46 protein-coding genes and 2 tRNA genes (1 of these 48 cut by a window edge) are annotated in these 57,671 nt (G+C 32.5%); 32 read left to right on the top strand and 16 right to left on the bottom strand.

Annotated elements, in window-relative coordinates; genetic code table 11:
* The 5 genes from V6624_RS01385 to V6624_RS01365 form a co-directional block, all read left to right on the top strand.
* Nucleotides 1-372, top strand: partial view of a type I phosphomannose isomerase catalytic subunit gene (locus V6624_RS01385; protein WP_338840657.1) — the final stretch only. 597 nt of this gene lie to the left of the window's left edge; 372 of the gene's 969 nt are visible here — the last part of the coding sequence; its start codon lies beyond the left edge, outside the window; its stop codon occupies nucleotides 370-372.
* A gap of 57 nt (nucleotides 373-429) precedes the next feature.
* Nucleotides 430-696 carry a hypothetical protein gene (locus V6624_RS01380; protein WP_012022371.1) on the top strand — a complete coding sequence of 89 codons (267 nt, stop codon included), beginning with the start codon at nucleotides 430-432 and terminating at the stop codon, nucleotides 694-696.
* 76 nt (nucleotides 697-772) lie between these two features.
* Nucleotides 773-846 (top strand) — tRNA-Thr (locus V6624_RS01375).
* A 106-nt stretch (nucleotides 847-952) separates the two neighbouring features.
* Nucleotides 953-1,029: transfer RNA gene (locus V6624_RS01370), tRNA-Thr, on the top strand.
* 246 nt (nucleotides 1,030-1,275) lie between these two features.
* Nucleotides 1,276-1,734, top strand: a complete 459-nt coding sequence (locus tag V6624_RS01365) for a DUF5362 family protein (protein WP_338840655.1) — start codon at nucleotides 1,276-1,278, stop codon at nucleotides 1,732-1,734.
* A gap of 229 nt (nucleotides 1,735-1,963) precedes the next feature.
* Here V6624_RS01365 and V6624_RS01360 read toward each other — a convergent pair whose 3' ends face one another.
* From V6624_RS01360 to htpG, 5 genes are all read right to left on the bottom strand, one after another.
* On the bottom strand, nucleotides 1,964-3,220 hold the full coding sequence (locus V6624_RS01360) for a hydroxymethylglutaryl-CoA reductase (protein ID WP_338840654.1): 1,257 nt from the start codon (nucleotides 3,218-3,220) through the stop codon (nucleotides 1,964-1,966).
* Nucleotides 3,221-3,636: 416 nt separating this feature from the next.
* Entirely contained in the window at nucleotides 3,637-4,410 is a 774-nt protein-coding gene (locus V6624_RS01355; protein WP_111285599.1) for a DUF4369 domain-containing protein, read from the bottom strand.
* A gap of 131 nt (nucleotides 4,411-4,541) precedes the next feature.
* Nucleotides 4,542-5,378 (bottom strand): hypothetical protein, encoded by an 837-nt coding sequence (locus V6624_RS01350; protein WP_338840653.1) that lies wholly within the window; start codon nucleotides 5,376-5,378, stop codon nucleotides 4,542-4,544.
* 145 nt (nucleotides 5,379-5,523) lie between these two features.
* Nucleotides 5,524-6,780, bottom strand: coding sequence for a patatin-like phospholipase family protein (locus V6624_RS01345; protein WP_111285603.1), 1,257 nt, complete (start codon nucleotides 6,778-6,780; stop codon nucleotides 5,524-5,526).
* Nucleotides 6,781-6,953: 173 nt separating this feature from the next.
* Complete coding sequence (gene htpG / locus V6624_RS01340; RefSeq protein ID WP_111286006.1) at nucleotides 6,954-8,837, bottom strand: molecular chaperone HtpG; 1,884 nt, start codon at nucleotides 8,835-8,837, stop codon at nucleotides 6,954-6,956.
* A gap of 200 nt (nucleotides 8,838-9,037) precedes the next feature.
* Between htpG and V6624_RS01335 the strand changes: the two genes are divergently transcribed.
* The 3 genes from V6624_RS01335 (at nucleotide 9,038) to V6624_RS01325 (ending at nucleotide 11,315) form a co-directional block, all read left to right on the top strand.
* The gene (locus V6624_RS01335; protein WP_111285605.1) at nucleotides 9,038-9,544 is read left to right on the top strand and encodes a lipocalin family protein; all 507 of its coding nucleotides are present in this window, start codon (nucleotides 9,038-9,040) and stop codon (nucleotides 9,542-9,544) included.
* Nucleotides 9,545-9,563: 19 nt separating this feature from the next.
* Nucleotides 9,564-10,259, top strand: coding sequence for an OmpA family protein (locus tag V6624_RS01330; protein ID WP_111285607.1), 696 nt, complete (start codon nucleotides 9,564-9,566; stop codon nucleotides 10,257-10,259).
* Between the two features lie 105 nt (nucleotides 10,260-10,364).
* Nucleotides 10,365-11,315 (top strand): ABC transporter ATP-binding protein, encoded by a 951-nt coding sequence (locus tag V6624_RS01325; protein WP_111285609.1) that lies wholly within the window; start codon nucleotides 10,365-10,367, stop codon nucleotides 11,313-11,315.
* A gap of 52 nt (nucleotides 11,316-11,367) precedes the next feature.
* On the opposite strand, the gene V6624_RS01320 is transcribed toward V6624_RS01325, so the two are convergent.
* On the bottom strand, nucleotides 11,368-13,779 hold the full coding sequence (locus V6624_RS01320) for a S9 family peptidase (RefSeq protein ID WP_338840651.1): 2,412 nt from the start codon (nucleotides 13,777-13,779) through the stop codon (nucleotides 11,368-11,370).
* A 262-nt stretch (nucleotides 13,780-14,041) separates the two neighbouring features.
* Here V6624_RS01320 and V6624_RS01315 point away from each other — a divergent pair, with 262 nt between their 5' ends.
* The 3 genes from V6624_RS01315 (at nucleotide 14,042) to V6624_RS01305 (ending at nucleotide 16,506) form a co-directional block, all read left to right on the top strand.
* The gene (locus tag V6624_RS01315; protein WP_338840650.1) at nucleotides 14,042-15,049 is read left to right on the top strand and encodes a beta-ketoacyl-ACP synthase III; all 1,008 of its coding nucleotides are present in this window, start codon (nucleotides 14,042-14,044) and stop codon (nucleotides 15,047-15,049) included.
* Nucleotides 15,050-15,328: 279 nt separating this feature from the next.
* Entirely contained in the window at nucleotides 15,329-15,652 is a 324-nt protein-coding gene (locus V6624_RS01310) for a GIY-YIG nuclease family protein (RefSeq protein ID WP_111286008.1), read from the top strand.
* Nucleotides 15,653-15,834: 182 nt separating this feature from the next.
* A complete protein-coding gene (locus tag V6624_RS01305) occupies nucleotides 15,835-16,506 on the top strand; it encodes a copper homeostasis protein CutC (protein WP_111285615.1) in 672 nt (223 codons plus the stop codon).
* A 98-nt stretch (nucleotides 16,507-16,604) separates the two neighbouring features.
* On the opposite strand, the gene V6624_RS01300 is transcribed toward V6624_RS01305, so the two are convergent.
* Nucleotides 16,605-19,025, bottom strand: a complete 2,421-nt coding sequence (locus V6624_RS01300; protein WP_338840649.1) for a TonB-dependent receptor domain-containing protein — start codon at nucleotides 19,023-19,025, stop codon at nucleotides 16,605-16,607.
* A 332-nt stretch (nucleotides 19,026-19,357) separates the two neighbouring features.
* On the opposite strand from V6624_RS01300, the gene argS reads away from it, so the two are divergent.
* From argS to V6624_RS01285, 3 genes are all read left to right on the top strand, one after another.
* Complete coding sequence (gene argS, locus V6624_RS01295; RefSeq protein ID WP_338840647.1) at nucleotides 19,358-21,136, top strand: arginine--tRNA ligase; 1,779 nt, start codon at nucleotides 19,358-19,360, stop codon at nucleotides 21,134-21,136.
* A gap of 422 nt (nucleotides 21,137-21,558) precedes the next feature.
* Entirely contained in the window at nucleotides 21,559-24,753 is a 3,195-nt protein-coding gene (locus tag V6624_RS01290; RefSeq protein WP_338840644.1) for a SusC/RagA family TonB-linked outer membrane protein, read from the top strand.
* Nucleotides 24,754-24,757: 4 nt separating this feature from the next.
* Nucleotides 24,758-26,200: a RagB/SusD family nutrient uptake outer membrane protein gene (locus tag V6624_RS01285; RefSeq protein ID WP_111285623.1), complete on the top strand. Its 1,443-nt coding sequence runs from the start codon at nucleotides 24,758-24,760 to the stop codon at nucleotides 26,198-26,200.
* Between the two features lie 78 nt (nucleotides 26,201-26,278).
* Here the strand turns inward: V6624_RS01285 and V6624_RS01280 are convergent, their stop codons facing one another.
* Nucleotides 26,279-27,181, bottom strand: a complete 903-nt coding sequence (locus V6624_RS01280; RefSeq protein WP_338840643.1) for a DUF6607 family protein — start codon at nucleotides 27,179-27,181, stop codon at nucleotides 26,279-26,281.
* Nucleotides 27,182-27,287: 106 nt separating this feature from the next.
* Here V6624_RS01280 and V6624_RS01275 point away from each other — a divergent pair, with 106 nt between their 5' ends.
* From V6624_RS01275 to V6624_RS01205, 15 genes are all read left to right on the top strand, one after another.
* Nucleotides 27,288-29,438: a TonB-dependent receptor plug domain-containing protein gene (locus V6624_RS01275; RefSeq protein WP_338840642.1), complete on the top strand. Its 2,151-nt coding sequence runs from the start codon at nucleotides 27,288-27,290 to the stop codon at nucleotides 29,436-29,438.
* A gap of 12 nt (nucleotides 29,439-29,450) precedes the next feature.
* Complete coding sequence (locus V6624_RS01270) at nucleotides 29,451-30,863, top strand: HmuY family protein (RefSeq protein ID WP_111285629.1); 1,413 nt, start codon at nucleotides 29,451-29,453, stop codon at nucleotides 30,861-30,863.
* Nucleotides 30,864-31,015: 152 nt separating this feature from the next.
* Nucleotides 31,016-32,587, top strand: coding sequence for a hypothetical protein (locus V6624_RS01265; protein ID WP_111285631.1), 1,572 nt, complete (start codon nucleotides 31,016-31,018; stop codon nucleotides 32,585-32,587).
* A 225-nt stretch (nucleotides 32,588-32,812) separates the two neighbouring features.
* Nucleotides 32,813-34,291: an SGNH/GDSL hydrolase family protein gene (locus tag V6624_RS01260; protein WP_338840639.1), complete on the top strand. Its 1,479-nt coding sequence runs from the start codon at nucleotides 32,813-32,815 to the stop codon at nucleotides 34,289-34,291.
* 89 nt (nucleotides 34,292-34,380) lie between these two features.
* Nucleotides 34,381-35,709 carry a GDSL-type esterase/lipase family protein gene (locus V6624_RS01255; RefSeq protein ID WP_239455625.1) on the top strand — a complete coding sequence of 443 codons (1,329 nt, stop codon included), beginning with the start codon at nucleotides 34,381-34,383 and terminating at the stop codon, nucleotides 35,707-35,709.
* A 1-nt stretch (nucleotide 35,710) separates the two neighbouring features.
* Entirely contained in the window at nucleotides 35,711-37,393 is a 1,683-nt protein-coding gene (locus V6624_RS01250) for an MBOAT family O-acyltransferase (protein ID WP_111285638.1), read from the top strand.
* 272 nt (nucleotides 37,394-37,665) lie between these two features.
* The gene (gene ffh, locus V6624_RS01245; RefSeq protein ID WP_111285640.1) at nucleotides 37,666-39,030 is read left to right on the top strand and encodes a signal recognition particle protein; all 1,365 of its coding nucleotides are present in this window, start codon (nucleotides 37,666-37,668) and stop codon (nucleotides 39,028-39,030) included.
* 126 nt (nucleotides 39,031-39,156) lie between these two features.
* Entirely contained in the window at nucleotides 39,157-40,044 is an 888-nt protein-coding gene (locus V6624_RS01240) for a bifunctional 5,10-methylenetetrahydrofolate dehydrogenase/5,10-methenyltetrahydrofolate cyclohydrolase (protein WP_111285642.1), read from the top strand.
* Nucleotides 40,045-40,445: 401 nt separating this feature from the next.
* Entirely contained in the window at nucleotides 40,446-41,372 is a 927-nt protein-coding gene (locus V6624_RS01235; RefSeq protein WP_111285644.1) for a magnesium transporter CorA family protein, read from the top strand.
* Nucleotides 41,373-41,736: 364 nt separating this feature from the next.
* On the top strand, nucleotides 41,737-42,351 hold the full coding sequence (locus V6624_RS01230) for a hypothetical protein (protein WP_111285646.1): 615 nt from the start codon (nucleotides 41,737-41,739) through the stop codon (nucleotides 42,349-42,351).
* A gap of 4 nt (nucleotides 42,352-42,355) precedes the next feature.
* Nucleotides 42,356-42,646: a winged helix-turn-helix domain-containing protein gene (locus tag V6624_RS01225; protein WP_111285648.1), complete on the top strand. Its 291-nt coding sequence runs from the start codon at nucleotides 42,356-42,358 to the stop codon at nucleotides 42,644-42,646.
* Nucleotides 42,647-42,706: 60 nt separating this feature from the next.
* Nucleotides 42,707-44,095, top strand: coding sequence for a DUF4173 domain-containing protein (locus V6624_RS01220; protein ID WP_338840638.1), 1,389 nt, complete (start codon nucleotides 42,707-42,709; stop codon nucleotides 44,093-44,095).
* A 253-nt stretch (nucleotides 44,096-44,348) separates the two neighbouring features.
* Nucleotides 44,349-44,828, top strand: a complete 480-nt coding sequence (locus V6624_RS01215; protein WP_338840637.1) for a hypothetical protein — start codon at nucleotides 44,349-44,351, stop codon at nucleotides 44,826-44,828.
* 167 nt (nucleotides 44,829-44,995) lie between these two features.
* Nucleotides 44,996-46,648: a tetratricopeptide repeat-containing sensor histidine kinase gene (locus tag V6624_RS01210; RefSeq protein ID WP_338840636.1), complete on the top strand. Its 1,653-nt coding sequence runs from the start codon at nucleotides 44,996-44,998 to the stop codon at nucleotides 46,646-46,648.
* Nucleotides 46,641-47,387: a response regulator transcription factor gene (locus V6624_RS01205; RefSeq protein WP_338840635.1), complete on the top strand. Its 747-nt coding sequence runs from the start codon at nucleotides 46,641-46,643 to the stop codon at nucleotides 47,385-47,387. Before V6624_RS01210 ends, V6624_RS01205 begins: the two co-directional genes overlap by 8 nt.
* Before the next feature lie 54 nt (nucleotides 47,388-47,441).
* Here the strand turns inward: V6624_RS01205 and rluF are convergent, their stop codons facing one another.
* The 5 genes from rluF to V6624_RS01180 form a co-directional block, all read right to left on the bottom strand.
* On the bottom strand, nucleotides 47,442-48,260 hold the full coding sequence (gene rluF / locus V6624_RS01200; protein ID WP_111285658.1) for a 23S rRNA pseudouridine(2604) synthase RluF: 819 nt from the start codon (nucleotides 48,258-48,260) through the stop codon (nucleotides 47,442-47,444).
* Between the two features lie 132 nt (nucleotides 48,261-48,392).
* Nucleotides 48,393-48,740 carry an antibiotic biosynthesis monooxygenase gene (locus V6624_RS01195; RefSeq protein WP_338840634.1) on the bottom strand — a complete coding sequence of 116 codons (348 nt, stop codon included), beginning with the start codon at nucleotides 48,738-48,740 and terminating at the stop codon, nucleotides 48,393-48,395.
* A gap of 78 nt (nucleotides 48,741-48,818) precedes the next feature.
* Nucleotides 48,819-49,679 (bottom strand): alpha/beta fold hydrolase, encoded by an 861-nt coding sequence (locus V6624_RS01190; protein WP_111285662.1) that lies wholly within the window; start codon nucleotides 49,677-49,679, stop codon nucleotides 48,819-48,821.
* A gap of 175 nt (nucleotides 49,680-49,854) precedes the next feature.
* A complete protein-coding gene (locus V6624_RS01185) occupies nucleotides 49,855-50,634 on the bottom strand; it encodes a zinc ribbon domain-containing protein (RefSeq protein WP_109190517.1) in 780 nt (259 codons plus the stop codon).
* Between the two features lie 3 nt (nucleotides 50,635-50,637).
* Nucleotides 50,638-51,732 carry a Nif3-like dinuclear metal center hexameric protein gene (locus V6624_RS01180; RefSeq protein ID WP_338840632.1) on the bottom strand — a complete coding sequence of 365 codons (1,095 nt, stop codon included), beginning with the start codon at nucleotides 51,730-51,732 and terminating at the stop codon, nucleotides 50,638-50,640.
* A 109-nt stretch (nucleotides 51,733-51,841) separates the two neighbouring features.
* On the opposite strand from V6624_RS01180, the gene V6624_RS01175 reads away from it, so the two are divergent.
* Genes V6624_RS01175 through lpxK form a run of 3 tightly spaced genes read left to right on the top strand, consistent with a single transcriptional unit; the run spans nucleotide 51,842 to nucleotide 53,377 of the window.
* Nucleotides 51,842-52,087 carry a DUF2683 family protein gene (locus V6624_RS01175; RefSeq protein WP_111285666.1) on the top strand — a complete coding sequence of 82 codons (246 nt, stop codon included), beginning with the start codon at nucleotides 51,842-51,844 and terminating at the stop codon, nucleotides 52,085-52,087.
* The gene (locus V6624_RS01170) at nucleotides 52,069-52,350 is read left to right on the top strand and encodes a Txe/YoeB family addiction module toxin (RefSeq protein ID WP_111285668.1); all 282 of its coding nucleotides are present in this window, start codon (nucleotides 52,069-52,071) and stop codon (nucleotides 52,348-52,350) included. Before V6624_RS01175 ends, V6624_RS01170 begins: the two co-directional genes overlap by 19 nt.
* Nucleotides 52,351-52,354: 4 nt before the next feature.
* Complete coding sequence (gene lpxK, locus V6624_RS01165) at nucleotides 52,355-53,377, top strand: tetraacyldisaccharide 4'-kinase (protein WP_111285670.1); 1,023 nt, start codon at nucleotides 52,355-52,357, stop codon at nucleotides 53,375-53,377.
* Nucleotides 53,378-53,400: 23 nt separating this feature from the next.
* Here lpxK and V6624_RS01160 read toward each other — a convergent pair whose 3' ends face one another.
* From V6624_RS01160 to lipA, 3 genes are all read right to left on the bottom strand, one after another.
* Nucleotides 53,401-55,572, bottom strand: coding sequence for a tetratricopeptide repeat-containing hybrid sensor histidine kinase/response regulator (locus V6624_RS01160; protein WP_111285672.1), 2,172 nt, complete (start codon nucleotides 55,570-55,572; stop codon nucleotides 53,401-53,403).
* Between the two features lie 26 nt (nucleotides 55,573-55,598).
* Nucleotides 55,599-56,597: a type I glyceraldehyde-3-phosphate dehydrogenase gene (gap, locus tag V6624_RS01155; protein WP_111285674.1), complete on the bottom strand. Its 999-nt coding sequence runs from the start codon at nucleotides 56,595-56,597 to the stop codon at nucleotides 55,599-55,601.
* Nucleotides 56,598-56,672: 75 nt separating this feature from the next.
* The gene (lipA, locus tag V6624_RS01150; RefSeq protein WP_111285676.1) at nucleotides 56,673-57,539 is read right to left on the bottom strand and encodes a lipoyl synthase; all 867 of its coding nucleotides are present in this window, start codon (nucleotides 57,537-57,539) and stop codon (nucleotides 56,673-56,675) included.
* Between the last annotated feature and the right edge of the window lie 132 nt (nucleotides 57,540-57,671).

Below are 57,671 nucleotides of genomic sequence, written 5' to 3'. Positions count from 1 at the left end.
AGATTATATGATTTTGATCGTGTAGATGCACAAGGAAATAAAAGAGAATTGCACGTAGATCTTGCTTTGGATGCAATTAACTATAATAAAGTAGATACTCAGAAAAAATACGAGTCTAAAATAAATACTTCAAATACAGTTGTAGATTGTCCTTATTTCACGACTAATTTCCTTCCATTAGAAAATAAATTAGAAGTGGCTAAAACTGGAGAAACATTTACAGTTTATATGTGTATCGAAGGAGAATTTGAAATCGAATATAACGGTTTCAAACAAGCGTATAAAAAAGGAGATACAGTATTAGTTCCAGCTGCAATAAATGCATTTAATTTGACTGGAAAAGCTTCTATTTTAGAAATTTACATTTCTTAGCATCAAATATTAAAGATTATATGTACTTTTGCAAACGCAAATTAAAATAAAATAAAAATGGCAAACGTTAAAAATTTAAAGAAAGACATCAACTTCGTATTAGGAGATATTATTGAGGCAGTTTACTTGTTTGAGATGTCAACAACAGGAAATCCAACTCCAGAAACGAATGCTTTGATCGATGAAGCTATTGCTGCATTTGATACTTTGATTACAAAAGTGAACGCAAAGAACGTTGAAAATAAAAAAGCACACTTTAAACAAATTAATGTAGAATTAGAACAAACTGCTAATCAATTGATTGAAAAAATCAACGCATTATAAGAAAAAAAAAGTGTAAAAAAGTGTAAATTTATTTTGGGAAATTGAAAAACCGCTTTATATTTGCACCCGTAATGACGCCGATGTAGCTCAGCTGGCTAGAGCAGCTGATTTGTAATCAGCAGGTCGTGGGTTCGAGTCCCTCTATCGGCTCAACGGAAACCATCACTTTTGTGGTGGTTTTTTTACTAAAAAATGAGAGCAAATTTTATTTGTAATATTAAAAAAACAATTATATATTTGCACCCGAAATAACAACGCCGATGTAGCTCAGCTGGCTAGAGCAGCTGATTTGTAATCAGCAGGTCGTGGGTTCGAGTCCCTCTATCGGCTCCAAAAACCATCACAGAAATGTGGTGGTTTTTTTTATGCTCAAAAAAGTCAAATTCCAATTTTTGAAATTTCAAATTATCGCCTTTGTCAAAGTTTTAAACTTTGACAAAGGTTTTATGAAAAAGTAAAATCCCCCAACTCCAATTCATTTGATTTGGATTTTTTTTGCTCTTTGTGACAGCTATTTAAAGTGTTTGTTTTTTTTGTAGGAAAAGTATTTATTTTTATATATTTGCGAAAAAAAAAATAATGGAAGAAAAATCAATTTTTGAAAAATTTGAATTGCAGCTAGATAGTACAGCAAAGGACTTTTTAAAAGAGACAGCCAAATGGGCTTATTTTTTGTCAATCCTCGGATTCATTGGTGTAGGGTTTTTTATTTTGATTGCTATTTTTGCTGGTGCAATTTTCTCAGCAATGGGAAATTCAATGCAAGGAATGGGAGTATATGGTGGCTCTTTTGGAGCGGCAATGGGGGCGTTTTATTTTGTAATGGCTGTATTGTATTTTTTTCCGGTATATTTCCTGTTTAAATTTAGTTCAAATGCAAAAAAGGCATTTGCAAATAATGATTCAGAATCTTTAACAGAATCATTAGGTTATTTAAAGTCACATTACAAGTTTATTGGTGTTTTAATGATCGTTTGTTTAGCATTGTATGCGCTTTTCTTTGTATTTGCAATATTTGGTGCAATAATGGGGAGATAGAGAATAATTTGCCAGAATAAAAAAGCCCTGAGTTTTCAGGGCTTTTTGTTGTATAATAAACGAAATTATTTTTCTTGTGCTGGGGGCTTCAGTTTGCGGTACTCTTTTTAAGTCATCAATATATTTTGTCAACTTCTTTCCGTAAACTGATTTAGCAGCTTTTGGAGTCATTGATTCCCAGTTCGTGTTAGGAATTGGAATTTGGTTTAAATTTTGGAATTTAAACAATTTATCTTCCCCATTTTTCATGTGCTGCTGTAAATTGTCCTGAAGACATTGCCGCAAAAATGGAAAGTTCGCCTGTTAAGCATAAAGCAATTGCTATTTCTGCAAATTTGCCACTTTTTCCAGCTCCATAACAGTCTAATAATTGTAAACATTCTTTTTGAGTAGGAAAAGATGTTCCGCCACCAACAGTTCCAACAATCATATTAGACATGGTAATAGCGAAATAAATATCATTATTTTCGGTAATTTCCATTCTTGTAACCGCAACAGAAGCTTCACCTGTACAGGCAACATCTTGGCCGCACGCAATAAACAAAGCTGCAAGTGCATTCGAAGGATGCATTCCGCCGCCAACTACACCCGCTTTTTTTGCGCCAGAAACACATATTTTCCACTGTTCGTGTAGTAATGCCGGAGTTGTCTTTAAAACTGATTTAACGACTTCGTTTTTTACTACGATTTCTGCGGTAACTTTTTTTCCGCGAACTCGAGTGTTTAAAGGACTTATTTTTTTATCTCCCGAAAAATTACCTTCTATGGTCCAGAATACAGGTTTTATTGGGCAATTTTCTATGATATACTGGCATATTCTGTCTGAACAAATTGTTACCATGTTCTGGCCAGATGCATCGCCAGTAGCAAATTCAAATTTTAAAATAAGAATATTTCCTTCGATATTAATGCCGATATCGTTTAAAATGGCATAATTACTACTTTGTCGAGTCAATATCGAAAAGGTTTCAGTATGGTCTAAAACCCATGAGACAAATTTGCCTAATTCGATTACGGTTTTAAACTTAAAAGTTGGGGTTCTTTGCACACCTTCTTGAAGGGTAATTACAGTTATTGGTCCAGATTCTCGACAGGCTTTTGCGCCTCGATTGTACGATGCTAGCAATGCACCTTCGGTTGTAGCAAGAGGGACATAGAAAGGTCCTTGAGCAACGCTTCCGTTTATTACTAATGGACCAATTATTCCAGTAGGAATCTGGCTCATTCCGATGTAATTTTCGATATTGCCTTTTAGACTTTCATTATTAGTGAATACTTTTTCTCCAGACAGAAAATCCAAGTCTAAATTTAACTGACTGCGAATAAAATTCAGACGTAATTTTTGACCATTTAAAGTGTAGGGATCTTGGTCTGGAATTTTTGGTGCCTGTGAATGGTTTGGATTATAAGATTCTAATTTGTGAAAAATTGCCGAATCTATAAAATCATACTTAGGTCGACTGATGTTGGTGGTAAAATTTTCCATAAATGTAGTTTTTTAATTTGAAGCTAAGTTATTACAAATTAAATTTATATTTGTGTAAATTCTGACAATTTAACTTTTAATTATTTGATTGTCAAATATTTATGAGAATAAAAATTGAAGTCGAAAAAAAAGATATGAAAAAATCCTGTTTTTATAAAAACAAGGTTGGTGAGATGGTTTAAAAAAGCTAATTTTAAGTTGTAACTAATTGTTTTTTAATGTTTTGTGATTTGTTTGTTTTGGAAATCTATTTAGTGTTCAAGTTTCTTAACACGATTCAAGAATTTATAAGATTTGGCTTTTTGTTTATTACTGGTATTGAATCTGTTTTTTTTAATATGAAATTTTAGAGATGAAAGCATGAATAAAAAAAGCCCTGAAAACTCAGGGCTTTTTTTGTTGTATTGGAGACAAAATTATTTTTGTTCTTCAGTTGTTGTTGCTTCAGCTTCAGTTTTAGTTTCTGCTGGAGTTGTTTGTTGTTCTTTTTTAAGATCGCCAATGTATTTTGTCAATTTCTTTCCGTAAAGCGATTTCGCTACTTTAGGAGTCATTGATTTTTGAATCGTGTCAAGAAATTTGATATTAATATCATAAATCTCTGCTAAAGCAATATAAGGCGCTACTTCATAATCTTTATTGTTTAAAGCAAAGTTTGTAGCATATAAGTATTTTCTTTTAATGTTAGATTCTACTTTTTTAGTCAAACTATCTAATGCTTTTTGATCTTGTCTTTTTATAGCTTTGAAACGCGGCTCAACCAATGAAAGGTTTTCATCAATAAAACGAGAGTTTATTTTTTGATATTGCTCGTATAATTCTTGGTTTTTTGATCCTGTAATTTTAGCGCCAGCAATATAATTGTCTAAGTTGGTGTCGATATTAATGTTTCCTGGTTCAGCAAAGAATAAAATGTTATTGTCTAAAGAATTGGTTACACCACGATCTAAGAATAAATATAACATCTCTGGAGATTCTAGTTTGATGTCTGTTTCAAAAGCAGAATTTCCGTCTATTTTAATACTGTCAATAGCAACTAGAGAAGTATCAACAATTCTTTGGATATATAAAGTTCCTTTTTTTAATCCTTTTATGTTTCCAGTAATATGTACATTGTCACTAGATGATTCTTTTTTGCTGCATGATGCAACTAGTGCAAGAGTAACAAAAGCAATTAAAGTTTTTTTCATTGGTTTATTAGATTTTGGTGCAAAATAAAGAAAATAGTTTAAATGTAAAGATGCTGAAGTTTTATTTTTATAAAAAAAATAAATCCCAATCTATTTCTAAATTGGGATTTAAAGTTTTGCATTAAAAGCTCTTACATTGATAAAGTAAATGAAGCGCCGTTTTCATTTGTATAAGTGTAAACGGAATCACAATCATTATTGCCGTAGTCAATAACACCGTTAAAAATTCCTCCTTGAACTTTTAATTTTCCTTTAGAGACAAATAAACAAGAATATTTTTTAACCAATGTTTCTTGTACGGTAAATGTTAAGTCTGTTCCATCTGCTGCACCAATTGTATGCGTTCCACTTGTAATTTCGTAAACATTATCTGTTAAGACAAAAGGAGTGTCAACGCCAGCAGTTTGTTTTGTAGTATAATTTCCAGAATTAGTAAACACATTGCCTTTTGAGTCTGTAAGTTTTCCGTTGGTTACTTTTCTAGTCCATTGCGGAACAGTAGGGTCAGTTGTAGTATTTGTATATTCAATAGTTCCTTCTAATTTAAGATTATTAATTGAATAATCTAGTCGCTCAATAGTCATTTTGCTTCCAGTTGTAGTTATTGGCCCAGAAAGTGTAATTCTTAATTTTCCTTTTCTTGTCAAATTATTATCGTCTTTACAACCTGTTGTTCCGAAATCGGCTAAAAATACTTTTGGGTAATTCTCTCCCGTTGGTGTTGTAACTGTAATTGTAGCGCAAACTGCAACAGGAGCGCTTTCGGTAGTTTTTCCGGTTGTAGCTGTACCGTTAGAAACTAGAAGAGCAGTGTTGAGGTCCATTTCGTTTGAAGCATCAATAGCAACAGATGCCCCAATATTTGTCAAATCTGCGGTTTGAGTTGGCTCATTATTATCGCTAGAGCAAGAGATATACAAAAGTGCTGTAGCACAAATAGTTGTTAGTAAGATGGCAGTCTTTTTCATAATGGTATTTGTTTTGGATTAGATTAATAAGGCAGTCAAATGTAATAAAAAAATGAATTACAATGAAAAATCCTGTAACGCTTGGTTACAGGATTTTATAACGATTTTTTGAGAGAAAAATTATAGTAATAGTTTAGAAATGAATTTAAACCGATTTATAATAATCGCTTTTTGCCTTTCTAATCTTCTTATATTCTTCCCAATTAAAACGATCCAGAAAATCGGCAGCATTTTGAGCGCCTCGAATAAAAAGATCTATTTTGGCATCATCTGTCAGATTGAAATTTAGCCAATTGTGACTTCCTGTATCAATATATCCGATGAGGTTTTTGAAGTCTGGATTTTTTCTTAAGAATTCAAAGTCGTAACCATATCTCGCGGTATCAAACATCGAACTAATTAAATTGGGTAATTTTTCATTTTTGTTGATTTCATTTTTGTCGTAACCTAATTTCACTCCAAAAGTTGGTGATGCAGGAACATTTCTGTTTTCATGAAAAATATCAATTGGGAAATTTGAAATAATGCCGCCATCCATAAACATAACTTCTGACGGAACAGATGTTCGTAAACAAGTCGCATCATTCCATTTGTTCCAAGCCTCGATTCCGCTTGGAATATTTTTAATTTTAAAAGGAGTAAAAAACAACGGAATTGACATGGAAGCGCGAACAAAGTCAGCTGGATTTTGAACGTCTGGATTAGAATAAAACAAATCGATCATTCTTGGGAAAATAATTTTGCTTTCGGTCGTAATATCGGCGGCAATTATGGCCATTTCGCTCCAGTGATCCATGCGTTTATATTCTTCATTTCCTTCTGTATGCACTCGATATAATTTATTATCGTCTGAAACTCCTTTTTCTCTTAAAGCTTTTAGATCGGCGTAATTTTTTATTCCCTTTTGCGAAAGCAAGTTCGTCATCCATTGATAAAAATTGTTTCCTGGATTCAGTCCTAAATCATCTTTAAAATTATCAACTACTTGACAGCCTTTCATGATTAATTTTAAATTTCCAGCGTCGCTCAATAAAGCATCGATAAATTCACGCGCATCTCGATCGCCGTCAACAAAATCATATAAGTTTTTATTGCATAAACAATCTAAAATCCATTCCGATTTTTCGATATCACAAGTTCCTGCTGCAGCCATCAGCATCGTATTAATGCTTCCGGCGGAAGTTCCAGCAAGACTTAAAAATCGAATTCCCATCTTTTCTAAAACATATACATAACCGACTAATGCGATTCCGAGAACACCACCGCCTTCTTGCACAAGATCAACATATTGGCAATTATTGTTGTCGATAATGTCAGAGAATTTTTTGTCTTTGATTCGTTCTTTTAAATCTTTTAAAATTGCTAGAATTTCGCCATTCTCTGTAAATTTTCTCTTATCCATGATTTCTAGAATTTAGATTTATTTTTGGAATTAATTCATTGATAATCAAAAATATATAATTATGTTTTGTAAAAAAAGGGGAGAATGCCCCTTTTTTGAAGTGATTTTTTTGAGCAAAAAAAATCCTGCAAAACTTAATTTGCAGGATTTCTAAAATATTTATTTTCGAATGATTATTTTATCATTTCAAAGCTTCTTTTTACGAAAGCGGTAAGAGCTTCACCTTTTAGAAGGTTTTGAGATAATTTAGCTAAATCTAAAGCTTGTTTAACTAAATGCTCTTGGTGCGTTTTGTCTTCAGTATTTAAAATGCTTGAAGCTAAATCAGAATTTGTATTTACAACCAAATTGTACATTTCTGGCATATTACCCATTCCGAACATTCCTCCGCCACCTGTTTGACTCATCTCTTTCATTCTACGCATAAATTCTGGCTGCGTGATAATGAACGGCGCTGCCTGAGAATCCATAGCTTCTAGCTGAACACTGTAAGCTTTTGGAATATAAGCTTCTAAAGATGTTTTTAAAGCTGCTTTTTCGTCATCAGAAAGTTTAGAAATTGTATTTTCTTCTTTTTTGATTAAGTTGTCAATGTGATCAGAATCAACACGTACGAAAGTTAATCCGCTGTTATCGTTTTCAATTTTCTGAATTAAATGCGAGATAATCGGAGAATCTAAAAGCAATACTTCATAACCTTTATCTTTTGCTGCTTCAATGTAAGAGTGCTGAGCATCTTTGTTTCCAGCATAAAGAACTACAAGTTTACCATCTTTATCAGTTTGGTTCTCTTTTAGTTTTTCTTTTAATTCTTCTAAAGTGAAATAAGTATCATCTACAGTTGGATACAAAACAAATGCGCCTGCTTTTTCGTAGAACTTCTCTTCAGAAAGCATTCCATACTCTAAAACGATTTTAATGTCGTTCCATTTTTGTTCAAAATCAGCACGGTTTTCGTTAAATAAAGCTTTCAATTTATCAGCTACTTTACGAGTAATGTAGTTTGAAATTTTCTTAACAGCTCCGTCTGCTTGTAAACCAGAACGAGAAACGTTCAACGGAATATCTGGAGAATCAATTACACCTTTTAACATTGTCAAGAATTCAGGAACAATTCCTTCTACGTTGTCAGTAACGTAAACTTGGTTTTGGTACAACTGAATTTTATCTTTCTGGATTTGCATATCTGTACCCAATTTAGGGAAATACAAAATACCAGTTAAGTTAAACGGATAATCTACATTTAAATGAATGTGGAATAACGGCTCTTCGAACTGCATTGGATACAATTCTCTGTAGAAGTTTTTGTAATCTTCATCAGATAATTCAGAAGGTTGTTTTGTCCAAGCTGGATTTGGGTTGTTAATGATGTTGTCAGTTTCAACAGTTTCATTAACATAATCTTCTGGTGCATCTTCTGGTTTTGGAAGCGTTTCAGTTCTTGTTCCAAATTTAATTGGAATAGGCATAAACTTGTTATACTTATTCAATAAACCGCTGATTTTTGAATCATCTAAGAACTCTAAAGAATCTTCAGCAATGTGAAGAATGATTTCTGTTCCGCGTGAAGTTTTGTCAGCAGGTTCTAAAGTAAATTCAGGGCTTCCGTCACATGTCCAATGTGCAGCTGGCTCATCTTTGTATGATTTTGTGATGATTTCAACTTTTTCAGCCACCATAAAAGCAGAGTAGAAACCAAGACCAAAATGTCCGATAATTCCAGAGTCTTTAGCAGAATCTTTGTATTTGTCCAAAAACTCCTCAGCTCCAGAAAAAGCAACCTGATTGATGTATTTTTCAACTTCATCAGCAGTCATACCTAAACCTTGATCGATAATGTGGATTTTTTTACCTTCTTTATCCACTTTAACCTCAATAATTGGGTTTCCGTATTCTACTTTCGCTTCGCCAATGCTGATAAGATGTTTTAATTTTAAAGTAGCATCAGTACCATTAGAAACAAGCTCACGCAAGAAAATTTCGTGGTCGCTGTATAAGAACTTTTTAATTAAGGGAAAAATGTTTTCTACTGAAACATTAATTTTACCTGTTGCCATATTTTTTAATTTTTGATTTAATGTGATGATTTTCACTTATTCAAATAGAATACCAATTATTTTTGGGTGACAAAATGTCGGAATGTTAATTTTGAAAGAAAATAAATAGATTGTTAAACAAATAATCTCTCAGCTAATCGTATATTTGTGGTACAATAATTGTTAAAACGACAAATATTAATCTTAAAAAATTGTATAAAATGAAGAAGAGTATTTTTATATGCGTGATTGCCGCTATGTTTTTTGCGTGTAAATCGGCTTCGTCAACATCAGCTTCGTCATCTGAGGCTACAACACTTTCAACAAAACTTGACAAATCGACTCAAGTAGCGTTAAAAGGAAATTGGGTGCTTACCAATGTTTCTTATCCAGGTTCTGATTATATCAAAGTAAATTCATTTGATCTTGCAGATTCAAAATGTTTTATCGGAAGTAACTGGAGCTTTATTTCTAACAATAATAAAGGAACAATGGCTTTGACTTCTCCAAGTTGTACTGCATTTTCTTCTCCAATTGTATGGAGTATCAACAACCAAGGTTTGTTTGTACTGAAAATTCTTAACGCAGGTGAAAAAGCGAAGAAAGTAAGAGATGGTTATTTGCTTAAAGTTGCAGGGGTGAGTGAAAGTTCATTTCAGTTAGTTGATAACATCAATGTTGGAGGTCAGGTAAAAGATGTAGTTTATCAATTCCAAAGAGCTAATTAATATTTTAAAGATATAGAAAATGAGAAAGATAACAGTTTTAGGTTTAAGCAGTTTAATGATGATAGCGAGTTTTTTTACAAGCTGTGATTCAGTAAAAAATGCAAATAATACACAAAAAGGAGCCGGAATTGGAGCAGTTGCAGGTGGTGTGATTGGTGCAGTATTAGGAAATAACTTAGGAAAAGGTGGAAACGCTGCATTAGGAGCTGCAATTGGAGCTGCTGTAGGTGGTGGAACTGGAGCTTTAATTGGAAACAAAATGGACAAACAAGCTCGTGAAATCGACCAAGCTTTGCCTGGTGCTTCTGTAGAAAGAGTTGGAGAAGGAATTCACTTAACTTTAAATGAAAACTCAGTTCGTTTTGATACTAACAAATCAACTTTAACGTCTACTGCAAAAGCTAACTTAGATAAATTGGTTCCAGTATTTAATGAATATGGAGATACAGATATTCAGATTTTTGGTTACACTGATAGTACAGGAAAACCAGAATATAACTTGACACTTTCTGGGCAAAGAGCAGCTTCTGTACAAGCTTATTTAGTTTCAAAAGGATTAAAAGCAAGCCGTTTCAAAACTTCAGGTTTAGGAATTGCAGATCCAATTGCAACAAATGATACTCCAGAAGGTAGAGCTCAAAACCGTCGTGTTGAATTCTCAATTACAGCAAATGACAAAATGGTAAATGACGCTAAAGCGGAAGCTGGAAAATAATTTCAAAACAAAATAAAATATAAAAAAAGCTGTTTCATAATTGAAGCAGCTTTTTTTTGACATTAGAAATTAAACATTGTAAATTTGACCTCTCAATTACAACTCATGCTTGACATTCAAAATATCTCTTTTACGTATACTGATAGCCCCGTTATAAAAAACATCTCTTTTTCTATTGAGAAAGGTCAGAACATTGCGATTATTGGTGAGAGTGGCTGCGGAAAAAGTACGCTGCTTAAACTTATATACGGTCTGTATGATTTAGATGAGGGGAATATTTTTTATGGTGATAAACCTATTTTGGGGCCAAAATTTAATTTGATTCCTGGAATGCCTTATATGAAATATCTGGCGCAGGATTTTGATTTGTCTCCGTATGAAACTGTTGCAGAGAACGTAGGTAAGTTTCTTTCGAATGGTTTTGCAAACATGAAAAAACTTCGTGTTCAGGAATTGCTGGAGATGGTAGAAATGGATCAGTTTGCTAATACCAAAACAAAATTTTTAAGTGGAGGACAGCAGCAAAGAGTTGCTTTGGTTCGAGTTTTAGCTTTAGAGCCAGAAGTAATTTTGTTAGATGAACCTTTTAGTCAGATTGACGCTTTTAGAAAAAATGCGCTTCGCCGTAATTTATTCCGTTACTTAAAGCAAAAAGAAATTACCTGTATTATTGCAACGCACGACAGCACCGATGCTTTGTCTTTTGCAGATCAGGCGATTGTAATGAAAAATGGGGAAGTAGTCGTTAAAGACGATCCGTCAAAAATATATGAAGATCCAAAAATAAAATATGTTGCTTCATTATTTGGAGAAGTGAATGAGATTCCAACTCATTTGTTGTTGCCTTACGAAGATGAAACTCACAAAACATTGGTTTATCCGCATCAGTTTAAAATGGTTTCAGAATCGAAATTAATGGTGAAAATTAGAAGAACATATTTTAGAGGAGGTCATTATTTAATCGAGACAGTTCACAAGAGGCAATTGATTTTCTTTGAAAGTGAAATAGATCTGCCGTTGGAACAAGAAGTTTTTCTAGCATTAAATTATTTATAAAAAGAAACCCGATAGTAAATTCTATCGGGTTTCTTTTTATTGCTTAATGAAATTAATTCTTAAGATATTTTTCTAAAAACTGATCTTGTTCCCAAAGTAAATGAAGAATGTTTTCTTTGGCAACATAACTATGCGATTCTTTTGGAAGAATAACCATTCTTGCTGGCGCTCCTAATCCTTTTAATGCTTGGAAATATCTTTCTGTTTGCAAAGTAAAAGTTCCAGGGTTATTGTCTGCTTCTCCATGAACCAACAAAATTGGAGTTTTCATTTTTTCGGCATTCATAAACGGCGACATTGTATTGTAAACTTCTGGAGCTTCCCAATAATTTCTTTGCTCAGACTGAAATCCGAATGGAGTTAAAGTTCTGTTGTAAGCGCCACTTCTCGCAATTCCGCACGCAAAAAGATCTGAATGTGTTAATAAATTAGCTGTCATAAATGCTCCATACGAATGTCCTCCAACAGCCACTTTTTTACGGTTAATATATCCTAAAGCATCAACTGCATCAATCGCCGCCGCAGCATTATCAACTAACTGTGAAATAAAGTTGTCGTTTGGTTCTGTAGTTCCTTCGCCAATAATTGGAAACGCAGCGTCATCTAAAACCACATATCCTTTTGTAACCCAGTAAACAAATGATCCATAATAAGGAAATGTAAATTCATTTGAATTTTGAGTCGATTGCGAAGCACTATTTCTGTCTTTATATTCTGCTGGATAAGCCCAGATTAATAGCGGCAATTTTTCTTTTTTAGTTTTATCATAATCCGCAGGAAGGTATAAAGTTCCAGAAAGCTCCAATCCGTCTTTACGTTTGTATTTAATAACTTCTTTACTTACGTTTTTAATGCTTTCAAAAGGATTTTTGAAATCAGTAACTTGTGTTAAGCTGTTTTGTTTTTTTATATTTCTGAAGAAGTAATTTGGATACTCACTTTTTGACTGAATCTGAACTAATATTTTTCCAGATTTAAAATCTTCAATTTCTAAAATATCCTCTTTTTTATCTTTATAAGCAGAAGTATAAATGCGTTTTGATTTCAAAGTTTCAACATTGAATTCATCTACAAAAGGGAATTGTCCATCTTTAGTATAACCTTCGCCAATTCTGTAAAGGTTATTTTTTTCAACAGCTAAGACATATTGATTGTAATCATTTTTTCTTGTTTCGAAAACTCCGGGGTCTGAATAAACATCTTGCGAATTTCTATCCGTAATTAATTTTGGTTGCTGACTTGGATTTGATGGATTAATCAAAAAAGTTTTGGTGCTTCTAGTGTCATACCATTCTTCTGAAAGTACGGCTAAGTTGTCATTTCCCCAAGTGATTTCAGAGAAACGTTGTGGTGTTTTTACTAATGAAGTCGCTTCTTTATCGAAAGGCGCATCCCAAAGGAAAACTTCGTCTCTAAAGTCAACTTTTTTAGCAGGATCTCCTTCATCTAAAGCCACAACATAAGATAATGTTGCAGGTTTGTCCTTTCTCCAGTCCATTTCTCTTTTTCCTTTACGAACTGCCATGAAACCTTTTGGCGTAATTTCGTTTAACGGAACATCATTTACCAGTTTAATTTCTTTTCCACTTAAATTATAAACATAAGTTTTAGAAGGAAATTTGTAAAAAGGAACGATATAAGAAAATGGTTTTTGAATTGTAGTCAGCATAATATAATTGCCATCTGGAGATATTTCTTCTCCAAAATACATTGCTGCTTCTTTAAATAAAACAGCATCACCATTTAATTTTACTTTGTATAATTCAGAAGTTATGCTGTTTTCGAAATTTGCTTCGTCATTTTTATTTTTCAGCATATCAGGATAAGTTCTGTTTTGAGATTTTTCTCCTGAAGTGTTTGAAATAATTGGTCCAGTCGGTAAATCTTTTTTAGAGTCTAAAAGTGGCTGTCTGTTTTTAGGAAGCATTTTTACTAAAATGGTTTCGTTATCTAAAAACCAATTAAACGGATTTCCAAGATTTGCATTTACTAAAGCCTCTGTAAGTTTTGTAGCTTGTGCTGTTGCTACATCTATAACCCAAAGTTCTACACCAGAATTTGTAGTGTGAGAGAATAGGATTTTTTTGTCGTTTGGAGACCAAAGAATGTTTGATATTTTTGGATTAGTAGGAAGGTCTTTCACTTGAATTTCTTCTTTTCCATTTACTTTTCTTAATTTAAGATTGATAAGATAAGTTACCGTACTCGAAATATTAGTAACAGGATTAATTCTTAAACCGGCCAAACGAAGCTCGTCCTGATTTAAATCATCAAGCGTTTTATAAGTGTTGCGGTACATTAAGAGCATATTCTCCTTTTTTGTATCCATCGATACAGAAGGAGCTCTTTGATAATCTGCCAAATCTAAAATAGATTTAGAAGGTTTTTGATAAGTTAGATTCTCTTGCGCAAAAGATAAAAAGCTTATATTTAAAAATAAAAAGAGTGTAACCTTTAATTTCATAGTCTGAATTTTATGGGTTTGTAAATGGTATTCAAAATGTTTGTCTAAGATACTTTTGTCTTGTTACATTTTGTGCCCGATTTTTAATTTTTTTCAGTGTTTGTGTCTGAAAACTGTCTTTTCGAGAAGTAAATGATTCTAAGTAAGTATATAATTAAAATATATTAAATTGCTAATAACGAAAAAAATAGTATTTTGTATGCGTATATTTTAAAGTATGCGTAAATTTGCAATCCAATTTTTTAATAAATAATAATAGAATATGTATCATTCAAAAATAGCTGGTTTAGGATATTATGTTCCTGCTAATGTGGTTACTAACGATGATTTGTCGAAGATAATGGATACCAATGACGAATGGATTCAGGAAAGAACCGGAATTCAGGAGCGAAGACACATCATTCGTGGAGAAGACACCACAACTTCAATGGGAGTGAAAGCAGCTAAAATCGCAATCGAGCGTTCTGGCGTTGCCAAAGAAGATATTGATTTTGTAGTTTTTGCTACATTAAGTCCAGATTATTATTTTCCAGGACCAGGAGTTTTGGTTCAAAGAGATTTAGGTTTAAGAACAGTTGGAGCTTTAGATGTTAGAAATCAATGTTCTGGTTTTGTTTATGCACTTTCTGTTGCAGATCAATATATTAAAACTGGAATGTATAAAAACATTTTGGTGATTGGTTCTGAAGTTCATTCAACGGGATTAGACATGACAACTCGCGGACGCGGAGTTTCTGTAATCTTTGGAGATGGAGCAGGAGCTGCAGTTTTGAGCCGTGAAGAAGATTTAAGAAAAGGTATTTTATCTACGCATTTACATTCAGAAGGTGAGCATGCAGAGGAATTGGCTTTGCAAGCCCCAGGAATGGGTGCGCGTTGGGTAACAGACATTATTGCAGATAATGATCCGAATGACGAAAGTTATTATCCTTATATGAACGGACAATTTGTATTTAAAAATGCTGTTGTTCGTTTTGCAGAAGTAATCAATGAAGGATTAGAAGCAAATGGTCTGCAAGTTTCAGATATTGATATGCTGATTCCGCATCAAGCAAATTTAAGAATTTCGCAATTCATTCAAAATAAATTTAAATTAACAGACGATCAGGTTCATAATAATATTCAGAAATATGGAAATACTACGGCAGCGTCTATTCCGATTGCTTTAACTGAAGCTTGGGAACAAGGAAAAATCAAATCGGGAGATACTGTAGTTTTAGCAGCTTTCGGAAGTGGATTTACTTGGGCAAGTGCTATTATTAAATGGTAAAATAATCATCTTACATTATAATTTTTTTTAAACCTGCTTCTTTTTGGGAGCAGGTTTTTTTTATACAGATTTGTCAGGCTGAGCGGACTCGAAGCCTACGTTCCAGTAGGAGTGCCCTTCGACTTCGTTCAGGGAGACAAAACTTTGAGGATTGTATGTGTTTGATTTCTATTTGTCAGGCTGAGCGAAGTCGAAGCCCCATTCCAATTGGCACGCTCTTCTATTTAATGTTTTTTGGGTTAAATTTCTTACTTTTATTTTTTTTTAAAATAGAAAATGATGAAAAGATATTACGTCTATATTTTGAAATGCTCTGATGGAAGTTATTACACAGGAATGACAAATGATATAAATAGAAGACTAAATGAACATAATTATGGTTTAAATAAAGAAAGCTACACATTTAATAAAAGACCTTTAGAGTTGGTATTTTGTACGGAGTTTAATGATGTCATCCAAGCTATTGCATTTGAAAAGCAAGTAAAAGGCTGGAGCAGAAAAAAGAAAGAAGCTATAATAAAAGATAAATGGGAGGATTTGAAAAAACTTTCTCAATGTTTGAATAAAACAACTCATAAAAATTTTAATAAAAAGGATGTTTAGTAGTAAATTAGCCGTCGGTTTTGTTCAGTAGAACAGAGGCGACTTGTCCGGCTGAGCGGAGTCGAAGCCCACGTTCCAATAGGAGCGCCCTTCGACTCCGCTCAGGGAGACAAAGATTGAACATAATTGTTTCGCAGTTTGTCAGGCTGAGCGTCGTCGAAGCCTCTTTTAATAAAATAACAATGAAAAAAAATCAACTAGAGATAGCTTGTTTTAATTATGAATCGGCGTTAATTGCTCAGGCAAATGGCGCGGACAGAATTGAGTTATGTGAAAATATGAAATTGGGAGGAACAACGCCAAACTCAATTTTAGTGGTAAAAGTCCGTGAAAGTATAGATATAAAAATGCATGTCATTATTAGGCCTCGAGGTGGTGATTTTGTTTATTCTGACGAAGAGCTTACAGAAATGAAACAAGATATCAAGCAATATAAAAAGCTAGGAGTTGACGGTTTTGTTTTCGGAATTTTAAAGGAAAACGGAAAAATAAATAAAAAGCAAAACAAAGAATTGGTACATCTAGCGCATCCGCTTTCTTGTACTTTTCACCGTGCTTTTGATGTAGTGAAAAATCCAGAAAAATCGCTTGAATCTATTATTGAATGTGGTTTCAAAACAATTTTAACTTCTGGTCAAGGCGTAAATGTTGAAGAAGGAATTATCGCTTTAGAAAGGCTTCAAGAACTAGCTGGCGACAGAATAGAAATTATGCCTGGCGGTGGTTTACGATCTTCAAACATCAAATTGCTTCAGGAAAAATTAGATCTGACTTTTTATCATTCTTCAGCAATCACCGATAATTCTGAAATTGCAAATCCAGAAGAAATAAAAGAATTACGAAACTTTTTATAAATAGGTACTAAAACGAAAAAAGTCTGGAGATGGCAACCTCCAGACTTTTTTTTACAAGAAATATTCAAAAATTATTTAAAAAATCTTCTCAGACAAGATTAGAACATTCCGCCTCCGCCTTGGCTAGTATTGTCTTCTCTTTGTTTACGCTGTAAATTTTTGATTTTTCCACCTCCAAAATTGTAAGTTAAACCAAAATATACTGTTTGACTTTCCCATTTAAACTGCCCAGCTTGAGGGTAAGGATTCTCAGTATCGAAAGCATATTTCATAGTATTAAATACATCATTGAAACGAACACTTAAATTCATTTTGTTGTCTAACAATGTATATCGCGTACCAATATCCATTTTGTACATTTCGTGGCTGTTGTTCTGAAGCCCGTCTGTTGCACCTCTATAGAATCCGAAAGCTAAGAAACTCAAACGTTTGTTTACTTTAAAGTTAGAGTTCATGCGTCCATTAAAAGCAGCAACAGTAACTGTTTTGTTCTTAGGTCCAATTTGATTTTCTTCAGGAATAAAACCATATATAACTCCTGATTGATCAATGCTAGAAAAATCAATCGATGGCTGAATATCCCACCATTTTGTGATTTTATAATTTAATGACATTTCAAATCCGTAAGCAGTATTATGATCAAAATTTGTATAACTCATAATTTGCTTTTGCTCGCTTGCATCGTTAGGATCAGGATATAAAATTCTACTGATTTGGTCATTAATGCTTCTCACGAAAACTCCAGCAGTAAAACTTCCTTTTTCAAGAGTTTTAGTATAATTTACTTCAATCGAGTTGGTAAACTGAGGTCTTAGTTCAGGATTTCCTATCGAAGTAACTAACGGAGTAGCAAATTCACGAATTGGTTTTGTCTGCTCTAAACTTGGGCGGTCTACACGACGGCTGTAGCTTAATTGCAAGGTATTTTTCTCAGTCAAATTATAGGTTAAATAAGCTGATGGATACAAAGTGATGTAATCATCATCAAATTTAGTCTGTCCATAATTTAAGTTAGCTTGAACCTTATAACTTTCAAAACGTGCACCTACTTGATAGCTTAGTTTTTTGAATTTTTGTCCAAATGTTACATAAGCAGAATAAATATCTGTGTCATAAGTATAATGAGATGTTTGATCTGCAACAGGAAGCGAAGGATTACCAGTTATATAATCATTATCAGTTCTTGTGATTCTTGCTTCAGCTCCAGCTTCAAGAGTTGTTTTTTCGTTTAACGGATTAACATAATCTACGTTTACTGTGCTTAGTTTTCTGCCACCTTTTAGAAAATCATCGTAAACTACAGCCGAACTTGTATTATCAATGTTAGTTGTTTGAGTATCAAATGAAGCATTTTGAGTTTCTTTGTTATCGCTATAATTTGCCTCAAAATCTAATGTATGACCTTCTTTTTTAAAGATGTGTTTGTATGCTAAATTGTATGTTCCAACTCGGTCTGGCCCCCAATATTTTGATTTTTGTAAAATATTTGAAATATCAGAATCAGTTACATTATTGTAATCAATATTAGTATCTACATAACCTTTTCCGTCAGATTTGTTTTGGTTGGTATAAATAGATAAAGTATTGTGATCATCGATTAAATAATCCATTCCAATTTTGTATAAATAAGATTCATTATCATTCAAAACATCTATATTTTGAGTGATATCTTCATCAAATCTTTGGATAAAACCTTTATTATGGTATGTTCCAAAATTTTGACCAACGTTTCCAAAGAAATTTACTTTTCCTGTTTTATAATTCAAATCTAAAGACTGATTGTATTTTGCAGTTTCACCAAAAGTAATACCACCGCTATAGCTTCCATTAAAACCAGTGTTAGCATTTTTATGCAAAATAATATTGATGATTCCAGACATTCCTTCTGGATTATATTTTGCACTTGGATTGGTAATCAGCTCGATTTTTTTGATAGAAGTTGATGGAATCTGTTTCAATAATTGAGCAGGGTCAATATTAGTAGGGCGTCCATCAATTAATACACGAACATTATCATTCCCGCGAAGCGAAAGTTTTCCGTCCTGATCCACATTCACAGAAGGAATATTGTTCATAATATCTGATGCAGAAGCTCCAGCTGTTGTTAAATCTTTACCAACAGTAACTACTTTTCTATCAATTTTTTGCTCGATAGTAGAACGCTCGCTTACAATGTTTACACCTTTAAGTTGTGTAGCTTCTTCTTCAAGCGAAACATTTACAGTTGCAGATTTTTTGTTTTCGCTCAAAAGAACAGAACCGATATATTTTCTAAATCCAATGTATTGAATTTCGATCGTATAACTTTTTAATGCGATGTTTTTAAATGAAAAGTCTCCGTTATCATCTGTGTTTACACCAGAAACCACTTTTCCACTTTCTTTAAGCGAAACAGTTGCATAAGAAATAGGTGCATTGTTTGACTTTTCTGTAATTTTTCCAGAAACACTACCAGTATTCTGGGCCTGTGTTGTTGCGATTATCCCTAATAGCGCAAACAGAAAGAATTTTAATTTCATGATTTTTTTACTGATTATTTTTGATTTGATTGATGATGATTTTTGTTTTTGTTAGTTTTTCTTTTTTTTGTTTTTCTTTGCCTCAAAAAAAATGAAGTCACTATTAAGACTCTTTAGGTATCGATATGTTACAAGAAAATGTGAAAAAAAGCACAAAAAAAATCGTAAGCCTTGTTTTGTAAGAGTTTAAGCTTTTAAATTTTTGATAATTTTAACAATTAAAAAAATAGCTTTTTTATCAAATTGAAATTCTTTTCTTGAATTTAATATGTTTTTGATTTTCTCTAATTGATGAATAAGCAGTATCTTTGCTCACTTTAAAATAAGTTTACATGTCATTACCACAAATTCTTACACCTTCTATACAAAAAGCAATACAAGCATTATTTGATGTTACTGTTGATAAAATCGAGTTTCAAACTACTAGAAAAGAGTTTGAAGGAGATATTACAATGGTAATTTTTCCTTTGCTGAAAGTGATTAAAAGTAATCCGGCTGAATTGGGAAATAAAATAGGAAATTATCTAGTAGAAAATGTTTCTGAAGTTGCTCGCTTTAATGTAGTTTCTGGTTTCTTGAATATTGTAATTTCAGACAGCTATTATGTAGATTTCTTTAATGGAATAAAAGACCAAAAGCAATTTGGATTTGTAGCTCCGAACCCAGCTGAAAAAGCAGTTATGGTCGAATATTCTTCTCCAAATACAAATAAACCTTTGCACTTAGGACACGTTCGTAATAATTTGTTAGGATATTCTGTTGCAGAGATTTTAAAAGCTTCTGGTAAAAAAGTTTACAAAACTCAAATTATCAACGATAGAGGAATTCATATCTGTAAATCAATGCTGGCTTGGGAGAAATTCGGAAACGGAGAAACTCCTGAAACTTCTGGTTTAAAAGGTGATAAACTAGTTGGTAAATATTATGTGGAGTTTGACAAAGCTTACAAAAATGAAATTAACGGTTTAATCGAAACTGGTAAAACAGAAGAAGAAGCAAAAAAGCAAGCGCCGATTATTATCGAAGCTCAAGATATGCTTAAGAAATGGGAAGCTGGAGATGAAAAAGTGATCACACTTTGGAAAAAAATGAACGAATGGGTTTATGATGGTTTTGCTACAACCTACAACAATCTTGGAGTTAATTTTGATAAATATTACTACGAAAGCAACACTTATCTTTTAGGAAAAGATGTTGTACAAGTAGGTTTAGATAAAGGAGTTTTCGAAAAAGATCCAGACGGTTCTGTTTGGATTGATTTGACAGATGAAGGTTTAGACCGTAAAATTGTTTTGCGTTCTGATGGAACCGCAGTTTATATGACGCAAGATATTGGAACTGCAATTCAGCGTGTAAAAGATATGCCAGATGTTGGCGGAATGGTTTATACTGTTGGAAACGAGCAAGATTATCATTTTAAAGTATTATTCTTAATCTTGCAAAAATTAGGTTTTGACTGGGCTTCAAGTCTGTATCATTTATCATACGGAATGGTAGATTTGCCTTCTGGGAAAATGAAAAGCCGTGAAGGAACTGTTGTAGATGCAGACGATTTGATGCAAGATATGACCGATACAGCAAAACAGATTTCAGAAGATTTAGGAAAACTGGATAGCTATTCTGATGAGGAAAAAGCAAAATTGTACAAAACAATTGGTTTAGGAGCTTTGAAATATTACATTTTAAAAGTGGATCCTAAAAAACGTATCTTATTCAATCCAGAGGAATCTGTTGATTTTGCTGGAAATACAGGTCCGTTTATTCAATATACGTACGCGAGAATTCAGTCAATTATACGTAAAGCAGATTTTGATTTTTCTAACAAAATCGAAATCGAAGAACTTCATGAAAAAGAAAAAGAATTGGTAAAACAAATCGAACTTTTCCCAGAAGTAATCCAGAACGCGGCCCAAAACCATAGTCCAGCATTAATTGCCAATTATACTTACGATTTAGTAAAAGAATACAACTCTTTTTACCAATCAGTACATATTTTAGGAGAAGTTGATTTAACGAAAAAAATATTCAGAGTACAGCTTTCTCAAAAAGTTGCAGAGGTAATAAATTCTGCATTCCAGCTATTAGGAATTGAAGTTCCAGAGAGAATGTAAGAATTAAAGCATAATAAATTTTAAAGCCAATAGTTTTCGAACTATTGGCTTTTTTTATTGTTTTTTTGGCTTCAAAGGTACAAGTGTAATAAAATTCTTAAATAATTTTGCAGTGGCTTTGTAAGTATTACAATGCAAGTGATAATATTATAAGTCAACTCTTCTAATATTCATTTTTAACTATTTTGAATTAGTACGCTTTTAGTAAAGATGATAGAGATAAAACAAGAACCGTCTAGTAATTAGACGGTTTTTTTCTCTCAATTATTTTTATTTCTCTTCTTAAGCGATTATTTTTTAATTTCATCAAAAAACACAAATTGTAGTATTAGTATTATATTTTTGCATGTTAAAAGTAATTTAATACTTGTTAAAATTATTTTAATTTTTTAAGTTCGCCCCTCTAATTAAAAAAACAATAAATGAAAAAGAAAATTAAAGGGTTTGCAATTCTTGTATTCTTGTTTACTGTTCAAATATTTTTTGCGCAGGAAAAAACAATTTCTGGAATTGTATCGGATGGAAGCGGACCAATTCCAGGTGCAAATGTTGTAGTAAAAGGAACCAATAATGGAGTTCAAACCGATTTTGATGGAAAGTATAATATTAAAGCAAAAACGGGAGATGTTCTACTGTTTTCTTATATGGGTATGAAAGATCAAGCAATTACAGTTGGGAATGCATCTGCAGTAAATATTAAATTGCAAGAAGCTGGTGAAGAATTACAGGAAGTTGTGGTTCAGGTAGCTTATGGGACACAAAAGAAACAAGAAATTACTGGAGCTGTTTCTAAAATTGATTCAAAAATGTTAGAAACATCTCAAGCATCTAATGCAGTACAATCCTTAACAGGGAAAGTTGCCGGCGTACAAATTAGTGCTAATTCAGGCCAGCCTGGAGACCCGCCGCAAGTAAGATTTAGAGGTATAGGTTCAATTTCATCTTCAAATGCTCCATTGTATGTGGTAGACGGAATACCATTTAATGGAGATATCAACTCTATATCAACTCAGGATATCGAATCAATTAGTTTTTTAAAGGATGCATCATCTAACGCACTATACGGAAGTAGAGGCGCAAACGGTGTAATAATTGTTACAACCAAAAAAGGAAAGAAAGGGCAATTGACAGTTACTTATGAGACTAAAATTGGTGTTAACTCACGAGCTGTGCCTGAATATGACATGATTAAAAATCCAGCTGATTATTATAAAGCAGTATACAATAGAGTTAAAAATGGTTTAATTTATCAAGGACAAACGCCAGCTAATGCTTCAAGTATTGCTGTCCAAAATTTAATAGAAGGGGATACTTATTCTCTTGGATATAATAATTATAATGTAGCCAATAATCAAGTTATAAATCCAATAACAGGAGAAATAAATGCAGATGCTAAGTTGTTGTATCACGACGATTGGTCAAAAGCATTATTTAGAGATGCTATTAGACAGGAGCAATATTTAAGTCTGTCTGGCAGTACAGACAATCTTAACTCTTATTTGTCTATTGGGTATTTATCAGATGAGGGTTATACTATCAATTCGAATTTTGAGCGCGTAACATTGAGAGCTAATGTAGATTATAATGTTTCGAGTAAAGTAAAAATAGGAACAAATGTAAATTACGCACATTCAAATCAAAATGCTCCAATTTCAAATACGTCATCTTCAACTTATAGTAATTTATTTAGTTGGGCTCGTAATATCGCTCCTATATATCCAATTTGGCAAAGAGACGCAAGTGGTAATATGATTTATAATGAAGATGGCACTAAATCTTATGATTTTAATCAACAGGGAGATAGACCGTATGGGTCAAATTTGAATCCGTATGCAACTACATTGTTAAATACAAAATTAAATGAAGAAAATAAGTTTGGTGCCAGAGCTTATGTTTCTATTGATTTCTTAAAAGATTTTAATTTTAGATATAATATTGGATATGATTTATTGTCTGGTTATTACTTAACAAGTACAACAGGTGAAGGCGGTGATGATATGGGAGTTAATGGTAGAATAGGAACAGCTACTAAAAACCAATATACATTAACGAATCAGCAATTATTATCTTGGAAAAAAACTTTTGGAGAGCATGCATTAGATGTATTAATTGGACATGAATCATCTGATTTTACTTCAAAAATGCTAGCGGGACAAAAAAGTAATGTGGTGATATCTGATTTACCAATAATTAGCAACGCTACCAAATATGGTTACTTGGATGGATACAATGATCTATATAAAGTAGAGGGTTATTTTTCAAGATTAAACTATAATTATAAAAATAAATACTTTGTTAACGGAAGCTTTAGAAGAGATGGATCTTCTGTATTTGCTCCAGAAAATAGATGGGGTAATTTCTATGGTTTTGGACTTGCATGGTCTGTGATTAAAGAGTCATTCTTTCCTAAAACAAAATGGATCACAGATTTTAGAATAAAAGGTAGTTATGGAGAGCAAGGGAATGACAATATAAATTATCCTGTTACTTCACAAATTAGTCATCGCAGTTATTTTGGAAGTTTAAGAAACTATTATGCTTACGAAACTCAATACGAAGTAGTGCCTGACTCTGAAGGTAACGCAAGTGTTTTAAATGTTTTTGAAGCAGATAAAAGTGTTAAATGGGAAAAATCTAAAAACTTAAACGCAGGATTTGATATTACTTTATTTGATAGAATTTCTATTGAAGCTGAATATTTTGAAAGAAACGTTAGTGATTTAATATACAATTTTCCTATCGCTTTGTCTACAGGAACGTCGTTTGTCTCTAAAAATATTGGAGACATGGGAAATAAAGGAATAGAGATAAATTTAGGAGTTGATGTCGTTAAAAATAAAAATGTTGACTTCAATATTTGGGCTAATGCAACAAGCTATAAAAACAAGATAACGTCGTTACCAAAAGCATTTACAGATGGAATTTATCGTTTTGAAGTTGGTGCTCCTGCTTATTCATACTTTTTAAGAGAATTTGCTGGAGTAGATAAAACAAATGGCGATGCATTATGGTATAAAGACGAGAAAGATGCTGGTGGAAACTTAACAGGAAATAAAGTAACTACGAATGTCTTTGGAGACGCTACAACATATTTGAGTAAAAAAGATGCCAATCCAGATGTATATGGTGGATTTGGAACTTTATTTAGATATAAAAACATTACGTTTCAAGCTAGTTTTGCTTATCAATTTGGAGGTTACATGTATGATGGAGTTTACCAATCTGCAATGTATTCAGGATCGGATAATATAGGTCAGAATTATCATAAAGATGTGACAAAAGCTTGGACAATTGATAATCCTACTTCAAACATACCAAGAGTTGATCATATATCAATCTATCAAATGGGAAATTCAGATTATTTCTTAATAAAATCTGATTATATAAGCCTTCAAGATGTTTCGATAGGATATAACTATAACGACGCTTGGCTTAGGGATTTAGGTATACAATCTACAAAATTTACTTTGATGGGATCAAATTTAGCATTATGGTCTAAGAGAACAGGAATGGATCCAAGGCTAAATAGATTAGGAGAAAGGGTAAATAATGGGCAATCACTTAATGTGTATGGTGTGATGAGAAGTGTTTCATTTGGTTTAACAGTAAATTTTTAAGGACATGAAAAAGATAATAATAGCAATTGTATTTTTATTGGCTCTTACAAGTTGTGATAAAGAGTTTCTCGATACAATGCCAGAATCAACAATTAATAAAGAACAATTGGCAACTTCTACATCGGCGAATCAAGCTATTGTAAGCGGAATTTATTCTGCATTACGATCTTATGGATTGGCAATTGGAAGTAATCATGAAGATTATGGTCATAAATCTGTACTTTCTGCAATGGATATGATGTCTAATGATATGCTAATGACAAAATCGAGTTGGTACCAATCCTTCTATACTTACATTGGGAGACAACAAACGAATGCAAGATCTAGATTAGTATGGAATACTTACTATCCTCAGATTAAATCGACTAATATTGTACTTGGCGGTATTCCTTCAAATACTGCAGATGAGAATTTAAAGGCAATTCGAGGCCAGGCTTTGGCATTAAGAGGTTACTTCTATTTTATGTTGGCACGTACTTATGGACCTACATATATTGGTAATGAAACGAAATTATGTGTTCCTCTATATATAGAGCCTACATTAGAAGGTAAGGCAAGATCTAACGTGAGCGAGGTGTATAGTTTGATAGAAAACGATTTAAAGGAATCTATAGAATTATTAGCATCGTATAAAAGATTGAATAATGATTCTGTAGATCAGACTGTTGCAGAGGCTTTTTTAGCAGAAGTATATTTAGAAATGGGAAAATATGCAGAGGCTGCAAATATGGCTCACCTAGCAAGAAAAAACTATACTTTGCTTAATGAAACAGAATGGATGAATGGTTTTTATATTACAAAATCTAATGAAACCATGTGGGGAGCAACACTAAATTCTTCAACTAGTACTTTTGTTGCAAATTTCTTTGGACATTTTGATAATACAAACGCGTCGGGATACGCAGGTGGAATGGGAATTTATAAAAATATAGACAAAAGTTTGTATAACAGTATTTCAGAAACTGATTTTAGAAAAAAAGCCTTTGTCTCACCATCAGGAAATTTGACTTACCCATCTTTACCAGCTTATGCAAATATAAAATTTAGAGATCCAACTATAGACGCCGGTAGTTACATTTATTTGAGATCTTCTGAAATGTATTATATAGAAGCAGAAGCACTTGCAAGATCTGGAAATGAAGCTTCAGCAAAGCAAGTATTGTATGAGATAACAATAACTAGAGATCCGTCATATACGCTTTCTACAAATTCAGGTTCTTCATTAATTAATGAAATAATTCTTCAAAAAAGAATTGAATTATGGGGAGAAGGTTGTGCTTGGTATGATATGAAGCGATTAGGGGTTTCTTTAACAAGAGATTATGATGGTTCAAATCATCCTGCATTTGGTAAATTTAATATTCCAGCAGGAGATAATAGATTTATCTTTCAAATTCCTCAAGCAGAAATAGATGCAAATCCATTAATTGTTCAAAACCCTTTGTAGGTTAAGAAAAATAATAAGAAATAAAAAAAATCCGGAAGCCTTAAAAACTTCCGGATTTTTTATAACAACTAATTCTAATTACTTAACAAATTTGTCAATGATTTTATCTGTTTCTGCTTTTGCAGTATCTGGTTTTAAATCAAATAATAAAGAATAAAGCGCTTTTCTGTCAACTTTAGCTTCTAGGTTTAAATCTTGATGTCTGTCAAAAAGAGTTTGCCATTTGTCGCGAACGTTTTTCCATAATGCGTTGTTTTCTTTCCACCATTTTTGAGCGGCGATACATTTTACGTCTGGAACTTTAGTGTAAACATCAAATCCTTTTTCTTGTGCTAGTAAAACATCTTTTCCAGCATCGTCACGAACTAATTTATCATTGTCTTGCTCATGATTCCATCCAGTAGAAGTGATTTCATGAATATTTCTTCTTTTTAAAACATTGTAATCGTTACGTTTTGTTTGCTCTCTTCTTGGAAGTGGAGCATCGGCAACGTTTGCCCAATAATCTTGTCCATCAACATGAACCCATGTTGAAGATCCTTCGTATCTAGGGCTATCATCTACTTGATATACTTTTTGAGTCCACTGACCTTTAACTGCTTTTTTGTCTAATTTTTTGTATTTCCAAGAATTTCCTTTGTCAAACGAGTATAAGTCTGTGTTTTCGTATAGCCAATCTTGTCTCCAGTGTTTGATGATCATATCGTCACTTACAATCAATAAGTGTTGCATAACGATTTTGTTTGGTGTGTCTTCTAATAATTCAACCCATTCTAAAGCAGACTCATGTTTAGTTTCAGATGGTTTATAAGTAAGAGAATCTTTTGGGTAAGAGAAAGTTTCTGTGAAATTAAACTTCACTTCATAACAACCACACATCGATTTAATTGACTTAATGTCTTGTTGTTTTTTGTCCTGACTAAAACCAAGACTGCATGTTAAAGCCATAGCGGCTGACATAAATAGGCTTTTTGAAATCATAACTTTTTGTTTTGTTTTTAAAATTTTTCGCAAATATATAAATTTTATTTAGAACAATTAAAAATAGTTATATATTTGCATCGATTATTAAGACTGAATAAAAATAATGAAAATTAAAATTACTCTTTTTATTACTTTACTGTATTGTACATATTCTTTTTCACAGCAAAAAGATACTATTATAGCGCATGAAAAATTATCAGAAGTTGTTGTGACGGGTCAATTAGAACCACAATCTATAAAAAAATCAGTCTTTAATGTTCGAGTAATTTCAAAAGAAGATATTAAACAGCTAGCGGCAAACAATCTTGCTGATGTTTTAAACCAATACTTAAACATTACAATACAAAATAGTGGAAGTGATGGTCGTTCGACAGTTTCAATGTTTGGATTGGATTCGCAGTATTTTAAAATTTTAGTTGATAATATACCATTAGTAAGTGATACTGGAATGGGGACAAATGTAGATCTAACGCAGGTGAATCTTGATGACGTGGAGCGTATAGAGATTATAGAAGGTTCTATGGGAGTAACTCATGGTGCAAACGCTGTTACAGGTATATTGAACATTATCACTAAAAAAGGTGGGACTCATAAATGGGATATTAGTGCAACTGTTCAGGAAGAAACAGTAGGAAATGAATATTCATTTTCTGATAAAGGACGTCATATTCAATCAGCAAAAATAGGTCATAATTTTAACGATAATTGGTTTGTGAATGTAGGGGGAAATCATAATAATTTTGAAGGTTTTTATGATAACATGAAAGGAAAAGATCATTATGCAACTGATGGTTTGAGAGGGTACAGTTGGTTACCAAAAGAACAATGGGTTGGAAATGCAATGCTTGGATACCAGAAAAACAGTTTTAAAATTTTCTACAAATTCGATTACTATGGAGAAAATGTAGATTATTATAGTCCAATATTGGTTCCTCAAGATAATTATCCGTTTCCGGAAACTTACTTTACAAGAGACAAAAGATACATTACAAATAGGTTTTACCATCATTTAAATGCAAACGGAAAGATCTTTTCCAAATTGAATTACAATGTTTCTGTTTCACATCAAAAACAAGAACGAGATGCCGAATTGTTTGATTACCAAATGGAGACTGAGCAAGAATCTAATAATAATAGATTTACATATCAGTCTAAGGAAGTTTTTTATTCAACAGGAGCGTTAAGCAATTTTTTTAATAATAAAAAAGTCGATTTTCAGCTTGGTTATGAGATTACGAACGAAAATGGGTTTTATAGTAGTGCTGCAGGAACATTTTTAGATAATCAGCTTCAGTCTAAAGATGTCAGAAAGAGATTAGAAAATTACGATATTTTTACAGTTGCAGAGATTAGTTTGACAGATAAATTCTCTATTCGCCCAGGACTTCGATATTCGTTTCAGTCTGCTTTTGAAAACCAATATGCGAGTTCGTTAGGACTGAGATATCTTTTCAAAAAAGGATTAGAAGCCAGAGTTTCTCTTGGAAAGTCATATCGCACACCAAATTTTGACGAACTATATACCTATTTTGTAGATTCTAATCATAACGTACAAGGTAATCCTAATTTGGTTCCAGAAAATAGCACTTCATACGAAGCTAGTTTTAAAAGAACCTGCCGCTTTGATTCAGGAGCTCAAATAGCAAACAATCTTGCTGTAACTTTTTTAGATGTTAATGACAGAATTGATATGGTCTTAGTTGAGCTTCCAGGAAAGTATCAATATATAAATATCAATAAGTACAAAATGTGGAATATTTCAACCACAGAACAATATGCGTATAAAAACTGGAATGTAAAAGTTGGGGCTGCACTTGTTGGTATTTCGCAAAAGCTGGATCTGGCTCAGTTAGGTATTAGTTCTGATGATAAATTTTTATATTCCTTACAGTTGAACTCTAGTGTTTCTTATAATATTCCAAAATGGAATACTTTGTTAGCTCTTTATTATAAATATAACGGACAGCAACAGCAATTTGCTGCTGGGACAGACGAAAATGGCAAAGCGAAATTTTATTTGAATGAAATTAAACCTTATAGTTGGATGGATGCTTCTGCCCGTAAAACATTCTTCAATAATAAATTAGAAGTTACAGTTGGAGCCCGCAATTTATTCAATATTACTTCTGTTCAAATTATTCAGGGTAACGGCGGTTCAAGTGGAGGAGTTCATGGTTCTGGAAGTTCAGAATTAATGCTTGCTTACGGACGCTCTTATTTTCTCAAACTAACATATAATCTAAATTTTAATTAATAAATCAATACTATGAAAAAAAACTTTATTTTAATATTATCTTTTGTACTGCTTGCTCTTGGAGCTTGTAATAGTGATGATGAAGTAGCGCAGGCTAATGTAGTTGCTTTTGCAGCAACTTCAGTAAATTTATCTGCTGAAACAACTCCAATCGAAATTAAATTTGCTTCTCCAACAGCATCTGCAGGGTCTTTAACTCTGTCTTACACTGAAACTGCAGTTGTAAATGGTACAGACTACAGTACAACACCAGCAATCGCTGCAGGTAAAGTAATAGTTCCTTTCGAAAAAAATGTGTCTTCGGTAACATTTACTTTTAAGAAATTAAAAGAGGCTATAGAAGGCGAAGTAAAAAATGTCGTTTTCACTATTAGCAGCGCAACTATTAATGCTGTAATTTCTGAAAACAAATCAATTCAAGTAAATTTTAACGAAACAGCTTCTTTAGGAACGTCTTTGTCTCCAGAAGTTGGTGGGCCAATGGAACCAAACCAAATTTATATTGATTTGAGTAGTGGAAAAATGACTTCTGTTTTACGTAATTCTTGGGATCTAGGATTTTATTCTGGTTCAGATTTTAGAGTAGTGTTAAACAGCTCAGTTAAAATGGCTGCAAAAAAACTTGAAACAAGTAATATTGATGAGGTTCAAGTAGCTGATGAGACGATGATTATTTCTCAAGGGACTGGATTTTCTTCTCAGGTTGATGATTCAGCAGGTGATATTACAAAAACAGCAATTGCTGAAGTATCTGCAACTGATTCTGAAAATAAGGTTTATTTGGTTTATTTAGGAAACAAGCCAGCAGATGTAGCTCCAGTCTTAGGAAAAGAAGGTGCAGTCGCAGGAGAAACAAGAGGATGGAAAAAAATTAGAGTTTTAAAAAGTGGAAATGACTATAAAATTCAATATGCTAATATTGATGCTACAACACACCAAGAAGTTGTTGTTTCTAAAAATTCTGCTTATAACTTTACTTTCTTTAGCTTACTTGATAATAAAACGGTTAGTGTTGAACCACAGAAAGCACAATGGGATCTTAATTTTACAACCTTTACTAATGTAATTCCTTATGCAGGATCTACAGTACCATATTTCTACCCAGATTATGTAGTAAATAATGTAAAAGGAGGAGCGCAAGCTTATCAGGTTTTGATAACTGAGACAACTACATATGAGAACTTTACATTGGCTAATGTTGAAACTGCTAATTTTACTGCCGATCAAAGAAATATTGGTTCAAATTGGAGAGCTACTTCTGCGAGTGTAAATGGTACTATTGTAACTCAGTTTGTTTTAAAAACTGATAGATTCTTTGTTGTAAAAGATCCAGCAGGAAATGTATATAAAATGAAATTTACAGGTGGAGCAAAAGCAGATTTAGAAAGAGGACATCCATCATTCCAGTATGCTATTTTGAAATAAAATAATTTTTAGCAACCTCGAATAATTTATTTATTCGAGGTTTTTTTTGTCATTTAACTAAAATTATTTTTTGTAGAAGAAACTAATGTTTAAATGTAATATAGTTTTTCTCTTGAACTTTTTTGAAAAAAAAATCTAATAAATAAATTATTATGAAAGCAAAATTACTATTGTTGACTTTTCTTTTTTTTGGAATTTTTGGAATTGCTCAGAATTCAGTATCATATAGTTCTTTAAATACTACTCTAAATCTTAACTCAGGTGTTGAAGGTACATCAGATATAGTTGTTAGCTGTTTTGGAAGCAGTGGTATCCCAGTTGTTCTTAATACTTTTTTTTTATGTGGTAATCCGGATGGTTATATTTCTTATGAAGCAACAAATGGACACTCATTAACTCCAGGTCAAACAACGACTCTGAAGTTTAAGTTTAAAAAGACGGTGACCACGGATACCCAGATCGTTTATAAGTTTTCAACAAATGGAAGTTGTTTTCAAGAAGAAAGTAAGATGATAAAAATTACTGTTAATTATAAGGGATCATCCACTACAAATCCAACAAATCCAACAAATCCAACAAATTCAAATGTAATAACAAATACCAATCCTCAATATATCTATGAAGATAATACTATACAGCCACTAATAGGAAGTGATATGGGAAGCAATGTAACCTATCAATGGTATAGGTACAACTATGATGGGCAGGGTTTTAAAATTATTGCCGGAGCTACAAATAAGGATTATAGACCCGAAATTAATAATGGTCTAAGCTTTAAAGATAACTTTGTGGCTAATTATACACAATATCGTAGACATGCTAGTAATGGAAGTATAAGTAATGTGGTTGATATACAGGTAAATAGTGTCTTGTCAGTATCAATCCAAAATAACACAATTAGTTTATTAGGGTCAGAAATACAAGGAAGCACTCCTACGGGAGGAAATGGAACATATGAATACTCTTGGAAGTATACGAGTGAAGAAATTGGAACATTTGAGTTTACTGGAGAGGAAGGAAAAAATTTAAAACTTCCATCATGGATTTACAATCCGAATTTACCAATTAATGTTTATGAAGGTGTAGTTGTTACTAGATTTGTGAAATCTAGAAATAGAGTTGTTTCAAGTAATGAATTAATAATTCAACCTCTTCCAGAGACAGTAAATAATATAATTACTATAAACGGATCTACTATAACAGGTAGTTTACCGGCTGGAGGAGATGGAGTGTATGAATATTCTTGGCAGTATACAAGTGCAGAAATAGGAACGTTTGAATTTCCTGGAGAGGTTGGTCAACATTTGGTGCTTCCTTCTTGGGTATATAATGCAAATCTGCCTATAAATGTTTATCAGGGTATGACTGTTACCAGAACTGTAAAATCTAGAAATAGACCTTCCTTAAGCAATGTACTAACTCTTCCTTCTACAAAGGCAAATAAAATTACTTCAAAAGGAATAAATGCTGAAGATCTAACAGTTTATCCAAACCCAACATCTGAATCTATAAATTTTGCAACAAATTTTTCTGCAGATAAAGAGCTTGAAATCGTATTGTACTCAGAAAAATTAGGAAACGAAAAATCAGTTTATAAAGGAAAAGTAACACCAAACCAGGTAGTAAATTGGAAAATTCCAGCAAACTATCAAAAAGGGCTTTATTTTTATAAGATACTTTCTGACAATAAAGAATTAAAATCTGGAAAAGTTATATTCAATTAAACGGAATCAAAAATTTAGTTAATCACTAGCTTTGTTTTTTTTATTTTTTTTTTGATTTAGAGGTTAGATTTATCTAACCTCTTTTTTTTGTTCTACTTTCTTGTTAAATTGAATTAGAAACAAAATGTTATTCTATCTTTGCACAAAATTTTTCTGCAATAAGTTAACAATTATTTAATTGGTTTAATTTTTGAATGCAGTTCTTCATATTTTTATAATTATTAAGTGAATACAAAATCTTATTTTTTTCAGTCTTTTTCGATCGTTGCTTTGGCATTGGTTGCTTTTATTGGATTCAAACAAATCCTTCCAGATAAAATATTTTCGGACAGTAAATTAGATTCTAAAAACATATTAATTGACAGTTTGCTTTTAGAGTCTGTTGCCCAAGATTCTCTTTCGTTGGATGATGATAGTATTGCTGAGAGCGAAAGAAAGCTGAATCAGCAGAAAATTGTTTTTGATGAAACTGAAGGAATCGAATTTCCTGCAGAAACATTTGAAGATTATAAAGGATATCAATATCTGATTTCTTTTTATGAGAAATTGTATCAGCTAGAAAAAAATCCACAGAACAAAGTTAGAATCGCTTATTATGGAGATTCGATGACAGATGGTGATTTAATCGTTCAGGATGTTCGTACCAATTATCAGGAACGTTTTGGAGGAAATGGAGTAGGTTTTGTTTCTATTACTTCAGAATCTGCAGCTTCAAGAGGTTCTGTCAAATCAACTTATTCTAAAAACTGGAAAACACAATCCTACTTAAATGTAAAAAGACCAACAAGCCCTTTTGGTGTGAATGGTCATGTGTTTTTTGCAAATGATAAATCCAATTCGACTTGGGTTCAATACGAAGCAGGTCTTAACAAATTTTCTACTTCTTTAGATAATGCAACCTTATTTTATGGGTATTCAGCTAAAACTGGAAAAGTGAATTTTATTATTGGAAAAGATACCATCAAGAAAAGTCTTTCGCCAAATAATTTAGTGAATACATTAAAAGTTTCATCTGGAAGCTTGAAAGCTTTCAAAGCAAATTTTGTACAAGCAGATTCTATTCCGATTTACGGATTTAATTTTGATAATGGCGCGGGAGTTCACGTAGATAACTTTTCGCAAAGAGGAAATTCAGGACTTCCGATTTCAATGTTTAATGCTGACGTAATGAGAGCTTTTAATAATAGTTTGAAATACGATTTAATTATCCTTCATTACGGAACAAACGTTTTAAATTACGGAACCAAAAATTATTCTTGGTATGAAAAAGGAATGACCAAAACCGTTAACAAAATAAAAGAATCTTTTCCAGGAGTTTCAATTTTGATTGTTTCTACAGCAGATAAATCGACAAAATATGATATGGAAATGAAAACCGATTCTGCCGTAGTTCCTTTAATGAAAGCGCAAAAACACTATGCACTTGAAACACAAGCAGGATTTGTAAACTTATACACTTTAATGGGAGGTGACGGTTCAATGATTAAATGGGTTGATGAAACTCCGGCGAAAGCCAATAAAGATTATACGCATTTTAACCAACGTGGAGCAAAAGCAATTGGTAATTTGCTGTATGGACAATTAAACAAAGGATACGAAGAGTATAAAAAACTCCGAGAAAAAAGAGATGCTGAAGGAACTAAACCAAAACCAGTAAGAAGAGCCAAACCTGATTCCGTTTCAGTAACAACAGACAGCTTATGATAAATAAACTCATTGTTTTCTTTTGTTGTCTTTTTTTTGCAACAAATGAAAAAACTCCGAAAACAGACCTACATCCAATACCTAAAAGTATGATTCAAAAAGTGGATACCGCAAAAATTGATGTTCCTTCTGATGGTCAGATTTATAATGCGAAAGTATTAGAAGATTTCTTTAAGAAATTAGAGGAAAATGAAAGTAATAAAAATCAAAAAATAAATATTGTGCATATTGGCGATTCGCATATTCAAGGCGATTTGATGACTAATGAAATCAGAAAAAATCTGCAGCAGAAATTTGGAAATGGAGGAAGAGGTCTAGTATTTCCTTATCAATTGGCCAAAACAAACGGATCTTACAATGAACGATTTAGATCGAACAGAACTTGGGAAAGTTATCGAAATATTTATCCAGTAAAGAATAACCCAATTGGATTATGCGGAATTGGACTTTGGAGAGATACTGGTGGATTTGTAATGGAAATGAATGTAAAAGATCCCGCCTATAAATTCAATACCATAAAAATTATTACGCCTCAGAACCAAAATATGTTCGATTTGGCAATTTCGTCTAAAATTAATTCCATTCAGACGACAGAGCCAAAAGTTATTACACATAAAATCAAAAAAGGCGAGGTACTTGGAACTATTGCAGACAAATACGACGTTTCGATTGCAGATATTAAAAGAGACAATCATTTAAAGTCAAATAATATTCGTGCGGGAAGAACGTTAAAAATTGCTACAAAGGAAACAAAACAAAAGACCATTTCTATGTCAGAGTTTGTTCCGTTGGCAATAGAATCAGATTCTTATTCACATTATTATAATTCAGAAAATGCTCTAAGCCGAATTTTCTTGATTCCGAATAAAGAAGCTAAGGATTATGAATTAAACGGAATTGTTTTAGAAAAAGATGCTTCTGGAATTATTTATAGCGGAATTGGAGTAAATGGAGCCAAATATTCAGATTACAATAAATATCCGTTATTCTTTGAACAATTAAAATCGTTGCATCCAGATTTGCTTATTTTTTCGTTAGGGACAAATGAAAGTTACGATCACTTAGATGCTGGAAATTATATCAAAGAATTAAGAGAGTTTATCAGCAATATTAAAGCACAGAATATAAATGCTCCAATAATTGTGATGACGCCGCCGCCATCGCTGCTAAGAAGAAAACCGAATAATTATATCAACGATTATGCAAGAGAAATTATTGAGACAGCTCAAAAAGATGGTTTTGCAGTTTGGGATTTGTACGATGAGTTTGGCGGAATGAGTGGCATTAAACAATTAAAAGTACAAGGATTAATTGGGCCAGATTGGGTTCATTATTCAAAAAAAGGATACGAGAAACAAGGGAATTTGTTTACTCAGGCGTTTTTAAGAACATACGATAATTTTAAATTAAAGAAATAAGTTGACAACAATAGATAGCATTAATAATTGGTTCATTCAAAACTTTGGTGCAATTACAATAGAACAAGTTAAGAGTTGGTTTGTTTACAATCCCGACGAAAAACTTTTATTCAACACCGGTTTATTCTTAGGTTTATTTCTGGTTTTCTATTTTGTGTATGGTTTTTTACGCAAAACATTTTATTTGAGATTAACGTATGTTATTCTCTTCTCATTATTCTTTTATTATAAATCTAGCGGAATTTACTTTCTGCTTTTATTGCTTTCGTCTGTTGTAGATTATGGCTTGAGCCAGATTATTTATAGAGAAAGCAGAGACGGAGTTAAGAAATTATACTTGGTGATTAGTGTTATTTTGAATTTGGCACTTTTGGGCTATTTCAAATATATGAACTTTTTGATTGTAACTTACAATGATATGTTTCAGGGTAATTTTGCACTTCATAATGTTTTTCTTCCTGTTGGAATTTCTTTCTATACTTTCCAGTCGATGAGTTATATTATTGAGATTTACAGAGAAGAAATTAAACCAACAAAAAACTACATAGAATATTTATTCTTCGTTTCGTTTTTCCCGCAGTTAGTCGCTGGACCAATTGTTCGCGCGAAAGATTTTTTGCCTCAGATTTATCAAAAATTAAATCTAACAAGACAAGATGTAAACAATGCTTTGTTTTTGATTATTGGAGGTTTAATCAAGAAAACAGTAATCTCAAATTACATTTCGGTAAACTTTGTAGACCGTGTTTTTGATACACCATTGAGCTATACTTCTTTTGAAAACTTGATGGCTTCTTACGGATATGCAATTCAGATTTATTGCGATTTCTCTGGATATTCAGATATGGCAATTGGTATTGCATTGTTGCTTGGATTTAAATTGCCAACCAACTTTAGAACGCCTTATAAATCAACTTCGATTACCGATTTCTGGAGAAGATGGCATATTTCACTTTCGACTTGGTTAAAAGACTTTTTATACATTTCGATTGGAGGAAATCGTGAAGGTTCTTTCGCTGGATATTTATTCCCAAGTTTATTCTTTTTTGGATTATTGCTTTGGGGAATGGCAAATTATACGACAAGTATAATTCCTTTGATTGTGGCGTTAGCCAGTATTCTAGTTTTCTGTTTATCATTTTTACTTTCAAGCAAAAGAAAACAGACTTTAGTAACCAATTTTAACTTGTTTACGACAATGCTTTTAGGAGGTTTGTGGCACGGAGCAGGAGCACAATTTATAGTTTGGGGAGCACTTCACGGATTAGCTTTGGCAGTTCATAAAATATTCATGGAATTCTTTCCTTCTAAAAAAGATAAGAGTCCAAATTTCTTGTGGAGATTTTTCTCAATCTTAATCACATTCCATTTTGTGGTTTTCTGTTGGATCTTTTTCCGCGCAAGAGATTTCGAAACAGCTTTACAGGTAATCAATAATATTGGACAATTAACATTCGAACCAGAACTTTGGAAAACGATTGTATTAGGTTACAAAAATGTTTTCGGATTAATGTTATTCGGTTACGTTTGGCATTTCTTACCAGAAACTTTCACCAACGGGATGAAATCGGTTTTCGACAAAACTCCGATATTGGTAAAAGCAATAATCTTAGGATTTGTTTACTGGATTGTTTATGCAACAGCTGTTGCAGGTTCACAACCATTCATTTACTTTCAATTCTAAAATAAAGGTTCAAAGAGACAAAGTAACAAAGGTGCAGAGGTTTTTCTTCTTGCGCCTTTTTCTTTTGCCACAGATTAAAATGATTAAATCTTTTTTAAATCTGCGTGAAAGAAAACTTTGCGACCTTGCGACTTTGCGAGCAAAAAAACTTAGGGAACTTTGCGTAAATCTTTGTGTCCTTTGCGGTAAAATTCAAACGCAATTGCACTTAAATAAAAATTGCCTGAAATATCTAATTAGATTATCTTTGCACTTCAAATAAAGAAAATGATATGTTTGATAATTTAAGTGATAAGTTAGATAAAGCGTTCCATATATTAAAAGGACACGGTAAAATTACAGAAGTAAACGTTGCCGATACCTTAAAAGAAGTTCGTCGTGCCTTACTTGATGCCGATGTTAACTTTAAAATTGCGAAAGATTTTACTGCCAGAGTAAAAGATAAAGCAATTGGTCAAGATGTATTAACAACATTGCAGCCAGGACAATTATTGGTTAAGTTAGTAAAAGACGAACTTACCGAATTAATGGGTGGAGATGTTGCTGGTGTGAACCTTTCAGGAAATCCAACAGTTATTTTGATGTCAGGACTTCAAGGTTCTGGTAAAACGACTTTCTCTGGAAAATTAGCTAACTTCTTAAAAACAAAGAAAAACAAGAAACCACTTCTTGTAGCGTGTGATATCTACCGTCCAGCGGCGATTAATCAGTTGCATGTTGTTGGAGATCAAATAGGTGTTGAGGTTTACTCAGAACCAGAAAATAAAAATCCTGTTGAAATTGCTCAAAATGCAATTAAACATGCAAAAGCAAACGGATTCAATGTTGTTATCGTCGATACGGCAGGACGTTTGGCAGTAGATCAGGAAATGATGGACGAAATTGCACGTGTACACAAAGCAATTCAGCCACAAGAAACATTGTTCGTTGTAGACTCTATGACAGGACAAGACGCTGTAAACACAGCAAAAGCTTTCAACGATATCTTAAACTTTGATGGAGTTATCTTAACGAAATTAGATGGTGATACTCGTGGTGGAGCGGCGCTTTCAATCAAATCGATTGTAAACAAGCCAATTAAATTTGTTGGTACTGGAGAAAAAATGGAAGCAATTGATGTTTTCTATCCAGAACGTATGGCTGAGCGTATCTTAGGAATGGGAGACGTTGTGTCTCTTGTTGAAAGAGCTCAAGAGCAATTTGACGAAGAAGAAGCAAGAAAACTTCAAAAGAAAATTGCTAAAAACGAATTCGGTTTTGACGACTTCTTAACGCAGATTCAACAAGTAAAGAAAATGGGTAATATGAAAGACTTGGTTGGAATGATACCAGGTGCTTCAAAAGCCATGAAAGATGTAGAAATCGAAGACGACGCCTTCAAACATATCGAAGCGATTATTTATTCGATGACACCGGGAGAAAGAAGCAAACCAGCCATTATCGACGTAAAAAGAAAAGCCAGAATCGCTAAAGGTTCGGGAACTAAAGTCGAGCAAGTAAATCAGCTGATGAAACAGTTTGACCAAATGAGCAAGATGATGAAGATGATGCAAGGCCCAGGCGGAAAAAATCTGATGAAAATGATGGGAGGTATGAAAGGGATGCCGGGTGGTATGCCAGGAGGAATGCCGAGATAAAATAAAAAAAAGTTTCAAGTTTAAGGTTTCAAGTTAAGAGACCAAAACTTGAAACTTTTTTAATTCAATAAATATTAAGTTTCACAGACAACGTGAAACATGAAACTTTAAACTTGAAACAAAACAATGCAGCTACTAGACGGTAAAAAAACATCTAACGACATTAAAAACGAAATTGCAGCCGAAGTTCAATCAATAAAAGCAGCTGGAGGAAAAGTGCCTCATTTAGCAGCTGTTTTAGTTGGAAATAACGGAGCAAGTTTAACTTACGTAGGAAGTAAAGTAAAATCATGCCAAGAAATTGGTTTCGATTCAACTTTAGTAAGTCTGCCGGATACGATTACCGAAGACGAATTGCTTGCTAAAATTAAAGAGTTAAACGAAGATGATAATCTTGATGGATACATTGTTCAGTTGCCTTTACCAAAACATATCGACGAGCAGAAAATCTTATTAGCTATCGATCCTGATAAAGACGTTGATGGATTCCACCCAACGAACTTTGGTAGAATGGCTCTTGAAATGGAAAGTTTTATTCCAGCAACGCCATTTGGAATTATGGAATTATTAGAACGTTACAAAGTAGAAACTGCAGGAAAACATACAGTAGTTATTGGAAGAAGCCACATCGTTGGGCGTCCAATGAGTATTTTAATGAGCCGAAAAGGAAATCCAGGTGATTCTACAGTTACATTAACGCACAGCCGTACGAAAGACTTAGCAGAATTCACTAAAAATGCAGATATCATCATCACAGCTTTAGGGGTTCCAGAATTCTTAAAAGCCGATATGGTAAAAGAAGGAGTAACTGTTATTGATGTTGGAATTACACGCGTAGAAGATGCATCAAACGCAAAAGGATACGTTATCAAAGGTGACGTTGATTTTGACGCAGTAAGCAAAAAAGCATCTTTCATTACACCAGTTCCAGGTGGAGTAGGACCAATGACAATTGCGATGTTGCTTAAAAATACACTTTTAGCAAGAAAAATGAGAAGCGCAAGAAATAAATAAAATTGCGTCAAAATATATTTATAAAGCCTGTTCGATTGAGCAGGCTTTTTTATTTTTTTAACACATAGAAACATAGAATTTAATTCTTAAAAAAGAATACAAAAAGAGAAACAAATTTCTTTCACATAGTTTACTCGAACTCCTACTATGTTTATTTAAAAAAAGTGAAACGCCTTTTCTACAATTAGAATATCTATGTCTCTCTGTGTTTAAAATCTTCTCAAAGTTCCATTTTAATATATAATTAATAGTTTAAAGTTTCGGTTCTTAAAAATAAAGGATACTTTTGCACCACTTAAAAAAACACACTTCTCCAAATGGACGATTATTATTATTCGTTAGTATTAAATTAAGCAGCTTTTGAAATTTCAAAATGCTGCGTTAAAAACCTGTATTTTGAAATGAAAGCCTTTTACACAAACAACAACGGATTGGTAGAAATCCAAAAATGGACTTCAAATTGCTGGATTCATATCGAATCTCCAACAGAATCAGATAAAAATTACTTATTAGAAGAACTTCAGCTTCCCGAAGCCTTTTATAATGATATTGAAGATATCGACGAAAGACCTCGTATCGAAATCGAAGATGGCTGGACGCTGATTATCATGCGTATTCCCATAAAAAGCGGCGATGTCAAAATTCCTTTTCATACCGTTCCGCTCGGAATCATTTTTAAAGATGATATATGTGTTACCATCAGTTTTTATAAAACAGAAATTATAAAGGATTTTGTTGCCTATTCACAGCGCAAAAGCATCGAAATAGAAGATAATTTCAACCTAGTGCTAAGATTACTTTTATCATCAAGCGTTTGGTATTTGAAATATCTAAAACAAATCAATCACAAAATAAAACTGGCAGAAGATAATTTAGAGAAATCAATCAAAAACGAAGAATTGCAGGCGTTACTTCAAATCGAAAAATGTTTTGTATTCTTCATCACTTCTTTAAAAGCAAATGATGTTTTATTTCAAAGAATCAAAAACTTAAAAGCACACAAAGCCAATTACGATCCAGAATTACTGGAAGATGTTGAAATCGAGTTAAATCAGGCGCAAGATACGGCAAACATTTACAACAACATCTTAACCGGAATGATGGACGCATACGCATCTGTAATCTCAAATAATATGAACAATATTATGAAGCAGATGACTTCTATTTCCATCATTTTAATGATCCCGACACTAATTGCCAGTTTGTACGGAATGAACGTGCCAAACGGCCTGGAAGAAAGTAAATATGGAATCTGGATTCTACTTTTAATTTCAATTATTCTATCCTCTTTCGGCGTATTTTTATTCAAACGCAGAAGATGGTTCTAATTTAAAATCTCATAATAAAAGAAAAGCCTGTTCGTTAAGAATGGGCTTTTTCATTTTATAATTTGGGCGTGACCGTACCGATATAAGAAGGCAAACATACTTTGCGCATATACGCCTTCTTATATCGGTACGGTCGGGCTATCCGCGCTACTTTGGTAGCTAGCTTCTATCCCTCACGCAATCATTTTCATAAGAAAGTTTCGTTTTTAAAAAGTTTGCAGAATTCCAGAGGGATGAAATATTTGTAGAAACATGTAAGTACACCCATTTAAGCCCCAGAGGGGCGGTATATTAAAAATAAAATGATTTTTTTATTTGCCAATTCAAAATAAATAATAACTTTGTAACGCAAAGTACTTTAATTATGAATCAAAAGCACCAAGAAGATTTAGCACATATTCGTTCCATGATGGAGCGCTCTTCAAGATTTATATCATTAAGCGGACTTTCGGGAGTCTTCGCTGGACTTTCGGCTTTAATTGGCGGAATCTATGTTTACCAGTTGTTCAAAGCAAATGGAATGGATTATTTAAAAGATGAGCATAGATTATATTCTACCAATCTGGTTTCAGAATTATTCTGGATCGGAATTACAATTATGGTTTTTGCATTGTTATTCGGTACTTTCTTTACAGTTAGAAAAAGCCGAAAATACAATTTGCCAATTTGGACTTCGGCAACAAAAAAAATGCTGTTCAATCTGGCGGTACCGCTTGTAGCTGGCGGAATATTTTGTCTGGCATTAATGTATCATGGACACTTTGGTTTAGTGGCACCGTCAACATTAATTTTTTACGGACTAGCTGTTATAAATGCTGAAAAATATACATTTTCTGATGTAAAATATCTTGGTTTTTCGGAACTGATTTTAGGATGTATTTCGCTTTTTTATATAGGATATGGTTTGATTTTCTGGATTTTAGGATTCGGAATTCTACATATCGCATACGGATTAGTGATGTTCAAAAAATACAAATAACCCAATGGGAATTATTGATAAACTAAATAAAGATTTTGAAAGCCGTGTCAGATTAGGTATTATGTCTATTCTGATGGTTAACGACTGGGTAGATTTTACCGAGATGAAAACGCTTTTGAATATCACCGATGGTAATTTAGCGAGTCATTCCTCTGCGCTTGAAAAAGCTGGATATATTGAAGTAAAAAAAGAATTCGTAGGCAAAAAGCCAAAAACCTCTTATCAAGTAACTGATTTGGGGCGTGCAGCTTTTAAAGAACACTTATTGTACCTTGAAAAATTAATGAAATCATAAATAACTCTATTTTTTTACCTAAAAACTTTGAATTACAAAGTACTTTTAAATCTGTCAATCATGAAAAAACATCAAATTATTTTAGCCTGTACTGCGGTTTTTATACTGCTTTTTTACAACGAATCTGTTGGAATCAATATTTCTATTTTTGGCGTTTTGCTTACGCTATTAATTAGTTATTTCTTTCAGGAGAAGTTTGTAGACCGATCACATTTAGTTCTAGTAGTGACTTCTATTTTGTCTTGTTTCGCTTTTGCATGGTATGGAGATGCGGCGTCGTTTTTTGCCTTGGCATTGTCAATTCTAATTTTACAATTCAAAACACAAGATGGAGAACTGAAAACGATACAAGTTTTTCCGTTAATATTCTTAAACGGAATTACTTCTTTAGGGCGAGTATTTATTTTTAAACAATGGCTTCCAGAACGAAAAATCCATAATGATTTTGCTAAAAAATTGGTAGCTTTTGTTCTTATTCCAGTTATTTTTCTTGGATTGTTTTTTATCGTTTATTCTTTCGGAAGTGATCATTTTTCTTCATTATTTACAGATTATGAATTGGATATCAATCTGCCGCAACTAATTGCAATGTGCATTTTAGGATTTTATATTTCATTTAGCTTTTGGAATTATTGGGTTCCAGATGTTTGTTACGAATACAATCCGAAATTGAGTAATGATTTTACGAATGTTTCTGAAGTAAAAAATCAAAGTACTTTTTCATTTTTAGATTTGGACTTCGAAAGAAAAAGTGGTGTAATCACGCTGTTTCTTTTAAATATTATGCTTTTAGTTTTTATTGGAACTTACAATTATGAGCAGTTTTTTGAGGTTGTAGAAAAAGCAAATCTAAGTTCAGATACGCATGAACGCGTAAATGCCGTTATTTTTTCAATCTTAATGGCAGTTGGAGTAATTATGTTTTACTTTAAAGGAGGTTTCAATTTTGATGAAGAAGCTTCTTCGCTAAAAAAACTAGCAAAAGTCTGGTTAGTTTTAAATGTAGTTTTGATTATAAGTGCCATTATCAAAAACTCAGAATATGTTTCTTTTTATGGTTTAACTTATAAAAGGCTAGGAGTATATGCTTTCCTAATTTTAGCCATTATCGGATTAGTTATTTCATTTCAAAAAATAAGCAAACAGAAAACTAACGCTTTCCTTTTCAATCAGATGATTTGGTATTTCTATGCAACAATACTTTTGTGCAGTTATGTGAACTGGGGAAATCTTATAACGAACTACAATATTTCAGTTAATAAAGGAGTCGAACCTGTTTTCTTAAGCGGATTGAATTTTAATGATGATGCACGTCGTGAATACTTTGAAAAAAATAATCTAGATGGGAAATATTCAGAAGCGGTAAGAGAAGAATTGATTTCTAATTATCAAAACGCAAACTTTTTGTCTAAAGCTTTGTACTATGAATTTATAGACAAAAAAGAATAAACTAAGAATAGCTTTATATTTTAAAATCTCATCAGAAATGATGAGATTTTTTTGTGCTTTTTTTTGAATAATTCAATATATGTGTTATTTGTCTGGTTTTTAGGTTATTTGTCGAAAGGAATTAATTAGTTATTAAGAAAATATTTATATATTTGATTTGTAAAAAAATGATTGCTTTTTTATTGATTTCAATCGGTTGAGAGCAATTTTTATCCAAAAACAATTTTATTAATGTCCTTAAACAAATAAAATCATGGAAAAAACTACTTTAAAGTCCCCCAAAAGGCAGATCCAGCTTATTGATCCCCCCGGAGTAGATATAACGCCTCCAGAAGAAGCCTCTGCTATTGGTCGTGTCGGATTTAAAAAAAAGAAATCAGTAGAGATTCTATCGCCTTACGTGGAAGCTTATTATGATGCAAAAAAAAATGTTCTTTCTGTAAATGCAGTGGTCTATGTTGATCATACAAAAGTTATAAATGAAGTGTTAGATTATAGTATATTTCAAAACACTTTTGTTGATCTTGATGGAAACCCTCAATTGCAATTTTTTATAGTATATGATATGCCTGAAGAATTATCAGAAGACTTAGTGATCTATGAAATAATTTTTACGGCAGATGCGGATAATTTTATCGGCGGACTTTCAAATATTGAACAAATACAGACTTTTCTTTGGGATGTCGATCCTGTTGCTTCTAGAGGAACAGTAACCAATGTACAGTCAGGTTAATTACTTAATCAAAAAAAGTGCTGTAATACGATTTTACAGCACTTATGAATTTTTATCAGTATAATGCAATGTAAAAAAGTGTAATGATAAATAGAGTATTGACTACTTCGCTATTGTTATTTTCCTTATTTGTTTTTTCTCAAACGCACCTTCAAAAAGAGAATTTGATGAGCACGGCAATTAAAGTAAAGGCTCAAAAATTTAAAGAAAATACTAATTTCTATAAAGCGCAGAACTTCTTTCTTCAAAATAATTGGGATTCTACTTTGGTTTATTCGATGAAAGAAATAAACGAATCCCGAAATAAAGAAATCTTAGATTACTGTCATTATTTTAGAGCAATAAGCTTCAAAGAAAAAAAACTACTAGATGAATCTAAAAAAGAATTAAATCAAATATCAAGCGGTTTTCCGTTTTCGTACAAAGTTAAAATGAAGTTGGGCGAAATCGCTTTAAGCAAAAATAATTTTAAACTCGCTTTACAGTATTTCCATGAAACTGAAAAGTTAACCAACAAACAGCTTTATGATATAAAATTCAGCACCGTTCTGCATAATATAGGTTTATGTTATTTGCATCTTGAAAATTATGAGAAAGCTGAAGAATATTTGTTTAAAAGTGCAAAACGACAAGAAATAGAGAAAGATACACTGCTTTTAATTGGCTCTTATATGGATATTGCAACGTTGTATTATCAGCAATATAAAGATAATCAGGCAATTCCTTATTTTGAAAAAGCATATCATCTTTCGCAGAAAGCAAAATCATTAGAGTTAAAGCAAAATGCAACTTTAAATATGGCTGTAGTGGAGGAAAATAGGAAAAATTTTCCGCTGGCATTGAACTACAGAAAAGAATATGAAAAATGGAAAGATTCATTAAATGATCAAAATAAAGTTTGGGCAATTGCAGATCTTGAAAAAAAGTTCGCAATCAAACAAAAACAAAAAGAAGTAGATATTCTTGAAGCCGAGAATAAAATCAAAGCAGCAGAGCGAAATGGATTTCTAGCTTCTTCGATCTTACTGCTAATTTTATTTGGAACGGGGATTTATTTTTACAGACAAAAAATTAAAAAGAATAGAATCATTTTAAAACAGAAAAACGAACTGGATGAGTTAAATGCAACAAAAGATAAGTTGTTTTCTATCGTAAGTCATGACCTAAGATCGTCTGTAAATGCTTTAAAAACTAGTAATGGCAAGCTAATAGAAAATCTTAAAAGTAAAAATTTCACAGAGCTGGATACTTTGCTGAACACTAACAGTACTATAGCAAACAGTACTTACAATTTACTGGATAATTTGTTGAATTGGGCTTTATTGCAAACCAAACAATCTTACTTTTTTAAGGAATCTCTGCACTTGGCTTCGATAGTTCAGCATGTCGAATACAATTATAAACCGTTGATGTTAAGTAAGAATATCGGTTTTAAAAATGAAGTAGCAAAATCAGAATATGTATTCGCAGATACAGATTCGCTTAAGATCATTATTAGAAATTTTCTAGATAATGCAATTAAATTCTCAAAGGAGAATGGCTTGATAAGTATTTATACCAGAACGTCTACAGAAGAATATTGCTATTTGATAATCGAAGATACTGGAGTAGGAATGAGCGAAGACACAATAAGTGATTTGCTTAAAGATACGATGTTGCTTTCTAAAAAAGAGAATGATGACATAATAGGAACCGGTCTTGGATTGCAGTTGTGTAAAAGTATGATTTACAAGAACGGAGGAAGCTTGGAGATAGAAAGCAAAGAAAACGTGGGAACTAAAATTATCATTGCATTACAAAAGTTTAAAAATCATGAATAATATAAACGTACTGATTATTGAAGATACCGTTTCAGAAAGTGATGCGCTCGTAAAGGTGCTTACAGGTAATAATTATAATATTGTCGGAATTGCATCGACGTACAATGAAGCACTTGCACTGTTTTATAATAATGTAGTGGATATAGTAGTTATTGATGTTTTTCTAGACGGAAAACCTGATGGGATTACTTTTGCAGAAACCATAAACATTGTTCCAAACAGTGTAAAACCTTTTGTGTTTTTAACCAATTCAAAAGATCGTCAGATTTTTGAAAGAGCTAAACTTACAAAGCCTTTCAGTTTTTTAATGAAGCCTTTTAATGAACTTGAAATTCTATATGCAATGGAAATGGCTGTCGAAAAATTCTACCAACAGTTAAATGTTTTTCATAGCGAAGATCAAAATACTGTAGTAAGTAACGATTCGCTTTTTATCAAAAAGAAGAAAGCATTAAAAAAGGTTTGTATGGAAGATATTTTATATATCGAAGTAGAAGATCGTTATTGCAATATCATTACCGAAACTGAAAAATTTGTAATTCTTATTTCGCTGACCAAGATTATAGAACTTTTAGATCCGATGCAATTTGTTAGAACACACCGTAATTTTATTGTAAATTCTAATAAAATTTTAGAAATAGTTTTGAGCGATAATTTAATTGTTTTAAAAGGGAATCACCATGTAACGCTTAGCGAGAAATATAAAGACGTGATTGGTAAATTTACTGTATTGAAATAAAATAAGCTTTTATAGAAAGTAAAAAGGGCGCTAAAATATTTAGCGCCCATTTTTTTAATTATCTCCTCTTTTTCTAAATCGAGGATCATGTTTTGAAATAAATGTCTTTCTTCGGCTTGGAGCTGGAGCTTCAACTTTTGGAAGACTTGCTTCTTCAGTTTTACTAGAAGGCTCGATTAACTGATTTAATTCTTTTATTTCAGCATCAGTTAATTCTCTATAACGGCCAACAGGAACATCTAACGAAATATTGATAATTCGGATACGTTTAAGCGCTGTAACTTCGTAACCTAAGTATTCAGACATTCTTCTAATTTGACGGTTTAATCCCTGCGTTAAAATGATTTTAAAAGTGTATTTGCTGATTTGTTCTACTTTACACTTTTTTGTAACCGTATCCAAAATCGGAACACCATTTCCCATTCTCTGAATAAAACGATCTGTAATTGGTTTATTTACCGTAACGGTATATTCTTTTTCGTGGTTGTTTCTAGCGCGAAGAATCTTATTTACAATATCACCGTCGTTGGTCATAAAAATCAATCCTTCACTGGCTTTATCCAATCTTCCAATTGGGAAAATACGTTTTGGATAATTAATATAATCTACGATGTTGTTTTTAACTTCTAAGTTGGTTGTACATTCAATTCCGACAGGTTTGTTGAATGCCAGATAAATCATTTTTTCGTTTTTCTCAACGATCAATTTACCATCTATGCGCACTTCATCATCTGGCGAAACTTTAGTTCCCATTTCCGCCACCGCACCATTTATAGTTACGCGTCCTTCTTCAATTAATTTATCGGCTTCACGACGAGAACAATATCCCGTTTCTCCAATAAATTTATTAAGACGTTTTAAATTTTCTTCCATACTGCAAAAGTAGCTAAAAGTTTAGACTTCTTAGAATTTTAGATTTTAGACTTCTTAGATTTTTGTAAAGAAAACTTAGAAACTATAAGAAAAACCTTTGCCACTTTGTGCCTCTGAGCCTTTGAGCCTTTTCTAAGAATCATGAAAAATCGAACTATCTTCAGGAGTTTCTTTTCGATCAAACATTCCGTAGTCACGAACTACATTTGCAATTCTTAAATGATAATCTTTAAAAACTTCTTTTCTCCCTTTTGCTTGCGCGTGACGATGCATTTCCAGATTTCGCCATTGCTGAATACTTTCTTCATCTCTCCAAAAAGATAAAGACAAAATTTTTCCAGGATCAGCTAAACTCTGAAATCTTTCTATCGAAATAAATCCATCAATATGGCTTAATTCGGGTTTTAGATTTGCAGCGATATCTAAATATTCTTCTTTTTTTCCTTCGTTCGGAATGACTTCAAAAATTACAGCGATCATTTTAATTTTAGATTTTAGCCCCGAAGCTTCGGGACAGATTTTAAATTTTTGGAAAAACTTTGTACCTCTGAGCCTTTGCTACTTTGAACCTTCGGCAAAAAGAAACTCAATCACTTTATCATATAATTCGTCATCGTGCATGCCGTGACCTAAACCGCTGGTTTCGATAAATTGACTGTTTTTCCAATTGCTGGCTATTTTTTGCCCTTCGGCGAAAGCCACAATTTTATCAGAAGTATCGTGGGCAATAAATCCAGGAATAGTAAATTCAGATGCAAATTTCTGTCCTGAAAAATCTTCCAATTTAAAATTGAAACGATTTATGAATTTATTTTCTAGAAGAGGAAGCATTTTTCTGTTCAAACTCAACATCGAAATGTAATTGTCGATCAAAGTTTTTAAATCTGAAGGAGCGCCCAAAATCACCATTTTATTGATGCTCGTATTCGGAAATAAATATTGATGATAAACACAAGCTGCGCCACCAATAGAATGACCAATTATAATTTCTGGCTGATATTTTTCTACCGCTTTATTGATAAATTCGGCATAAAGCGGAACATTAAATTCTTTTCCACTACTTTGTCCGTGAGCAGGCGCATCAATTGCTATAATTGTACTTCCCGATTTCTGAAGATGCGGTAACGTTTTTTTCCAGCGAGAAGCATTGCTTTCCCAACCATGCACTAATAAAATTTTGGTTTCATTTCCTTTCCAAATGTAAGTTTGAAAATGATGTTCGTTATGATGAAACGTTTCTGTTTCTGTATGTCGCAAAACTTTTGGTAGTTCTTCTTTTTTTAATCGGCCAACTCGTGGCTGGCTAAAAAGTGCATACGAAAGTTCCATCGCTTTTTGTGGACGAACATAACTCAAGAAGTTTATATAAGTTCCAACTGATTTTAATGTGATAAAACGAATTCCTTTTTTTATTTTCAAAACTTATTTTTTTTCTAAAGGTAAAAAATGTTTTGCCACAGATTAAAAGGATTAAAAAGATTTTATTCAATATAAGAATAATTTAATCTGTGTTAATCCTTTTATCCCGATAGCTATCGGGAGTAGAAAAAAATAAAAGCAAAAAAAAAGTCCCGATTTAATCGGGACTTGATATTTAGAATTTTGCGAACAATTGTTCCATTTTTTCTTTTTCTTCTTCAGCTAATTGCGTGTCAACTAAGATTCTTCCAGAGTGCTCATCAGTGATGATTTTCTTTCTTGAAGCAATTTCAACCTGAGTTTGAGGTGGAATTGTGAAGAAAGATCCAGCAGAAGCTCCTCTTTCAATAGAAACTACAGCTAATCCGTTACGAACACTGCTTCTGATTCTGTTATAAGCAGCTAATAATCTGTCTTCGATTTGCGCAGAAAATTCAGCAGACTTTTCAGTTAAGAAAGTTTCTTCTTTCTGAGTTTCAGCCATAATAGCGTCTAATTCAGATTTTTTATGTTTTAAATGAGAGCTTTTAGCATCAAGTTTTTCTTTTAAATTAGAAATAACTTCTTTTTTGTGCTCGATAGAAGCTTTCATTTCTTTGATTTGCTTTTCAGCCAATTGAATTTCTAATTCTTGAAATTCAACTTCTTTTGTCAAAGAATTAAATTCTCTGTTGTTACGTACTGATTCTTGTTGTTTTGTGTACTTTTTGATCACTTCTTTATGCTCCTCAATAGCAATTTTCTTTGCTTTGATTTGCTCCTCAATCACTTCAAGTTCACCTTTCAGTTTTTCTGAACGAGTGCTTAAACCTGCAACTTCATCTTCTAAATCTTCAACCTCTAAAGGAAGTTCTCCTCTAACGTTTCTGATTTCGTCAATTCTAGAGTCAATAAGCTGTAAATCATATATTGCTCTTAACTTGTCCTCAACACTTAATTCTTTCGTATTCGTCATATTCTATAAGTACTTAACTGGATTTGTATTTTCTTCCGATAAAATGATCGCAAAATTAAGAATTTTTTTTCGAAGATAATCAACAATATAGTTTTTTGTATAGCGTTCACTCTCAAAATGACCAATATCTGCCAAAAGTAACTTGTTTTCGGCTTCATAAAACTGATGATATTTCAAATCGGCAGTCAAAAAAGCATCGGCTCCAGCCTGAATTGCATTTTTTATCGCAAAACTTCCTGAACCGCCCAAAACGGCTACTTTTTTTATTTTTTTGCCTAAAAAAGCAGAATGACGAATTCCGTCGGCAATCATTTTTTCTTTTACGAATTGAAGAAATTCTTTTTCATCTATTTCATTTGCAAATTCACCAATCATTCCCAAACCAATATTTTGATGCGAATTTTCTAAGTTGTAAATTTCATAAGCTACTTCTTCGTAAATATGATTTGCAAAAAGTGCCTTTAAAATACGAGATTGCAAGTGTTTTTCAAAAACTACTTCGATTTTGATTTCTTCACCTGTGTGCAGTTTTCCTTTTTCTCCAATTACGGGATTGCTGTCTTCGTTTCCTTGAAAAGTAAAAAAGCCTTGAGTATTAAAACTGCAATTATCGTAGTTGCCAATTTTTCCTGCGCCTGCTTCAAATAAGGCATTTCGAACTTTATCTGCATTGTCAGGAACTGTAAAAGTGACTAATTTTTGAATGAAATTTTGTTTCGGAATCAAAACTTTAGTATTTGTCAATCCTAAAGCATCACAGAAAATTTTATTCACACCTTGCGAATGATTGTCAAGTGCAGTATGAACGGCATAAATGGCAATATCATTTTTAATTGCTTTTAAAATGGCGCGTTCCACATAATTTTTGCCCGTAATTTTTTTGATTCCAGAAAATAATATCGGGTGAAAGCAAACGACTAGATTGCAGTTTTTAGAGACAGCTTCGTCAATAACAGTTTCTAAGGCATCATGACAGACTAAAACTCCAGTAGATTCGGTTTCAGAATCTCCGACTAAAAGTCCGACATTGTCAAAATCTTCGGCATAAGCCAAAGGTGACATTTCCTCCAGAACCGATATAATATTTTTAATTTTCATTTTTAGTTTTTTCCAAATTTTTGTTGTAACAACTATTTATACTAATGGTAATAATAGTTGATACTAAAAGTACAAATTTAGTACATTTGTAATATAAAATTTATAAGTTATGACAACTATAAAAATTAACGAACACACGAAGACGGGAAAAGCATTTATGGAAATGTTCGAAGCTTTTTTTAAAGGTCTTGATGGTATTGAAATTGTAGAAACGGATAGTTATGGACAGGTTAATGAGGAGCCAAGTATTTATAGTGCAGAATTTATTGAAAAAGTTAAAAAAGCAGAAGAGAATATTAAACAAGGAAAAACGACAAGATTAAATCCAGATGATATATGGGGAAGTATTTTGTAGAATTTGACGATATTGCTCGTAAAGATTTGAAAAATCACTATAAATCAGGAAATAAAGCTACCATAAAAAAGATTGAAAAAATACTTCTAGAACTAACTGAGACCCCTTTTTTTGGAGAAGAACAACCAGAGGAGTTGAAGTATAGTCTTAAAGGATATTGGTCTAGAAGAATTAATCAAAAAGATAGAATGATTTATCGGGTAGAAGAAGAGATTGTCACCGTTATCATAGTTTCTGCAATGGGTCATTACTCAGATAAATAATTTTATGAACTTACTTCGAAAAATACTTTTCCCTTTTGCCATTTTGTACGGATTCATTACTTCAATCCGTAATTTTTTATTTGATAAAGGAATTTTAAAATCAACTTCGTTTGATCTTCCAGTAATTGCAGTTGGAAATTTAAGTGTTGGCGGAACTGGAAAAACGCCTCAAATAGAATACTTGATTCGGTTATTATCTGATAAATATAAAGTTGCCACTTTAAGCCGTGGTTACAAAAGAAAGTCAGCAGGTTTTGTTTTGGCTAACGAAAATTCAAATGCTGAAATTTTAGGTGACGAGCCTTTTCAGTTTTATCAAAAGTTTCCAAATGTGATGGTTGCAGTTGATGCCAATCGTACGAACGGAATTCAGCAATTGCTTTCTCAAAACGAAAAACCAGAAATTATTTTGCTGGATGATGCGTATCAGCACAGAAAAGTAAAAGCAGGTTTTTACATTTTACTGACTTCTTATGGCGATTTGTATTCAGATGATTTTATGCTTCCAACAGGAAATTTAAGAGAAAGTAGGAGCGGAGCAGAAAGAGCCAATATCGTGATCGTTACAAAATGCCCTAAGATTTTATCTGAAGAAGAACAAGCCGAAATTCGTTTAAAGCTAAAGTTAAGCTGTTCGCAGCAAGTCTTTTTTACATTTATAGATTACGATATTTTTATTTGTAGTAAGCATCAAAAAATTGCAGTTATCGAAATCAAAGAGGAATCTAAATTGCTTTTGGCAGGAATTGCAAAGCCAAAACCATTTTTTGATTATTTAAAAAATGAAAACGATGAATGTTTGACTTTTCCAGACCATCATCATTTTTCTGATGCAGATTTAGATGCAATTCAAAATAAAGCAAATGGAAGAAAAATAATTACAACCGAAAAAGATTATGTGAGATTAAAAGATTCGAAATTAGTTTCTCAGTTGTATTATCTGCCAATAAAAAGTTCTTTTATTAATCATCAGCAAAATTTTGATGCGACGATTTTAGAATATATCAAGAAAAACTTAGAATCTTAGAGTCTCAGTATCTCAGACCTTAGTTAATCAAAATACTTAGCAATAGTGCTGTAGAATTCGTCTGGAACGAAAGGTTTTGTAATAACGTCATCCATTCCAAAAGAAAGCAGCATATCTCGGTTTTCGTCAAGCGAAATAGCGGTCAAAGCGATAACAGGAGTCGTTTTGTCAAACTCTCTGATTAATTTAGTTGCCGTAGTTCCATTGATTCCCGGAAGATGAACATCCATCAGAATCATATCAAAACGTTTGATTTTTAGAAGCTCAACAGCATCTTCTCCATTGTCAACAATCTCGCAAGTAATGTTTTTATTTTCTAACATTTTTCGAGTAATCATTTGATTGATTTTGTTGTCTTCAATCAATAAAATAGATTTGTTTTTCAATTGTTTGTCGTTATAAGGTTTTACTTCTTCAATTACTTCCAAAGGTTCATTATTAATTTTGAAATTTAATTTGAAGGTAAACGTTGAACCTTTACCTACTTCACTTTTTAGTTTTATTTCGCCTCCTAAAAGTTCGATTAGTTTTTTAACAATAGTAAGCCCAAGGCCCGTTCCGCCATATTTTCGGTTAACTTCAATAGAACCTTGCGAAAAACTTTCAAAAACACTCTGAAGCTTATCTTCTGGAATTCCAATTCCTGTATCTACGATTTCAAAATAAACAGTCGCTGTATCATCTTCTTGCGAATATAATTTAGCAATAACATTAACGTGTCCGTTCTCGGTAAATTTTAAAGCATTATTAATCAAATTCAGAATGATCTGAGACAATTTAGTTGGATCTCCAATTAGATTATCTGGAATTGATTTGTCTATTTCTAAATTGAAATAGTTCTTATTGGCTGTAGCTAACTCTTTTAAAGAACTTTGAATATTAAAAAGAAGCTCTTTCAAATTAAAGCTAATATTTTCTATTTCAACTTTAGTCGAGTCAATTTTATTAATCTCTAAAATTTCATTGATAAAAGTGGTTAAATAATTGCCAGAAAACTTTAAAGATTCTAAGTATTTTAATTGCTTTTTCTTCGGGTTGTCTTCTAGTAAAATATGCGTAATTCCGTTAATGGCATTCAAAGGAGTTCGCAATTCATGGCTTACAGTCGAAAGAAATTCAGATCTGGCTTTTGATGCTTTTTCGGCTTTGTTTTTAGCCAAAATCAATTCTTTATTTTTTTCTCGAAGCAATAAATTGTTTTGATTTCTAATGATATTGTTTTTGTATAAAGCCAAACTCAAAAGAGATAAAATCGAGATTAATGCAATTGCCAAAATGCTGACCAATTTTGAATAACGATACGTTTTTAGCTGAAATTTTTCTTCGCTTTCTTTTTTAATAGTATTGTTTAAAGACTGATTTTTCTTGAATTTCTCAAATTCGTCCAAATCAATTTTTGCATTTTTTAATTTTAAAAGATAATTCTCCAGCTGATAGTGTTCGTCTAAATAAGAATATGCCAGATCATAGTTTTTGTTTTTTCTATAATACTGGCTTATAGCCAAAACAATCTTAGATTTCTTTATAAAATCATTGCTTTTTGCATTATAATCTAAAGCCCTATCAAAGTAAATAATGGCCGAATCGTTTCTTTTTAACTGCGTTTCAATCAAACCAAGCTGATAGTACGCATCAACCTTAGTTTTAAAGATTTCCACATTATCTGGCTTTTTCGTGATTTTTCTAAAAGTCTTTGCTGCCTGAATAAGGTCTTTATTGGTTTTTAAAGCCAAAGCGATTTGATAATCTAAAACATCAGCATGATCTTCAATTTTAAGATCTTTTAATAAATCTTGCGCTTTTGCGTAATAAACCGCAGCTGTTTTATAGTCGCCTTTAGAAGTATTAGATAATCCAATATAATGCAGAGCCAAAACTTTAGTACAGCTTGGTTTAAGCGTATCAAATAAAGAAACCGTTTTGTGGAATTTTTTTAAAGCGTCTTCAAACTTTTGCTGATTATAAAAGATTTTACCTAGCTTGAAAGTTTGATTGGCTAAGTTTTCTTTTTTGCCATTTACCTCGCAAAAATTAATAGATTTTTGAGTAAAAAAGACCGCCTGATCGTATTTTTTATTTTTAAGGTTGGTGTTCGCCAGTTTATTGTAATAGGTAACACTATCTGTATTCTTTTTGGCTTGAGAATACAAAAACGAGTTAAAAAAACAAACAACAATAAAAAGACAGTATTTCATGTATGGCAATGCATTTACAATGAACCTTATTTTTTTCTTATTAGTAAAATTAAATCGATCAATCTTGATGAATAGCCAATCTCGTTGTCATACCAGCCCACTACTTTTACCATTTTATCGATAACCGAAGTTAGCTGAGCATCAAATAAACAAGAATGTGTGTTGCCAATTACATCTACAGAAACGATCGGATCTTCTGTGTAATCTAATATTCCTTTTAAATTTGTTTTTGAGGCTTGTTTGAATGCTTTGTTTATTTCTTCAATGCTCACGGCACGCTTTACATTGAAGGTAATATCTGTTAATGAACCATCTGGAACTGGAACACGAATGCCACAGCCACCTATTTTGTTGTGCAATTTAGGAAAAATTTTTGTTAAAGCCTTAGCTGCACCAGTTGTTGTTGGAACAATTGATTGGCTAGCACCTCTCGCACGGCGTAAATCCTTATGAGGCTGGTCATGAAGGCTTTGATCTGTGGTGAAAGAATGTATAGTTGTAATGTAAGCCTGTTCAATTCCGCATAATTCTTCAATGATTTTGATCATCGGAGCAGCATTATTTGTTGTACAACTTGCATTAGAAACTATAGTTTCGTCTCCATTCAAAATATTTTCATTAACTCCAAGAACTACTGTTTTTATCGTTTCTACTTCTGATGGAGCAGAAAGAATTACTTTTTTTGCTCCGGCATCTAAATGCGCATTTAATTCTTCATGCGTTTTATATTTGCCCGTAGATTCGATTACAATATCAATCGAATGCGATTTCCAATCTATATTTGAAATACTTTTTTCGTGAAAAAAGAAAAAATGCCTTCCATCTACAATAATACTATTTTCGTCATGACTTACTTCAAAAGGCAAAACTCCATGTATACTGTCATATTTAATTAAATGCGACATGGTTTTATTGTCGGCAATGTCATTTATAGCAACAACTTCGATTTCAGGGTGATTTAAAAGTAAACGGAACAAATTTCTTCCAATTCTTCCAAATCCATTAATGGCAATTCTTGTTTTCAATTTTTTATTTATTCGTTTAGCCGTTTAATCGTTTAATCGGTTTTACAATTAAACGATTAAACGATTAAACTTTTTCTATAAAATATGTTTTTGTGCTTTGTATGAAGAACGAACAAGAGGTCCGCTTTCGACATGTCTGAAACCTAAATCAAGACCGAATTTTTCATATCGGGCAAATTGTTCAGGCGTAATAAATTCTTTTACAGGAAGATGTTTTTTACTTGGTTGCAAATATTGTCCAATAGTTACTACATCTACATTTGCATTTCGTAAGTCAGTCATGGTCTGGAAAACCTCTTCTTCAGTTTCTCCAAGACCTAGCATAATTCCAGATTTAGTTCTGTTAATACCTTTTTCTTTTAAATAACGAAGTACTTCTAAACTTCTGTCATATTTTGCCTGAATACGAACCTCACGCGTTAAACGACGTACCGTTTCCATGTTATGCGAAACCACTTCTGGATTTGCTTCTACGATACGGTCTAGGTTTCTTTCAATTCCTTGGAAATCAGGAATTAAAGTTTCGAGAGTAGTTTGAGGATTCATTCTTCGGATAGCTCTAACGGTTTCCATCCAAATGATAGAACCTCCGTCTTTAATATCATCTCTGTCAACGCTTGTAATTACAGCATGTTTGATATTCATTATTTTAATAGAACGAGCTACTTTTTCTGGTTCGTCCCAGTCTACCGTTTCAGGTCTTCCCGTTTTTACACCGCAGAATCCGCAAGAACGGGTGCAGACATTTCCTAAAATCATAAAAGTCGCTGTTCCTTCTCCCCAGCATTCCCCCATATTTGGGCAGCTTCCAGAAGTACAAATGGTATTTAAACTGTATTTATCTACTAAACCTCTAAGTTCAGTATATTTTTGTCCGATCGGTAATTTTACTTTTAACCACTTTGGTTTTGTGGTAGGTATATTTTCAGCGACTGTTTCCATATATCAAAATTCAAAGGACAAAGATACGGAATGTAGTTTATTTAGAGATGTTTATTTGCTTTTCCTTTACATATCATGTTTGCAGAAAATATTCAAGATAATTTAATTCAAGTGTTAATAGATTATTTTTTA

The organism is Flavobacterium ginsenosidimutans (assembly GCF_037478105.1).
Lineage (GTDB): Bacteria > Bacteroidota > Bacteroidia > Flavobacteriales > Flavobacteriaceae > Flavobacterium > Flavobacterium ginsenosidimutans.
This window is presented reverse-complemented; position numbering and strand designations above follow the sequence as displayed.

What these genes read in the sequence shown, in the direction of transcription:
- htpG (WP_111286006.1), bottom strand. Translation starts at nt 8,837, where the DNA reads ATGGCAACAGGTAAAATTAATGTTTCAGTAGAAAACATTTTTCCCTTA.
- V6624_RS01160 (WP_111285672.1), bottom strand. Translation starts at nt 55,572, where the DNA reads ATGAAATACTGTCTTTTTATTGTTGTTTGTTTTTTTAACTCGTTTTTG.
- ffh (WP_111285640.1), top strand. Translation starts at nt 37,666, where the DNA reads ATGTTTGATAATTTAAGTGATAAGTTAGATAAAGCGTTCCATATATTA.
- V6624_RS01230 (WP_111285646.1), top strand. Translation starts at nt 41,737, where the DNA reads ATGAATCAAAAGCACCAAGAAGATTTAGCACATATTCGTTCCATGATG.
- V6624_RS01275 (WP_338840642.1), top strand. Translation starts at nt 27,288, where the DNA reads ATGAAAATTAAAATTACTCTTTTTATTACTTTACTGTATTGTACATAT.
- V6624_RS01310 (WP_111286008.1), top strand. Translation starts at nt 15,329, where the DNA reads ATGAAAAGATATTACGTCTATATTTTGAAATGCTCTGATGGAAGTTAT.
- V6624_RS01365 (WP_338840655.1), top strand. Translation starts at nt 1,276, where the DNA reads ATGGAAGAAAAATCAATTTTTGAAAAATTTGAATTGCAGCTAGATAGT.
- V6624_RS01205 (WP_338840635.1), top strand. Translation starts at nt 46,641, where the DNA reads ATGAATAATATAAACGTACTGATTATTGAAGATACCGTTTCAGAAAGT.
- V6624_RS01235 (WP_111285644.1), top strand. Translation starts at nt 40,446, where the DNA reads ATGAAAGCCTTTTACACAAACAACAACGGATTGGTAGAAATCCAAAAA.
- V6624_RS01350 (WP_338840653.1), bottom strand. Translation starts at nt 5,378, where the DNA reads ATGAAAAAGACTGCCATCTTACTAACAACTATTTGTGCTACAGCACTT.
- V6624_RS01240 (WP_111285642.1), top strand. Translation starts at nt 39,157, where the DNA reads ATGCAGCTACTAGACGGTAAAAAAACATCTAACGACATTAAAAACGAA.
- V6624_RS01300 (WP_338840649.1), bottom strand. Translation starts at nt 19,025, where the DNA reads ATGAAATTAAAATTCTTTCTGTTTGCGCTATTAGGGATAATCGCAACA.
- V6624_RS01175 (WP_111285666.1), top strand. Translation starts at nt 51,842, where the DNA reads ATGACAACTATAAAAATTAACGAACACACGAAGACGGGAAAAGCATTT.
- V6624_RS01220 (WP_338840638.1), top strand. Translation starts at nt 42,707, where the DNA reads ATGAAAAAACATCAAATTATTTTAGCCTGTACTGCGGTTTTTATACTG.
- V6624_RS01270 (WP_111285629.1), top strand. Translation starts at nt 29,451, where the DNA reads ATGAAAAAAAACTTTATTTTAATATTATCTTTTGTACTGCTTGCTCTT.
- V6624_RS01285 (WP_111285623.1), top strand. Translation starts at nt 24,758, where the DNA reads ATGAAAAAGATAATAATAGCAATTGTATTTTTATTGGCTCTTACAAGT.
- V6624_RS01255 (WP_239455625.1), top strand. Translation starts at nt 34,381, where the DNA reads ATGATTCAAAAAGTGGATACCGCAAAAATTGATGTTCCTTCTGATGGT.
- V6624_RS01170 (WP_111285668.1), top strand. Translation starts at nt 52,069, where the DNA reads ATGGGGAAGTATTTTGTAGAATTTGACGATATTGCTCGTAAAGATTTG.
- lipA (WP_111285676.1), bottom strand. Translation starts at nt 57,539, where the DNA reads ATGGAAACAGTCGCTGAAAATATACCTACCACAAAACCAAAGTGGTTA.
- V6624_RS01195 (WP_338840634.1), bottom strand. Translation starts at nt 48,740, where the DNA reads ATGATCGCTGTAATTTTTGAAGTCATTCCGAACGAAGGAAAAAAAGAA.
- V6624_RS01180 (WP_338840632.1), bottom strand. Translation starts at nt 51,732, where the DNA reads ATGAAAATTAAAAATATTATATCGGTTCTGGAGGAAATGTCACCTTTG.
- V6624_RS01345 (WP_111285603.1), bottom strand. Translation starts at nt 6,780, where the DNA reads ATGGATAAGAGAAAATTTACAGAGAATGGCGAAATTCTAGCAATTTTA.
- V6624_RS01335 (WP_111285605.1), top strand. Translation starts at nt 9,038, where the DNA reads ATGAAGAAGAGTATTTTTATATGCGTGATTGCCGCTATGTTTTTTGCG.
- V6624_RS01320 (WP_338840651.1), bottom strand. Translation starts at nt 13,779, where the DNA reads ATGAAATTAAAGGTTACACTCTTTTTATTTTTAAATATAAGCTTTTTA.
- V6624_RS01380 (WP_012022371.1), top strand. Translation starts at nt 430, where the DNA reads ATGGCAAACGTTAAAAATTTAAAGAAAGACATCAACTTCGTATTAGGA.
- V6624_RS01360 (WP_338840654.1), bottom strand. Translation starts at nt 3,220, where the DNA reads ATGGAAAATTTTACCACCAACATCAGTCGACCTAAGTATGATTTTATA.
- V6624_RS01290 (WP_338840644.1), top strand. Translation starts at nt 21,559, where the DNA reads ATGAAAAAGAAAATTAAAGGGTTTGCAATTCTTGTATTCTTGTTTACT.
- V6624_RS01325 (WP_111285609.1), top strand. Translation starts at nt 10,365, where the DNA reads ATGCTTGACATTCAAAATATCTCTTTTACGTATACTGATAGCCCCGTT.
- V6624_RS01330 (WP_111285607.1), top strand. Translation starts at nt 9,564, where the DNA reads ATGAGAAAGATAACAGTTTTAGGTTTAAGCAGTTTAATGATGATAGCG.
- V6624_RS01225 (WP_111285648.1), top strand. Translation starts at nt 42,356, where the DNA reads ATGGGAATTATTGATAAACTAAATAAAGATTTTGAAAGCCGTGTCAGA.
- V6624_RS01355 (WP_111285599.1), bottom strand. Translation starts at nt 4,410, where the DNA reads ATGAAAAAAACTTTAATTGCTTTTGTTACTCTTGCACTAGTTGCATCA.
- V6624_RS01280 (WP_338840643.1), bottom strand. Translation starts at nt 27,181, where the DNA reads ATGATTTCAAAAAGCCTATTTATGTCAGCCGCTATGGCTTTAACATGC.
- V6624_RS01315 (WP_338840650.1), top strand. Translation starts at nt 14,042, where the DNA reads ATGTATCATTCAAAAATAGCTGGTTTAGGATATTATGTTCCTGCTAAT.
- lpxK (WP_111285670.1), top strand. Translation starts at nt 52,355, where the DNA reads ATGAACTTACTTCGAAAAATACTTTTCCCTTTTGCCATTTTGTACGGA.
- argS (WP_338840647.1), top strand. Translation starts at nt 19,358, where the DNA reads ATGTCATTACCACAAATTCTTACACCTTCTATACAAAAAGCAATACAA.
- V6624_RS01305 (WP_111285615.1), top strand. Translation starts at nt 15,835, where the DNA reads ATGAAAAAAAATCAACTAGAGATAGCTTGTTTTAATTATGAATCGGCG.
- V6624_RS01210 (WP_338840636.1), top strand. Translation starts at nt 44,996, where the DNA reads ATGAGCACGGCAATTAAAGTAAAGGCTCAAAAATTTAAAGAAAATACT.
- V6624_RS01215 (WP_338840637.1), top strand. Translation starts at nt 44,349, where the DNA reads ATGGAAAAAACTACTTTAAAGTCCCCCAAAAGGCAGATCCAGCTTATT.
- V6624_RS01265 (WP_111285631.1), top strand. Translation starts at nt 31,016, where the DNA reads ATGAAAGCAAAATTACTATTGTTGACTTTTCTTTTTTTTGGAATTTTT.
- rluF (WP_111285658.1), bottom strand. Translation starts at nt 48,260, where the DNA reads ATGGAAGAAAATTTAAAACGTCTTAATAAATTTATTGGAGAAACGGGA.
- V6624_RS01185 (WP_109190517.1), bottom strand. Translation starts at nt 50,634, where the DNA reads ATGACGAATACGAAAGAATTAAGTGTTGAGGACAAGTTAAGAGCAATA.